This is a genomic window from Streptomyces sp. NPDC004667 (assembly GCF_040609475.1).
Taxonomy (GTDB): Bacteria; Actinomycetota; Actinomycetes; order Streptomycetales; family Streptomycetaceae; genus Streptomyces.
Genome location: NZ_JBEXKC010000038.1, coordinates 1 through 57,671, shown reverse-complemented (window position 1 = coordinate 57,671; position 57,671 = coordinate 1). Strand labels below are relative to the sequence as shown.

Annotated in this window: 45 protein-coding genes and 7 pseudogenes (1 of these 52 running past the window's edge); 22 read left to right on the top strand and 30 right to left on the bottom strand. The window is 71.0% G+C overall.

The window, feature by feature from the left end; genetic code table 11:
* The 4 genes from ABZW32_RS21785 to ABZW32_RS21770 form a co-directional block, all read right to left on the bottom strand.
* Nucleotides 1-564 carry the 5' portion of an ABC transporter permease gene (locus ABZW32_RS21785; protein ID WP_356218153.1) on the bottom strand. It extends 423 nt beyond the left edge of the window, so only the first 564 of its 987 coding nucleotides appear in the window; the start codon lies at nt 562-564; its stop codon lies off the left edge, out of view.
* Nucleotides 561-1,505, bottom strand: a complete 945-nt coding sequence (locus tag ABZW32_RS21780) for an ABC transporter ATP-binding protein (protein ID WP_356218151.1) — start codon at nt 1,503-1,505, stop codon at nt 561-563. The genes ABZW32_RS21785 and ABZW32_RS21780 overlap by 4 nt, the downstream gene beginning before the upstream one ends.
* Before the next feature lie 85 nt (nt 1,506-1,590).
* Entirely contained in the window at nt 1,591-3,507 is a 1,917-nt protein-coding gene (locus ABZW32_RS21775) for a helix-turn-helix domain-containing protein (RefSeq protein ID WP_356218149.1), read from the bottom strand.
* A 34-nt stretch (nt 3,508-3,541) separates the two neighbouring features.
* The gene (locus tag ABZW32_RS21770) at nt 3,542-4,927 is read right to left on the bottom strand and encodes an MFS transporter (protein ID WP_356218186.1); all 1,386 of its coding nucleotides are present in this window, start codon (nt 4,925-4,927) and stop codon (nt 3,542-3,544) included.
* Nucleotides 4,928-5,376: 449 nt separating this feature from the next.
* Between ABZW32_RS21770 and ABZW32_RS21765 the strand changes: the two are divergent.
* A pseudogene (locus tag ABZW32_RS21765) lies at nt 5,377-5,541 on the top strand (IS630 family transposase); the annotation flags it as partial.
* A gap of 82 nt (nt 5,542-5,623) precedes the next feature.
* On the opposite strand, the gene ABZW32_RS21760 reads toward ABZW32_RS21765, so the two are convergent.
* Entirely contained in the window at nt 5,624-6,160 is a 537-nt protein-coding gene (locus ABZW32_RS21760; RefSeq protein ID WP_356218148.1) for a histidine phosphatase family protein, read from the bottom strand.
* 678 nt (nt 6,161-6,838) lie between these two features.
* Between ABZW32_RS21760 and ABZW32_RS21755 the strand changes: the two genes are divergently transcribed.
* From ABZW32_RS21755 to ABZW32_RS21745, 3 genes are all read left to right on the top strand, one after another.
* Nucleotides 6,839-12,523 (top strand): PA14 domain-containing protein, encoded by a 5,685-nt coding sequence (locus tag ABZW32_RS21755; protein ID WP_356218146.1) that lies wholly within the window; start codon nt 6,839-6,841, stop codon nt 12,521-12,523.
* A gap of 69 nt (nt 12,524-12,592) precedes the next feature.
* Nucleotides 12,593-13,690: an RICIN domain-containing protein gene (locus ABZW32_RS21750; RefSeq protein WP_356218144.1), complete on the top strand. Its 1,098-nt coding sequence runs from the start codon at nt 12,593-12,595 to the stop codon at nt 13,688-13,690.
* A 719-nt stretch (nt 13,691-14,409) separates the two neighbouring features.
* Complete coding sequence (locus tag ABZW32_RS21745; RefSeq protein WP_356218142.1) at nt 14,410-15,015, top strand: dihydrofolate reductase family protein; 606 nt, start codon at nt 14,410-14,412, stop codon at nt 15,013-15,015.
* A gap of 54 nt (nt 15,016-15,069) precedes the next feature.
* Here the strand turns inward: ABZW32_RS21745 and ABZW32_RS21740 are convergent.
* Nucleotides 15,070-15,219: pseudogene (locus ABZW32_RS21740) on the bottom strand (plasmid stabilization protein); the annotation flags it as partial.
* 242 nt (nt 15,220-15,461) lie between these two features.
* On the opposite strand from ABZW32_RS21740, the gene ABZW32_RS21735 reads away from it, so the two are divergent.
* From ABZW32_RS21735 to ABZW32_RS21695, 9 genes and pseudogenes are all read left to right on the top strand, one after another.
* On the top strand, nt 15,462-15,941 hold the full coding sequence (locus ABZW32_RS21735; RefSeq protein ID WP_356218140.1) for an MSMEG_6728 family protein: 480 nt from the start codon (nt 15,462-15,464) through the stop codon (nt 15,939-15,941).
* Nucleotides 15,942-16,034: 93 nt separating this feature from the next.
* Nucleotides 16,035-16,166, top strand: a complete 132-nt coding sequence (locus tag ABZW32_RS21730; protein WP_356218138.1) for a hypothetical protein — start codon at nt 16,035-16,037, stop codon at nt 16,164-16,166.
* Nucleotides 16,167-16,382: 216 nt separating this feature from the next.
* Nucleotides 16,383-16,679: a helix-turn-helix domain-containing protein gene (locus ABZW32_RS21725; RefSeq protein WP_356218136.1), complete on the top strand. Its 297-nt coding sequence runs from the start codon at nt 16,383-16,385 to the stop codon at nt 16,677-16,679.
* A gap of 91 nt (nt 16,680-16,770) precedes the next feature.
* Nucleotides 16,771-17,124 (top strand): annotated as a pseudogene (locus tag ABZW32_RS21720) (STAS domain-containing protein); the annotation flags it as partial.
* Nucleotides 17,125-17,226: 102 nt separating this feature from the next.
* Nucleotides 17,227-18,437: pseudogene (locus tag ABZW32_RS21715) on the top strand (PP2C family protein-serine/threonine phosphatase).
* A 188-nt stretch (nt 18,438-18,625) separates the two neighbouring features.
* Nucleotides 18,626-18,856, top strand: a complete 231-nt coding sequence (locus ABZW32_RS21710; protein WP_356218134.1) for a DUF6480 family protein — start codon at nt 18,626-18,628, stop codon at nt 18,854-18,856.
* A 168-nt stretch (nt 18,857-19,024) separates the two neighbouring features.
* Nucleotides 19,025-19,549, top strand: coding sequence for a histidine phosphatase family protein (locus ABZW32_RS21705; RefSeq protein WP_356218132.1), 525 nt, complete (start codon nt 19,025-19,027; stop codon nt 19,547-19,549).
* 314 nt (nt 19,550-19,863) lie between these two features.
* A pseudogene (locus ABZW32_RS21700) lies at nt 19,864-20,778 on the top strand (thiamine pyrophosphate-dependent enzyme); the annotation flags it as partial.
* 3 nt (nt 20,779-20,781) lie between these two features.
* Nucleotides 20,782-21,114, top strand: a complete 333-nt coding sequence (locus ABZW32_RS21695) for a hypothetical protein (protein ID WP_356218194.1) — start codon at nt 20,782-20,784, stop codon at nt 21,112-21,114.
* 54 nt (nt 21,115-21,168) lie between these two features.
* On the opposite strand, the gene ABZW32_RS21690 is transcribed toward ABZW32_RS21695, so the two are convergent.
* Complete coding sequence (locus tag ABZW32_RS21690) at nt 21,169-21,582, bottom strand: hypothetical protein (RefSeq protein ID WP_356218130.1); 414 nt, start codon at nt 21,580-21,582, stop codon at nt 21,169-21,171.
* Between the two features lie 745 nt (nt 21,583-22,327).
* On the opposite strand from ABZW32_RS21690, the pseudogene ABZW32_RS21685 reads away from it, so the two are divergent.
* Nucleotides 22,328-23,379 (top strand): annotated as a pseudogene (locus tag ABZW32_RS21685) (YihY/virulence factor BrkB family protein).
* Nucleotides 23,380-23,747: 368 nt separating this feature from the next.
* Nucleotides 23,748-23,934: pseudogene (locus tag ABZW32_RS21680) on the top strand (phage holin family protein); the annotation flags it as partial.
* 132 nt (nt 23,935-24,066) lie between these two features.
* Here ABZW32_RS21680 and ABZW32_RS21675 read toward each other — a convergent pair.
* Nucleotides 24,067-24,345: a hypothetical protein gene (locus ABZW32_RS21675; RefSeq protein ID WP_356218128.1), complete on the bottom strand. Its 279-nt coding sequence runs from the start codon at nt 24,343-24,345 to the stop codon at nt 24,067-24,069.
* A 227-nt stretch (nt 24,346-24,572) separates the two neighbouring features.
* Between ABZW32_RS21675 and ABZW32_RS21670 the strand changes: the two genes are divergently transcribed.
* Nucleotides 24,573-24,998, top strand: a complete 426-nt coding sequence (locus ABZW32_RS21670) for a DUF427 domain-containing protein (RefSeq protein WP_356218127.1) — start codon at nt 24,573-24,575, stop codon at nt 24,996-24,998.
* A gap of 151 nt (nt 24,999-25,149) precedes the next feature.
* Here the strand turns inward: ABZW32_RS21670 and ABZW32_RS21665 are convergent, their stop codons facing one another.
* Both ABZW32_RS21665 and ABZW32_RS21660 read right to left on the bottom strand, forming a co-directional pair.
* Nucleotides 25,150-26,124: an L-threonylcarbamoyladenylate synthase gene (locus tag ABZW32_RS21665; protein ID WP_356218125.1), complete on the bottom strand. Its 975-nt coding sequence runs from the start codon at nt 26,122-26,124 to the stop codon at nt 25,150-25,152.
* A 214-nt stretch (nt 26,125-26,338) separates the two neighbouring features.
* Nucleotides 26,339-27,637, bottom strand: coding sequence for a phosphoribosyltransferase family protein (locus tag ABZW32_RS21660; RefSeq protein ID WP_356218123.1), 1,299 nt, complete (start codon nt 27,635-27,637; stop codon nt 26,339-26,341).
* Nucleotides 27,638-27,738: 101 nt separating this feature from the next.
* Here ABZW32_RS21660 and ABZW32_RS21655 point away from each other — a divergent pair, with 101 nt between their 5' ends.
* Nucleotides 27,739-28,569 carry an HAD-IIA family hydrolase gene (locus ABZW32_RS21655; RefSeq protein WP_356218122.1) on the top strand — a complete coding sequence of 277 codons (831 nt, stop codon included), beginning with the start codon at nt 27,739-27,741 and terminating at the stop codon, nt 28,567-28,569.
* Here the strand turns inward: ABZW32_RS21655 and ABZW32_RS21650 are convergent.
* From ABZW32_RS21650 to ABZW32_RS21560, 19 genes are all read right to left on the bottom strand, one after another.
* A complete protein-coding gene (locus ABZW32_RS21650) occupies nt 28,526-29,125 on the bottom strand; it encodes a hypothetical protein (RefSeq protein WP_356218120.1) in 600 nt (199 codons plus the stop codon). The genes ABZW32_RS21655 and ABZW32_RS21650 overlap by 44 nt on opposite strands.
* A gap of 37 nt (nt 29,126-29,162) precedes the next feature.
* Nucleotides 29,163-30,077: a zinc metalloprotease HtpX gene (gene htpX / locus ABZW32_RS21645; RefSeq protein ID WP_356218119.1), complete on the bottom strand. Its 915-nt coding sequence runs from the start codon at nt 30,075-30,077 to the stop codon at nt 29,163-29,165.
* A gap of 207 nt (nt 30,078-30,284) precedes the next feature.
* Entirely contained in the window at nt 30,285-31,112 is an 828-nt protein-coding gene (locus ABZW32_RS21640; protein ID WP_356218117.1) for a methyltransferase domain-containing protein, read from the bottom strand.
* Nucleotides 31,113-31,129: 17 nt separating this feature from the next.
* Nucleotides 31,130-31,912, bottom strand: a complete 783-nt coding sequence (locus ABZW32_RS21635; RefSeq protein ID WP_356218116.1) for an alpha/beta hydrolase — start codon at nt 31,910-31,912, stop codon at nt 31,130-31,132.
* A gap of 29 nt (nt 31,913-31,941) precedes the next feature.
* Nucleotides 31,942-34,491 (bottom strand): beta-ketoacyl synthase N-terminal-like domain-containing protein, encoded by a 2,550-nt coding sequence (locus tag ABZW32_RS21630; RefSeq protein WP_356218114.1) that lies wholly within the window; start codon nt 34,489-34,491, stop codon nt 31,942-31,944.
* A gap of 71 nt (nt 34,492-34,562) precedes the next feature.
* A complete protein-coding gene (locus ABZW32_RS21625; protein WP_356218113.1) occupies nt 34,563-38,348 on the bottom strand; it encodes an amino acid adenylation domain-containing protein in 3,786 nt (1,261 codons plus the stop codon).
* A 9-nt stretch (nt 38,349-38,357) separates the two neighbouring features.
* Nucleotides 38,358-39,155, bottom strand: coding sequence for a PIG-L deacetylase family protein (locus ABZW32_RS21620; protein WP_356218111.1), 798 nt, complete (start codon nt 39,153-39,155; stop codon nt 38,358-38,360).
* 34 nt (nt 39,156-39,189) lie between these two features.
* Nucleotides 39,190-39,984: an SDR family NAD(P)-dependent oxidoreductase gene (locus tag ABZW32_RS21615; protein ID WP_356218109.1), complete on the bottom strand. Its 795-nt coding sequence runs from the start codon at nt 39,982-39,984 to the stop codon at nt 39,190-39,192.
* Nucleotides 39,966-40,520, bottom strand: coding sequence for an isochorismatase family cysteine hydrolase (locus ABZW32_RS21610; RefSeq protein WP_356218107.1), 555 nt, complete (start codon nt 40,518-40,520; stop codon nt 39,966-39,968). Before ABZW32_RS21610 ends, ABZW32_RS21615 begins: the two co-directional genes overlap by 19 nt.
* A gap of 56 nt (nt 40,521-40,576) precedes the next feature.
* Complete coding sequence (locus ABZW32_RS21605; protein ID WP_356218105.1) at nt 40,577-41,227, bottom strand: isoprenylcysteine carboxylmethyltransferase family protein; 651 nt, start codon at nt 41,225-41,227, stop codon at nt 40,577-40,579.
* A gap of 12 nt (nt 41,228-41,239) precedes the next feature.
* Nucleotides 41,240-42,259 carry an aminotransferase class I/II-fold pyridoxal phosphate-dependent enzyme gene (locus ABZW32_RS21600; RefSeq protein ID WP_356218104.1) on the bottom strand — a complete coding sequence of 340 codons (1,020 nt, stop codon included), beginning with the start codon at nt 42,257-42,259 and terminating at the stop codon, nt 41,240-41,242.
* Nucleotides 42,256-43,614: a nucleotidyltransferase family protein gene (locus ABZW32_RS21595; RefSeq protein WP_356218102.1), complete on the bottom strand. Its 1,359-nt coding sequence runs from the start codon at nt 43,612-43,614 to the stop codon at nt 42,256-42,258. The genes ABZW32_RS21600 and ABZW32_RS21595 overlap by 4 nt, the downstream gene beginning before the upstream one ends.
* A 54-nt stretch (nt 43,615-43,668) precedes the next feature.
* Nucleotides 43,669-44,559 carry a nucleoside-diphosphate kinase gene (locus tag ABZW32_RS21590; protein ID WP_356218101.1) on the bottom strand — a complete coding sequence of 297 codons (891 nt, stop codon included), beginning with the start codon at nt 44,557-44,559 and terminating at the stop codon, nt 43,669-43,671.
* Nucleotides 44,560-44,704: 145 nt separating this feature from the next.
* The gene (locus ABZW32_RS21585; RefSeq protein WP_356218099.1) at nt 44,705-45,628 is read right to left on the bottom strand and encodes an NAD(P)-dependent oxidoreductase; all 924 of its coding nucleotides are present in this window, start codon (nt 45,626-45,628) and stop codon (nt 44,705-44,707) included.
* Nucleotides 45,625-46,455: an AfsA-related hotdog domain-containing protein gene (locus ABZW32_RS21580; protein WP_356218098.1), complete on the bottom strand. Its 831-nt coding sequence runs from the start codon at nt 46,453-46,455 to the stop codon at nt 45,625-45,627. Before ABZW32_RS21580 ends, ABZW32_RS21585 begins: the two co-directional genes overlap by 4 nt.
* A complete protein-coding gene (locus tag ABZW32_RS21575) occupies nt 46,452-47,606 on the bottom strand; it encodes an NAD(P)/FAD-dependent oxidoreductase (RefSeq protein WP_356218097.1) in 1,155 nt (384 codons plus the stop codon). The genes ABZW32_RS21580 and ABZW32_RS21575 overlap by 4 nt, the downstream gene beginning before the upstream one ends.
* Nucleotides 47,603-48,112, bottom strand: coding sequence for a nuclear transport factor 2 family protein (locus tag ABZW32_RS21570; protein ID WP_356218095.1), 510 nt, complete (start codon nt 48,110-48,112; stop codon nt 47,603-47,605). Before ABZW32_RS21570 ends, ABZW32_RS21575 begins: the two co-directional genes overlap by 4 nt.
* 8 nt (nt 48,113-48,120) lie before the next feature.
* Nucleotides 48,121-49,026 carry a methyltransferase domain-containing protein gene (locus ABZW32_RS21565; RefSeq protein WP_356218093.1) on the bottom strand — a complete coding sequence of 302 codons (906 nt, stop codon included), beginning with the start codon at nt 49,024-49,026 and terminating at the stop codon, nt 48,121-48,123.
* A 351-nt stretch (nt 49,027-49,377) separates the two neighbouring features.
* Complete coding sequence (locus tag ABZW32_RS21560; protein WP_356218092.1) at nt 49,378-50,106, bottom strand: response regulator transcription factor; 729 nt, start codon at nt 50,104-50,106, stop codon at nt 49,378-49,380.
* A gap of 604 nt (nt 50,107-50,710) precedes the next feature.
* Here ABZW32_RS21560 and ABZW32_RS21555 point away from each other — a divergent pair.
* Nucleotides 50,711-51,919, top strand: a complete 1,209-nt coding sequence (locus ABZW32_RS21555) for a histidine kinase (RefSeq protein ID WP_356218090.1) — start codon at nt 50,711-50,713, stop codon at nt 51,917-51,919.
* A gap of 11 nt (nt 51,920-51,930) precedes the next feature.
* Entirely contained in the window at nt 51,931-52,620 is a 690-nt protein-coding gene (locus ABZW32_RS21550) for a response regulator transcription factor (RefSeq protein WP_356218088.1), read from the top strand.
* A 247-nt stretch (nt 52,621-52,867) separates the two neighbouring features.
* Here the strand turns inward: ABZW32_RS21550 and ABZW32_RS21545 are convergent, their stop codons facing one another.
* Entirely contained in the window at nt 52,868-53,674 is an 807-nt protein-coding gene (locus ABZW32_RS21545) for an SDR family NAD(P)-dependent oxidoreductase (RefSeq protein ID WP_356218087.1), read from the bottom strand.
* A gap of 1,214 nt (nt 53,675-54,888) precedes the next feature.
* Between ABZW32_RS21545 and ABZW32_RS21540 the strand changes: the two genes are divergently transcribed.
* The 3 genes from ABZW32_RS21540 to ABZW32_RS21530 form a co-directional block, all read left to right on the top strand.
* The gene (locus ABZW32_RS21540; protein ID WP_356218184.1) at nt 54,889-55,404 is read left to right on the top strand and encodes a hypothetical protein; all 516 of its coding nucleotides are present in this window, start codon (nt 54,889-54,891) and stop codon (nt 55,402-55,404) included.
* 234 nt (nt 55,405-55,638) lie between these two features.
* Nucleotides 55,639-57,276, top strand: a complete 1,638-nt coding sequence (locus tag ABZW32_RS21535) for a trypsin-like serine protease (RefSeq protein WP_356218086.1) — start codon at nt 55,639-55,641, stop codon at nt 57,274-57,276.
* An 81-nt stretch (nt 57,277-57,357) separates the two neighbouring features.
* Nucleotides 57,358-57,671: trypsin-like serine protease (locus ABZW32_RS21530; RefSeq protein ID WP_356218085.1), on the top strand; the 314-nt coding region annotated here is incomplete at its 3' end.

Here is a 57,671-nt window from a genome sequence, read left to right as displayed (position 1 = left end):
GAACAGGGCCGTGGCGACCCCGGTGGGGCCGGTGACCTCGAACACCGGGTGGTTCAGCCAGTCGTTGGCCGCGAACGGGCCGGCGGAGCGCCACCACCAGGCGTAGACGAGGCCCAGGACGCCCGTCGTCACCGCGGCGAGGATCAGGGCGAAGCCCACCTTCCACACCAGCCACCGGGTGCGGGAGACCGACTGGGTCGTGACGAGCCGCGCGGTGCCGTTCTCCTGGTCGGCGGAGATCAGCGGGGCACCGAGGAACACGCCCAGCAGCACGGGCAGGAAGGCCAGAGCGCTGCCCGCGGAGCTCAGGTCGTTGGTGATCGCGTTGACGACGTTGCCGTCGACCTCCGACCCGGGCTTCCCGGGCCAGCCGGCGCCGTGCAGGGCGTCCAGCATCGCGCCGCGCTGGTACACGATCCAGGCCGTGCCGAGGACGGTGGCCACGGCGCACGCGATGAGGGCCGTACGGTGCTGACGGGCCATGAGCCAGGCGAGTCCGCGCAGCCTGCGGGTCGGGACGGACGCGGCACGCCTGCCGGAAGCGCCTTGGGTGAGCGTGCTCATGCGGCGGACTCCTCTCGGTGGTCGGGGGCGGCGGTGGGGGAGAGCAGCGCGGGGGCCGCGGGGGAGCGGAGGTAGGCGAGCAGCACCTCCTCCATCCCGGGTTCGGACAGTTGCCACGCACCCTCCAGCGGTCCCTGCCGCCGGACCAGGGCGGTGAAGTGCCGTCCGGAGGTGCGTACTTCGATCACGGTGTGGGCGTTCAGGGCCGCGGGCAGGGCGCCCTCGTCGGTCACTCCGGTCACCAGCGTGTGCATCGGGACGAGCTCGTCGGCCTCACCCGCCATGCGGACGCGGCCGTCGGCGAGGACGAGGAGGTAGTCGCACATGTCCTCGATCTCGCTGAGCAGGTGCGAGGACATCAGTACGGTGGTGCCGTGCTCGGCGGCCTCGGACAGCAGCAGGGCGCCGATCTCGTCCCGTGCGACCGGGTCCAGATCGGCCATGGGCTCGTCCAGCAGCAGGAGTTCGGGCCGCTTGCCGAAGGCGAGCGCGAAGGCCACGCGGGTGCGCTGACCGCCCGACAGGGTCTCGACCCGGGCCCCGAGCGGTACCTGGCCGGACCTGACGATCCGCTCGGCCGCCTGCTGGTCCCAGCCCGGGTTGAGTTCCCGGCCCATCCGCAGGGTCTGTTCCACGGTGAACCTCTTGAACAGCGGCTTGTCCTGGCCGAGATAGGCCCACCGGGTCATCGTGCCGGGCTCGTCGGCCGGTGCGCCGAAGATCCGCAGCTCGCCGGCCGAGGGCTCGGCCAGCCGGGTCGCCAGGTTCAGCAGGGTGCTCTTGCCGGCGCCGTTGGGCCCGACGAGCGCCGAGATGCGGCCCGCCGGGACCCGGAAGGAGCAGTCCTTCAGGGCCCAGCGCCGCCCGTACTTCTTACCGAGCCCGCGCGCTTCGAGGGCCCATCGGGCGTCCGCCGCGCCGGAGGTGGTCGTGCCTCGCACAGCTTCCCCCTTTCCTTCAGTCCACTAGATAACTAGTGGAATCATGGACTCAGGGGGGAGCCCTGTCAACACGCTGCCGAGGAGGTCAGGAGGGGGAGCGCGGGGACGGCTCCGCGGCCGCCCCACCCGACACCTGGTGCAGCCGCAGCGCCAGTTGGAGCTCCAGGCTCCGCTCCGGCGACTGCCACCCGGGGCCCAGCAGACGGCCGATGCGGTCCAGGCGCTGCACGACCGTGTTCACGTGCACGTGCAGGGCGTCCTTGGCCCTGGCCTGGCTCATGCCCGAGTCGAAATAGACCCGCAGCGTGCGGACGAGGTCGCTGCCGCGCCGGGCGTCGTACTCCAGCAACGGCCCCAGGACGTCGCGGACGTAGGCCGACAGGTCCGGCCGGTCGCCCAGCAGGACGCCCAGGAACCCGAGCTCCGCGAGCGCGGCGCCGTCCCCGTCCCGCCCGAGCGCGCGCAGCGTGGACAGGCAGCGCAGGGCCTCGGCGTGCGCGGCGGGCAGCGCCCGGGGGCTGCCGTCGGCGCGCGCCGCCCCGACCGTGACCGGACCGCCCACCGCCCGTCCGAGCGCGGCGGCCAGCGCCGGGGCGTCCGCACCCTCGGAGTCCGAGGGCGCCAGCAGCACGACGTGGTCGTGGTGCACCCCCGCCAGACCCCGCCGCTCACGGGCCCGGTGAGCCGCCGCGGCGAGCAGCCGCGGGCGCGGGGCCGCCGCGCTGTGCAGGACGAAGAGGGCGTGCGGACGCCCGAGGTCCACCCCCAGCCGGCGGGCCCGCACCGCCAGGCCCGCCGGATCCGCCGACGGGCTGAGCAGGTCCCCCAGCAGCTCCCCGCGTATCCGGTCCTCGGTCTCCGCCACCGAACGACGCAGGAGCAGCAGCAGCGCCGTGACCGTCGCGGCACGCTCGAACAGACGCCGTCCGGCATCGTCGAGACCGGCCCGGCCGGTGAGGGTGACACTGCCCAGCAGCTCCGGGCCGGCCAGCACCGCGCACACCCAGGTCCCCTCCAGGGGCACCGCCCGCCCGCTGCTCCGCGACGCGACCACGGCCCGCGCGGTCGGCGGCCGCGGGTCCGACCGTACGCGGGCCAACTCCACGCCGTCCGCGTCGTGGATCAGCGTGCCGCCGTCGAGGAGGGTGCCGATCGCCGCCGCGACCTCGGTGATGTCCCCGCCGCGCAGGACGAGACCGGTCAGCCGGTCGTGCGCCTCCTCGGCCCGCCGCAGCGCGTCGCTGTTCTCCCGGATGGTGCGGGACGCGGCGTTCAGCTCGGCCAGGGCCTGACGCGTCTCCTCCAGCAGCCGGGCGCCGTCGATGGCGATCGCGGCATGGTCGGCGAGCGAGGACAGCAGGGCCACCTCGCGCGCGGAGAACGCGCGCGGGCTGCGGTCGGCGGCGAACAGCACCCCGATCACCCTCGCGCCCAGCCGCAACGGCACCCCCAGGATCGCCCGCAGGTCCTCCTCGGCGACGGCGCTGTCGATGGGACCGGTGTGCCGGAAGCGGGGGTCGCTCTGGTAGTCCCCGGTCGCGTACGGGCGGGCCGTCTGGGCCACGAGCCCGCCCAGCCCCTCACCCATCCCCAGCCGCAGTTGCTGGAAGGCGGCCGACACCGAGCCTTCGGTGACCCGCATGAAGGTGTCGCCCGCCACCTCGTCGTTGAGCGAGAGGTAGGTGACGTCGGTGTGCAGCAGCTGCTTGGCCCGGTGCGTGATCGCCCGCAGCACCGCGTCCAGGTCGCGCAGCGCCGCGAGGTCGCCCGCCGTGTCGAACAGCGCGGTCAGCTCCGCCTCGCGCGTGCGGTGCTGCAACAGCGTCCGGTGCACCTCCAGCGCCACCGCCGTGGCCTCCTCCACGGCCGCCAGCTCCGCGGCGCCCGCACCGGCGGAGCGGGCGGCCGCGGCCGGCCCCGCGAAGTCCTCCGCCGGCGCGCCCCGGGCCAGCAGCCCGAGCAGGTCGCGCAGGGCGGTCCGTCCGGCGGTGGGGTCCGTCATGCCGGTGAGCTTAACGGCGCGGCCCCGGGCGCCGTCAGCCGCCGAGGCCGGCCCGGACGGGGGCGGTCCCGGATCCGGGCCCCGACCCCGATGCGGACGCGGACCGGGTGAGGCTGCGTCCCCTGGTCTCCCGGGCGAAGAGCACGGTCACCGTGGTCACGAGCGCCGTCGCGCACACGTAGAGGGAGACCGGGACGGAGGACCCGTAGTCCTTGAGGAGTTCGACGGCGATGATCGGGGCCAGCGCCCCGCCCACGATGGAGGCGAGCTGCGACCCCATCGAGGCACCCGAGTAACGGACCCGGGTCTCGAACATCTCCGAGATGAAGGCCGCCTGCGGACCGTACATCGCCCCGTGCAGCAACAGCCCGGCGGTCACCGCGACGGCGATCACGGGGAACGAGCGCGAGTCCAGCAGGGCGAAGAAGGCGAACGCCCAGACCGCCATGCCGACCGACCCCACGAGCGTCACCGCCCGCCGCCCGATCCGGTCGGACAGGGCGCCCCAGGCCGGAATGGTGACGAAGTGGACGGCCGATCCGATCAGTACGGCGTTCAGGGCGTCGGCCTTCGGCAGGTGCAGGTGGGCGGTGACGTAGACCAGGAGGAAGGCGGTGAGCACGTAGTACGAGACGTTCTCGCCCAGCCGGACCCCGATCGCGGTGAGCACCGCGCGCCGGCCGGAGCGCAGCACCTCGACCACCGGCGGCCGCTGCCTCGCCCCCGCGGCCTCCTCGGCCTCGGCCCGGGCCCGCGCCTCCAGGAAGGCGGGCGACTCGGAGACCGACACCCGGATCCACAGCCCGATCACCACCAGCACTCCGGACAGCAGGAAGGGGATCCGCCAGCCCCAGGCGAGGAACGCCTCGTCCGACTGGACGGCGGCCAGCAGCGCCAGCACCCCGGTGGCCAGCATGTTCCCGCCGGGCGCCCCGGCCTGCGGCCAGGAGGCCCAGAAACCCCGGCTCCGGTCGTCCCCGTGCTCGGCGACCAGCAGCACCGCCCCGCCCCACTCCCCGCCCAGCGCGAACCCCTGCACCAGCCGCAGCACGGTCAGCAGCACGGGCGCCCCGACCCCGACGCTCGCGTGCGTCGGCAGCAGCCCGATCGCGAAGGTGGCCCCGCCCATCATCAACAGGCTGAGCACCAGCAGCCGTTTGCGCCCGATCCGGTCTCCGTAGTGCCCGAAGACGATCCCGCCGAGCGGCCGCGCGGCGAAGCCGACGGCGTAGGTGAGGAAGGCCAGCAGGGTGCCCACCAGAGGGTCACTGGAGGGGAAGAACAGCGTGTTGAACACGAGCGCGGCGGCGGATCCGTAGAGGAAGAAGTCGTACCACTCGATGGTGGTCCCGATGAGACTGGCGGCGACGATCCTGCGTATGCCTGACGGGATCGTTCTGCTCGCTGCGGGGGAGACCATGTGCACCACTTCCAGGGGGTCTGCGGGGACGTCGGGTGTGGCCACAACGTAGAAGTCCCCAGGTCGGCGGTATATGTGGCGTGGCATCACAATCAACCCCACCTGAGTGTGTCCGACCACCACTCGGCCCGAACCGATCCCCTCGGCCCCCTCCGGAAGCGGGTGGCAAGCCCCCGCCGGAATTGCAGAGTTACGCCTTTTTTGCGGGGGCGGCCGGCACGACGTCGCGTGAACCTTGAGCGCGAGACCTCGCCCGGCGTGCCGCGGGTGTCCTGGCCGACGCGCCAAGAAGCCCGGACCAGCGCTGGACCCAGCCTTCGAGCGGCGATCCCGTTGTCCTGCGCGAAACCCACGCGGATGTCGGTAAGGCCCCTCAGCCTCAACGCTCTAGCTCGGCTACGCCCCCCGAGTCTTGGGTGCGTACTCGGGAGATGAGGCCGTACTTCAAGCCGCCCGAGGGCGCGGTAGTCCCCTCGCGGGACCAGGAGTCCCAGATCCAGGACCTGGACCGGTCCCGGCCGGCCTTTCCGGTAACGCCGGGGATGCCCGAGCGGCGGAACCGCGACTACGTCCCGAATGGCCTGACCACCCTGTTCGCAGCGTTCGACGTCGCGCTCCCGGTCGCCCGCATCGGCGGGGTGCCGTGAGGCGCTGTCGGACTTTCGTGCACCCGGGCGGATGGCCCCGTGGCGTACGTCAGCGGGCGGTGCCCCGGGGGACGGTGAAGTCGGTCAGCCGGGCCGAGCCCGGCGCGAGCTCCTGCCAGGGAACGGGACAGGCGAGCACCGCGATCGCGGACGTCGGGAACTTCCGGGACAGCCGTTCGATCGCTTCGGTATCCGCGGCGGCCACGGCCTTCCGGGCGAGGCTGATGGCCAGCTCCTCCAGGCCCGGGTTGTGGCCGACCAGCAGTAGCGTCCCCACGTCCCCGGGCACTTCGGACACCACCTCGAGCAGTTCCTCCGGCTCGGCGGCGTACACCCGCTCGTCGTAGCGCACCGGGACCTTGGTGCCGAGCTGTCCGGCCGCCAGCGCCCAGGTCTCCCGGGTCCGCCGGGCGGTGGAACAGATGACCAGTGCGGGCACGCAGCCGGCATCGCGCAGCCAGCGGCCCGCCGCGGGCGCGTCCCGCAGACCGCGCGGGCCGAGCGGCCGCTCGTGGTCCGCGACCTCCGGCCAGGCGGACTTGGCGTGGCGCAGCAGCACCAGGCGGCGGTCGGATCCCGCGCTCATGACTTCAGCCTTCACCACCTCAGCCTCGCACGGTCCACGGGGCCGGGCGCGCCGACGAGCCTGCGGGGAGCGGCGGCCGACTTCGACGACCGCCGCACACATGGGGCACGGGGCGGAACTCGCCGTGGCGCTGGACGAGGCGCCTCGGCCACCACGGCACGGGGGACCTGGAGCGTGCGGCCGACTCCTTCCGGCAGAGCTACGCCCCGGCGTGATCACTGCCTGTCCGGATCAGGACGGTGCTGAGCGCTCGGGTGTGCGCCGGGACTTGCGCAGCGAGGTGAGCCGTCAGGGCGGCCGCGACGGAGGTCACACCGGGTCTGCCGGCTCGGGCTCGGGGCTTGCCCGAGCCCGTCGACCGCGCGCGGAGGGGTGGCCATTCGGCCTATCTGAGGGCAGGTCAATTTTTTCCAATCCCAGCCCGCCGGCCGGCCGGTAGGTTCCCGCCTCGGCCCGGAACGCGCCCCCACGGTCGTGGCGGGACGGATGATCGCGCTTCCGGCGGACATCGACGGGGATGGAGGGGCCTTGGTGCCTGGGGGTAAGAGCAGAGGGAGATTATCAGCGCGGTCGTGGTTGCGGATGATCGGTTTCGCGCTGGCGATGGCCTTGGTGGTTTCACTGGCGCAGGCGGGGGGCTTGCCCTACGCGTCGGCAGCGCCGGCGGGGGCCAGGAAGGTGCCGCGGAACCTGCCGCTCCTGTCGGTTCGGTCGCCGGGCAAGCGGGCACCGCAAGGACCGCAGGCCGAGCCGAAGCAGCCGAAGGCGGACTTCGCGCCCCTGGCGACCGGCAAGCACGCCGGGTTCGACGCGCGAAGGGCGCTGCGCGGCGCCGCAGCCGATGCCGCACCGCAGACCGGTCTGGTCTCGCCGGTCGACGGCGCGGTGGTGGGCACGGAGACGCCCGTGTTGCAGGTGGCCGCGGCCGGTGACGGCGTCCTGTACTGCTTCAAGATTTCCACCGGGTTCGACGGCCGCTCGGGCAGCGTGGTCGACTCAGGATGCCTCGACCAGCCGCAGTGGACGGTCCCCAAGCACGTCCTGCACGACGGCGGCCGCTACACCTGGACGGCCGCCACCGCGATGCCCGGCGACACGGACGCGACGGCGCCGCTGTGGGTCGGACACTTCACGGTCAACCAGCGGGTGGGAGATCCGGGACCGGCGCCCACCGACCACCTGGGGCCGGTGACGGTCAACCTGTTCAACGGTAACGCGCACGTCGAGGCCGCCGGGCCGTCGTTCCAGACCGTCGGCGGATCGGCCGGGGTGAGCCTCGCCTACAACTCCCGGCAGGGCGCCCCGCACGGGGTGCGCGCCTCGTACTTCAACGACCCGCGGCACGCGGGCACCCCGGACGCGATCCCGGTGATGGTGCGCGGTGAGTCGCAGGTCAACCTGGACTGGGGCACCACGCGGACCGGCAACCCGGACAACCTGCCGTGGCGGGACAACCCGATGCCGCCGGCGCTGGACAAGAACTGGTTCGTCGTGCGCTGGGAGGGCCTGTTCAAGGCCCCGGTCACCGGCGACTTCCGGTTCGGCGGGGCGCACACCGACGGTGCGCGGGTCTGGCTGGGCGACAAGCTCGTGTACGACAACCCCAACCCTGCCGACCCCGGCGACGACTTCCTGCTGCCCGGCCCGCACCAGAACAGCGAGGTCGCGCTGAAGGCCGGTCAGGTGGTGCCGCTCCGTGTCGAGCTGTACCACCACACCGACCAGCGTCCCCGCATGGTGCTCTGGGCCAAGAGCAGCGTGGGCGCCGATGACCAGCGCAGTCACAACCTCGAACCGCGGATCGTACCGACGGACTGGCTGTTGTCTGCGGACTCGCAGTCGCTGCCGGCCGGGTGGACGCTGTCCGCGCAGTCCAGCGGCTACAGCCACGCCGAGATGCTGGACGGCTCGGTGGTGCTCACCGACTCCGCCGGCGGTAAGCACACCTGGGCCAAGGCCTCCACGGGCGGCTACACGCCCCCGGCGAACGAGGACGGCGTACTCGCCTTCGACAGCGCGGGCCGGATCACGCTCACCGAGGGCGAAACGGTGTCGGTGTTCAACCCCGACGGCACGCTGGCCGCGGTGGAATCGGTCCTCGACGGGAAGAAGCCCGCGGCCCTGCAGTACCTCTACAGCGGGACGCCGCCGCGGCTGACCCAGATCAAGGACCCGGTCTCGGGCCGGTCGCACCGGCTGTTCTACAACACCGACGGCAGCGACAGCTGCTACGGCGGGGTCACCCGCCCGCCGGGCTCGGACCCGGCTCCGGCGCAGATGCTGTGCCGGATCCGGTACTGGGACGGCACCGAGACCCGGCTGTGGTACCAGATGGAAACCCTGGCCCGGATCGAGAACCCCGGCGCGGTCATGCAGGACTTCGACTACGTGGGCCGCGCCTCGGCCAGGCAACGCTACGACCAGGCGGGTGAGAACGAGGAGGAGAAGCAGAAGGCCCTGGACAGCATAGGGCCGCTGGCCACCCTTCGCGGCAGCCTGGCTTACGACTGGGTGGCCCGCCAGGCCCCGTCCGAGGAGAACGGATGCACCAACACCAGTGACACGGCCGCCGCCTGTACGGTGATCGGCTACGACTCCGTGATCGAGCAGCCCCAGGAACCGCCGGCCCAGCGTGCGGTGCAGGTCCTGGCCGCGGCCCCGGACGGCCGCTCGAGCGAGAAGCGGGCCGAGCACTTCTACCAGTACTACCTCGAACGCAAGCAGGCCACCGTGGCCCTGGCCGGGGTCTACGACTCCACCCGTTCGCGGACCGTGACCTACGACGACGCCGGCCGCGCGCTGATCAGCACCGACTTCACCGGGGCGAGCATCTCAGCGGAATGGAACACGAAGGACCAGGCCACCGCGTCGGTCGACAGCGCCGGCCGGCGCTCCACCACGGTCTACGACCACGCCGACCGCCCGGTCGACAAGTACGGTCCCGCACCGGCGTCCTGCTTCGCCGGACAAACCCCGACACCCGCGTGCGCGGCCAAGATGCCGCACACCCACACCACCTACGACGAGCAACTGGCGGGGCTGTCGGCCGCCTACTACGACAACCCCGAGCTGTCGGGCGTACCGAACGAGTTCGCCACCGGGGTCGGTACCACGGACGGGACGCTGTCCCGGTCGTGGGGAGCGAGCCCGCCGGTGGCGAACACCAGCGGCTGGTCGGGCCGGTTCACGGGTGAGATGCAGTTCCCCGCCGCCGGGGACTACGGCCTCGGGTTCACCGCGGTCGACGGAGTCCGCCTGTGGGTCGACGACGTCCTGACCGTCGACAGCTGGGGCGACAAGCCCTCCACCGCCGTCACCGGCAAGTACACCAACGCCACGGCCGACAGCTGGCACCGCGTCCGCGTCGACTACTACAACCGCTCCGGCACGACCGGCGCACTGGCCTTCACCTGGACCCCGCCCGGCGCCGGCGCCCCCGTCCCGGTGCCCGGGAAGAACCTCGCGCCCCGTTACGGCTGGGCGACGGGCACCGCGACGGACGACACCTCCGGCGGCGACAAGGAACGGGCACCGTCCAAGCGCGGTGCGACCGGCTATGCCGACCCGGCCGCGGGCATCGACCCGGTGTACGGGATCCAGGTGTCCGCGACGGCCGACCCCGGCGGCCTCAACCTCACCGCCCGCTCCACCTACGAACGGCCGGGCACGGGATACCTGCGCAAGCTGGCCGAAGCGCTGCCGGCCGGAGACGTCACCAACCCGGAGCGGCGCGGCACCACCACCTACTACGGCGACACCGAGACCCGCGCCAACCCGTGCGACCCGAACGCACCGGCCGCCAACCAGGCCGGCATGGCCAAGACGGTCACCGGTGCCAAGCCCGGCAGCGGACCGGCGTTCACCGGCGAGACGGTCTACGACGAGGCCGGCCGCATCGTCGCCGCGCGTGTCAACGACGAACCGTGGAGCTGCACCAGCTACGACGCGCGCGGGCAAGTGACCAAGAGGGCCTTCCCGGCCTTCGGGGACAAGCCGGCGCGCACGGTCGGCTACGACTACGCGGTCGGCGGTGATCCGCTCGTCTCGAAGGTCGGCGATGAGAACGGGTCGATCACCACCGTGATCGACCTCCTCGGACAGGAAGTGGCCTATACGGACGCCAACGGGGTCACCTCGGTCTCCACCTACGACCAGGTCGGCCGGCTGACCACCGACACGACCACGGTCAAGGGCGTGTCCAGCACCGTGTCCTACGCCTGGAACGCCGCCAACCAGCTGGTCCAGGTCAAGGTCGACGGCACCGTCGTCGCCACCCCGACGTACACCGCCGCGGCCGAACTGGCCGCGGTCGCCTACGGCAACGGATCCCGCCTCGACTCGCTGACGCGCAACGACACCGGCAAGCCCACGGCGCTGACGTGGAAGACCGTGGCGTCCACCGTGGTCGACACGGTCACCCGCTCCCGGGACAACCGCATCACCGACGAGGCGGTGACGGAGGACGGCAAGAACAGCGCGGCCTACTCCTACACCTACGACGCGGTGGGCCGACTCGTCGCCGCGAGCGTCCCGCACCACCAGCTCACCTACCGGTTCGACCCGGCCGACGGGTGTGGAACAGCCAAGAACGCCGGACTGAACACCAACCGCACCGCGTCCACCGACAGCCGCGACGGCGCCGCCGCGGTCACCACCAACTACTGCTACGACGCCGCCGACCGGCTGACCGCGACCAGCGGCGGTCTCGCGCTGTCGTTCGGCTACGACGCCCGCGGCAACGCCGCGAAGATCGGCGGCGACACCCTGGGGTACGACTCCACCAAGCGCCACGTCTCCACCACCACCGCGAGTGGCACCGCCATCGCCTACACCCGGGATCCGGCCGACCGGCTGACCAGCCGAACCGTGGCCGGAGCCTCCGACATGTCGAAGAACGGGACCACCCGTTACTCGTACACCTCCAAGCACGACGACGCGGACCTGGTCCTGGACAAGGAAGGCGCTCTGCTGCAGCGGATCGTGTCCCTGCCCGGCGGGGTGCTGCTGACCAAGAGCTACGATCGGACCGCCACCACCAACTGGTCCTACCCCAACATCCACGGCGACGTGCTGTTCACTGCCGACGGCACCGCCGCCCGCACCGGTGCCCTGCACCTGTACGACCCGTTCGGGCAGAACATCGACCCCACGACCGGCGCGTTCGGCGACATTCCGATCCCGGCCACCGCGGCCGGCGGCATGGACTTCGGGTGGCTGGGCCAGCACGAGCGGCCGGTGGAGCACCTGGCCGGCCAGCAGGCCATCGAGATGGGCGCCCGCGTCTACCTGCCCGTGCTGGGCCGGTTCCTCCAGATGGACCCGGTGGCGGGCGGATCGGCCAACGACTACGACTACGTCAACGCCGACCCCGTCAACGGCCTCGACCTGGCGGGGACCTTCAGCTGGAAGTCGGCGGTTCACGTCGCGACCACCGCCGCCGAGGTGGTGGCCTACGTACCCGGCCCCATCGGCACGGTGTCCTCCGGGCTGGCAGTAGCCGGCCAACTCGCCCAGGGCAACAAGGCCGCCGCGGCTGCGGACGCGCTCGGCATGATCCCCGGCGGCAAACTCGCCGGCGCCGTGGCCAAGAACGCCGCCAAGGAGGCCTCGACCCTGGGCAAGGCCGCCACGGCCGTCGAGAAGTGCAACTCGTTCTCCCCGGACACCCTGGTGGAGATGGCCGACGGCAGTACGAAACCGATCGGCGAGATCCGCGAAGGCGACGAGGTCAAGGCCACCGACCCGGCCACCGACGCCACGGTCGGCGAGCCTGTCGCGGGAGTCATCGTCGGCCACGGCACCAAGCACCTGATCGACATCGGTGTCGGGGACTCGCGGCAGGCCACGATCACCGCCACCGCCGGCCACCCCTTCTGGGTCGACGGCCGCGGCTGGGTGAACGCCGGGGACCTCAGGGTCGGCGACCTGGTCCGTGACCCGTCGAGCATCGCGGCCGTGCAGGTCACCACGATCCGCGACCGCGGTGAGGTCGCCGACCAGACCGTCTACAACCTCAGCGTCAGCGGCATCCACACCTACCACGTCCGGGCCGGAGCCAACTACCTCCTCGTCCACAACGTCGCGTGCCCCATTCACGGCCCCAGCCCCTTCACGGAGTGCCCGGCGTGCAAAGTCAACGGCGGGGCCGAACGCAGAACGGTCGTCGACAGCGTGGGCGAGCAGAAAGCAACGGCCGAAGCGACCCGAGCTCAGACCAGCGCACCGGTGAACACGATGAAGGCCCTCGTCGACGGCGCTCAGCACCACGATTCGACCGGCGTCACCGCGGCGGTGGTCGCCGGAGCCGGGGCCATGTGGCTGGGAAGCAAGGCCACGAACGCGATCAGGAAGTTCAGGAGGTAGCGGAACGCCGTACGAATCCCCGGCCGCCTGTCGTTCGACCGGAACACGCATCATGAAAGGACCACGCGCGTGACCAGAACCAAAGCCAGAACCAGAACCAGAACCAGGAGAAGAGGGGCGTTGTGGCGGTCGGCGATCGTCATCGCCGCGATGCTGGGCGCAGCCATGGGGGTCGCCGCCGCCCCGGCCAGCGCCGCACTCGTCCAGCTGACGTTCACCAACGTCAGCAACAACAAGCTGCTGGACGTCCAGAACGCCGACTACGACGACAACGCGGCCATCTCCGTCAACCCGGCACCGGGGTCCGCCACGACGTGGCGCATCAACACGGGCACCGCCTTCGGCTCGGGGTTCGCCATCGTCAACACCACCACCGGCAAGTGCATGGACTTGACCACGGCCCGTTACCAACTGCGCCAGCAGCCCTGTGACGGACGCACGTCCGAGCAGTGGTACTTCCAACCGATCGACGGATCGGCGAAGAAGGCGTTCAGGATCCGCCAGGTCGGCGACAACACCTGTCTGACCGTCCAGATACCTCCCAACACCGACAACTTCGTGTACACCTACCGCTGCGACAACACGCCGCAGCAGCAGTGGACGGTGCCCACCTCGGTCTACCAGACGGCCTGGAACACCGCCGTGGACTACGCGGCCGGCCGATGCGCCAAGGACTCCGCGACCTGCTCGTGGTCCACGACCAGCCAGACACCGCCCTTCACGTTGCCGGAGACCTGCGTCTCCCCGATCTGGTTCAACGACACCTCGACCACGATCCCGTGGGAGTTCACGCTGAACACGACCACGGGGTGGACCAACACCATCGGCTTCAAGCTGGACGGAAGCCTGAAAGTCAGTGGCAGCATCCCCGGCATCGCCAACCTCGAGCTCACCGTAAGCGCCGAGGTCAACGGCGCCACAACGCTGGACCTCAAGCAGGAAATGGGCAACAAGCTGACCGTGAGCGTGCCCCCGCGCCAGTACGGGTGGGTCACGCTGTCCGAACTGGCCACCAAGGCCACCGGAACCTGGACCTTCGACACCCAGGGCTTCCCCTGGACCGCCGACGACACGATCACGGTGCCCCTGAAGTACGACGTCAACGGAGGCGCGAGCATCTACAGCGCCCGGACCAGGCCGACGTTCACCAACTGCGCCGGCGTGTAGCCCGCGGTCTTTCCCCGCCGACCGGCTGGGGAACGCTTGTGGTAGAGAGGCCGGGCTCCCGGCACCCGGACGCGCTCCGGGTGCCGGGCTGGGGCTGGTCAGGCAGTTGTTCGAGATGTTGGAGCTGACGCGGGTGGCGCGCAGGGTGACGGTGCCGGCGCTGTTGTAGATGCCGCCGGGGTTCGGGGCGCTGGCCGTGTTGCCGGTGATGCTGGAGGCGGTGACCGTCAGCGTCCCGATGTGGGCGATGCCGCCGCCGGCGCCGCCGGCTGAATTCCCAGTGATCTGAGAGGAGTTGGCGGCCACCGTGCCGTCACGGGTTCTTTGGTTACAGTGTGTGACGGAGACTGCGTTGCCGATGTCCTTGGGGGAGACGTCGTCATGGTGTCGGGGCGAGGGAGGAGGGGCTCACTCCGGATCCCGTGCTGGTTGATCCGCTGCTGCGGGGTGCCCAGCAGTCCATGTAGCCGCGCTCAAGGTCGAAGGGCAGCGGTGCTTCTCGGTCACTCGTGGCAGCCCGAGCTGCCACGCTCGCGCCCCGGCGTACGCGACGTGGAGCATACTGCCCGGACACAGCACCAGCGCCCGGGGCTCGGTCTCATGGTCCTTGACCGATCCGTACCCGATCCTCGTGGGCTTCTCGTTACTTCACGGCGCGGCCGATGAGTTCGTGGCTCCCGTTCAGTCCAAGCTCATGACACCCCAGGAAAGGACGCGTCATGTCGGAGCTTCTCGTCGACTTCATCACCTCACTCGACGGCCACGCATCGGGAGAGGGATGGCCCGGGTTCTGGGGCCTGGAGGGCCCGGAGTACCTCGCATGGCTCGGCGAGCAGCCTGAGGTCACCTACCTGATGGGATCGAACACCTACCGCCTCATGTCGGGCTTCGCCGCAGGCGAGGTCCCGACTGGCCAAGACGAGTTCAGGCCCGAGGAAGAGGCGTCCGTCGGCGAGCTCACGCGAGCGTCCAAGGTGGTGTTCTCCTCCTCGCTCGAGGATCCACTGACGTGGGCCAACTCCACGCTCGTCCGGGACGACGCCGTCGAAGCGGTCCGTGCGATGAAGTCGAGTGGCTCCGGGCTCTTCAGCACGATCGGCAGCCTCAGCCTGTGCCGGTCCCTCCTGCGAGCCGGACTGGTCGACCGCTTCCGGGTCGTGATGTTCCCCGTGATCACCGGGGCCACGGGCGAAGAACGCATCTACGACGGCTATCCGGACGTTGCCCTGGAGATGATCGAGCACCGCACCTTCGACGGCCGCATCCAGCTGGTCGAGTACAAGCCCCGCGTGCTCGAGCACCCGCCGCTCCGCGTCCCGGCGTGACGTCGCTCCATCCGTCGGTCCGGACAGCCGCCAGGTACGTTCGGAGGAGCTGCCGCCGCCGCGTTGGGCGGCAGACTTGCCTTCGGTGGAGCTGCGGCTCGCCGTCTTGCTCTCCCCGGAACGGGCGCGTTCCTTGTTCACCGTCCGGGAGGCCATTTCCTCCGCGCGGCCTTCGGACATGCCGCGCTTCTCGCCCGACTCCTCACGGTCATGGTGCGCGTACCCCGATCACCCCGCATCTCGCGCAATGCGGACGAGGAGCTCTCGTTGGGAGGTGGTGTTGTGCTGTTGGTTGCGGCACACGGGGAGATCGGGATCCGATCGTCCGACGGGACGTGTGCGGGCGCATCACTCCGTGGCCTCTGCCAGGCTCGCACTGTGCCCACAGGGCAGCGGGTCGCGGCACGGGTGCCGGTTGGTTGCACCCCGCATCGGAGGGAGACCTCGTGCAGACGTTCCTTCCGTATCCGTCGTTCGACGCCTCGGCGGCCGTGCTTGACGTACGAAGGCTGGGCAAACAGCGGGTCGAGGCCGTGCAAGTGCTGCGTGGTCTGGTCGTTCCGGGTTACGGATGGCGCAGGCATCCGGCGGTGCGGATGTGGGCGGGGTACGAGGAGGCGCTCGTCCGGTACGGGCTGGAGATCTGTGGGACGTGGACCGCGGAGGGGCGCGCCGACACCTGTGCCGTCATCCTGGCCCGGGACTTCGCGGCGTGGCAGCCGGGGGGCGCCCTACGGACGCAGGAGCGGTTGGCCGCCGACGGGGACCTGCCGCCGTGGCTGGGCGCACCGGAGTTCCATCGAAGCCATCAGTCCGCGCTGGTGCGCAAGGACCCTGCCTTCTACCGGGAGCGCTTCCCGGGGGTACCGGATGACCTGCCGTACGTATGGCCCCGGTCCGACCGGGAGGCGGATGGGGTGCGGTGAGCGATGGGCCCTGCGGGGAAAGGGACCGGCTCCGCCCGGGAGCACCCACCCCCTCGTACGGGTAGCTCGACGTGCAGGCGTGCGGGCGGTGGTGTGGGATCGGGCCACCGCGACCCTCCCCGCCCACAGCAGCCACGGCTTCGCCACCTGGCCGTCGGCGACTACTGGTTCGACGAGGAGACGGCCGACGGCCACGACGGCACCAACAGCCGCCTCCACGCCTGATCGGCGCCCGGCGGAGGCGGAACAGGAAAGCCGGGAGGCTGTGCGCTTCGCAGCTCGGGCCCCGTCGAAAGCCGGGTCCGAGCACTTCTGCGCAATGTGGCGTCGGCGTCGCTTCGAGGTGCGTCGCAGGAATTCGGGCTCAGGTCTGGCGAAACCGGACAGGTCGAGCCCCGGACCAGCTGGACGTTCGTCACGAACCACGCCCGGATCCTCGCCATGATCTTGCGCGATCCGGAGGTCCGGCTGCGTGATCTGGCCGGGAGCTGCGGCCTCACGGAACGGGCGACCGGGGCCATCGTCCGGGACCTGGAGAACGCGGGGTACCTCACCCGGGTACGCCACGGCCGCCGCAACCACTACCAGGTCACGCCCGGAACCCTCTTCCGCCATCCGGCAGAGGGCCACCACGAGATCGCGAACCTCCTGCACTTGCTGGTCGACCTCGAATCCCGGGCCGAAGCGCCCTTCTCTCCCACGGGCGGTGACCACCGTGAGCGCGATCCGCACAGCTGACCCGCGCACCGATGCGGGACCCGCGCCCACCGTGGCGTTGCCCCCTGCCGGGCCTTCTTCCCGAGATATCGGGGTTTGAAGGGAGCAGGTCATGACCTCTCTTCCCGGCCACCTGGTCACTGCCGCTGAGCGCATCAGCGGCTTCATGCACCCGCCCCTCGCCGGTGTGGCTTTCGCGCCGGGGCCGCAGCGGGTGCCGGCCCGCGTGCGCGGCGAGATCGACATGGACGATGGCAACGGACTGCGCGAACACCTCATCGCGGCTCTGAACTCCAGCCGCGACGGCCTCGACGTCGACCTGTCCGCCGTCACCTTCTGCGACACCACCGGTCTGCACATCCTGCTGGACCTGAACCGGCTGGCCCTGGAGACCGGGAAATCGCTCGTGCTGACCGCCCTCAGTCGCCCGGTCGCCCGACTGCTGCGCCTGAGCGGGGTGCAGCACGTGCTGACCGTCCGCGTCTGGCCCGTGCCCCAGGAGGGAGAAACGTCCGTGTCCGTGTCCGGGGAGGCCACTGCAACGCGTGATCGAATCGGGCTGGGCCAGGTGCTGGCAACAGCCGAGAGCGCCGCGCCGGTGCGCTCTCTCGACGTGGTGGCACGCAATCTGCGCAATCGGTTCGACGCCAGGTACGTGTCGTTCCTGTTCGTGGACATCGTGGGCCGTCGCCTGCTGCGGGTCCATGACACCGCGGCCGAGCCGGGGCGGCAGCCCGCCGAACCGTCCCTCTTGCGGGCAGCAGCGTCTACGACGACGTGCTGCGCGGTCAGAAGCTCGTGGTGGCGGCGGACGGCGAGGACGGGCACAGGGTGCTCGCCCCGGTCACCAACCGCGGCGACACCATCGGCGTCCTGGAGCTGTTCCTCACCCAGGCCCCGCCGGAGGTATGCGCTCAGATCCAGGAGGCCGCCCATGCGCTGGCGTACATCATCGTCGCCGACCGCCGCTTCACCGACCTCTACCACTGGGGAAACCGCAGCGGCCCGGTCAGCCTCTCCGCGGAGATCCAGCGCCAGCTCCTGCCCTCCGCCTCCTGCTGCGAGGCCCCCGAGTTCACCCTGGCAGGCGCCCTCGTCCCGGCCTCGGACATCGCCGGCGACACCTACGACTACAGCCTCGACACCCACACCCACACCCCGCACCTGTCCATCACCGACGCCATGAGCCACGACGTCAGCGCCGCACTCATGGCCACCCTCCTCGTCAACGCCTCCCGCGGCGCCCGCCGCGCCGGCGCCGGCCTCGCAGAGCAAGCCCGACAGACCCACCAGGCCCTCCTCGACCACGGCCACCACAGCCTCGCCACCGGACAACTGCTGCGCATCGCCCTGGACGGAACCAGCGCCCAGCTCGTCAACGCCGGCCATCCCTGGCCCTACCTCCTGTGCGACGGCACCGTCACCGAACTGCACCTGGCCGTGAACATGCCCTTCGGCATCCCCTCCCAGGGGGCCTACGAGGTCCAAGACCTCGACCTGCACCCCGGTGACCGCTTCCTGCTGTACACCGATGGCATGCAGGAACGCGACGCCGCAGTGGTGGATCTGCCCGCCCTCCTGCGCAGGACCACGGCCGAGCATCCGCGCGAGGTCGTACGCGCCCTGGTCGGCGCGGTCACCGACGCCTTCGGCGGCCGGCCGCCGAAGGACGACGCGACCGTCCTGTGCGCGGACTGGCACGGGCCCGCGAACGCAGAAGGCGACCGGTCCGCCGCAGCAGGGTTCGCAGACGACCGGACGCTGGACGGGCGCGGCTGAGCGCCAGCCGTCCGGCACGACGTCGGCCCGCGCCGATGCCGGCCGTGGTCGCCGTGCCCGGGACCTCTCGGTCCGGGTCTGACCGGGGCCGTCCCGAGGAGTGGGCCGCCGGGCGGCGGGTAGACGCCAGACAGCCCCGGCTGACCTGCCGGAAGGGCAGGTCTGACCTTCGCGGCGAGGAGGCAGACATGTCCGCACACGTACCCGACCCGGCTCCAGACGTACGAAGCACGTCCCGGCCGTACGGCGGCGTACCGCCGGGCGAGACTCCGCCCTGCGAGTCGAGCACCGGCTCCGGCGCGGGCCCGTACCGCCCCCTCACGCGCGGGTGGGGCAAAGGCCCCCTCGTGCTGATCTGTTTGCTGGCCCTGGTCTGCGCGCTCTTCTTCCTTGCCTACGCCATCGAACTGGACCTCTGAGCGGTACCGACGGAGCGGTGCAGCCGGACCCGCAGCCGACGCGGCCGGACGAGGGCAGGAAAGTGGTCGGGCACCCGTCCCGCCGCGACGAAGGAGATGATCATGTCCTGCGCTCCCGCGCCACGCACGACGTCCTTGTCCTCCGACTCGGCGGAAGGGTGTCGATTGATGCTGGTCCGCCACGCGAAGGCCGTACCCAAGCGCGTGGCCGAGGACTTCGAACGCTCCCTGAGCGACCGAGGGCGGGCTGATGCGCCGGCGACGGGCCGCTGGCTTGCCGAGTCGGGCTTCGAGCCCCATCTGGTGCTGTGTTCCCCGGCCCGAAGAACGCGGGAGACATGGGAGCTGATCGCTACGGCCCTGCCGGACGTACCGCCCGCCGTCTACGACGACAGGCTCTACGACGCGGCCCCGGACGCGCTGGCCACCGTACTGGCTGAGCACGGCGCGGGGCTGAGCCACGTGATGCTGGTCGGCCACGGCCACAATGCGGGCATCCACGAGCTGGCCACGTCGCTGTGCGGGACCGGGCCGCCCGGGCTGCTGGAACGGCTGAGGGAGGAGCTTCCGACATCGGGCGTTGCGGTGGTCGACCTCACGGGCGGATGGGCGGACCTGACCTCGTGTGATGGCCACGATGGGTACCTGAGAGCCCTCTGGGCACCAGCCCGTCGGGAGCCGCCTCTCAAATGATCACGTGCCGGGATCACTGATGGCGCCGGGTCCCTCGTTGACCGGCAGCGTGGCGAGTGCCCTTCGCGACCCGGCTGTGCGCCGCGCCCGGCGTGGCCATCCAGTGGGCGGGTCCCTGGTCCGGGTTCTATCCGGCCAGTTCCCGGAGCAGGTCCTCGAGATCACGCTCGCCGTCGCGGGTCTGAGCGCCGTGGGCCAGTCCGCCGCGGATCAACCGCTCGGCGGCGGGGCATTGTTCCTTCGCGAAGTCTCCTGAACGCTGCGCCGATCCTGACCCGGCATACGGGATCGGGGCCGGCACACCGGCCGACCCGGCGGCAGCAGTGCAGATCGACCTCGATCCGTCCGTGATCGGGCTGCGCCACCCCTTCGAGGTCAACCTCGTCGGAGACGCCGGCGAGACGCTGCGCCGACTGCTCCCGCTGCTGCAGGCCAAGCAGGACAACGGCTGGCGCAAGACGGTCGAGGGTAACGCGGCACGCTGGTGGGAGGTGATGCGACGCCGCCCCGAGGTGTCCGCGGACCCCGTCAATCCGGAGTACGTGGTGCACGCGCTGGACGCCCTGCTGCCCGACAACGCGATGGTGGCGGCCGACTCCGGGTCCGCCGCCAACTGGTACGCCCGGCACCTGCGTTTCCGTGAGGGGATGCGCGGCTCGCTGTCGGGAACGCCGGCCACGATGGGCCCCGGGGTGCCGTACGCGATCGGCGCGAAGTTCGCGCACCCGGACCGGCCGGCGATCGCGATCGTCGGTGACGGCGCCATGCAGATGAACGGCCTGGCCGAGCTGATCACTGCTGCGAAGTATCACGACGAGTGGTCGGACCCGCGCCTGGTGGTGGCGGTGCTGAACAACCAAGACCTGAACCAGGTCACGTGGGAGATGCGGGCGATGCAGGGCGCTCCGCAGTTCGAGCCCTCGCAGAGCCTGCCGGATGTGCCCTACGCCGACGTCGCACGACTGTTCGGCCTGCACGGGATCCGGGTGGAGCGGCCCGAGGACGTGGAGCCGGCGTGGCGCGCGGCGTTGGCGGCTGACCGGCCGTTCGTCATCGACTTCCGTACCGACCCGGCAGTGCCGCCGATCCCGCCGCACGCCTCCTGGGACCAGGTCAAGGCCGCCGCACTGTCCGTGCTCAAGGGCGACAGCGACCGGTCTTCGGTGGTCCAGCAGGGCGTGAAGGCGAAGATCCAGGAGTTCTTGCCCGGCAGTGGCGGACGGAGCTGACCCATGCCCGTCGATCACCAGCTGGACATGGCCGCGCTGGAGCGGGCGCTCCGGGCCGAGTTGGACGGCGAGGTCCGCTTCGACGCGGGAAGTCGCGGCGCGTACGCGACCGACGGATCGAACTACCGGCAGGTGCCGCTCGGCGTCGTGGTGCCGCGCAGCGTGGACGCCGGCGCCGCCGCGGTGGCCGTCTGCTCGCGCTTCGCGTTGCCGCTCTCGCCCAGGCCCACGGCTTGCAGCTGTCCGGGCACTGTGCGCCGCACGCCCATGCCCATGCTGCGGCCGCCGTGCCGAACTTGGGGCCGTACGGTTCCGAAAGTCCGGAGGACCGGGTGATCCCCGCGGCGTGGTCACACGCCGCGGGGATCACCGTCACGGGTCCGAGTACGGTCAGCCCGGGCACTTCAGGCCGGTCCGGGCGGACTTCACCGCGCTGTCCAGCATCTGGGCCTGCGGCTTCATCTTGGCGGCGGCTTCGGCGCCGGTAGCGTCGCCCGGCAGGTCGTCCCAGGTCTTCTTCAGCCCGTCCGCCGCGGACTTCACGGCCTCCTTCTGCGCCGCACTCCATGTCGCCGTGGACTTCGAGACCGTGTCCCAGCCGTCCTTGACGGCGTTGTACGCGCTCTTGGCCTGGTCCTTCGTCGACGACGGGCTCAGTCCGGACAGCGCCGTCGCGTCGGAGCGGAGTTTGTTCAGGTCGGTGCACAACTGCGCAGCCGCGGCACTCGCGTTGGGGCTCGGATCGGCCGCGAAGGCGGCGGAAGCTCCGCCGACGGACAGGACCAGCGCTGCGGCCGCGCTCACGGCAGTACTCGGAATGGGCCTCATGGGTTTCCCTTCGTCCGGGATTCCTCGGGTCGTCCCCGCCCCTGACATCCCCGAGCTTCCGGCTCACCACGCTGACACAGCCCGCCGGACCCCGCAATCCGCGACTGCCACAGCCCGGCAGCGCACTGCCGGCCGGTCTTGTCACGTGGGGTGCGTGCCGGTTCGCCGGCTGTATCAACGCTGGGGGGTGTGTGCCGGCGCGGGTTCGGTTGGAAGAGTTCGTGTCCGAGGTGTTCGCACCGCTGGTCCGGCGGGACCACCGCGACAAAAGCGCCTTGGCGTTGTATGACGCGGTGTACACGGGCAGGGGGCCGTCGAGACCAGACAGCCGTGCCTGTCGGCACGGAGGCATGCCTCCGATGTGCATGAGCGGCCGGGCTGGAAAGGGAGCGGCAGCCCCTGTGAAGGCCACCGGTGATCATCCCAACCGTGATCAACGGGAGGCAGCGCCGACCGACACACCCGCACCACCGGATGTACTTCCGTACGCCCTCTGTGCTCCCTGCTCACCCCCGTGTGCGCTCGGCCGTTCGAGGGACGGTCTCCTCTTTCCCTGCGTCGGCCGCGTCCCGAGGCCTGCGGGGCTTGGCTGCCCCGCGTCCCGGATGGTGTGGGCGGACACCACCGAGACGCGGGCAGCCCAGGCGCCCCTGCGGGCAAGGCCCGGGTTCTCGTGTGCCCTCGCGGACATGAGTGGCGCCGCGCTGGAAAGTCGCAGGGTATGACACGCACACCGAAGCCTGGATCAGGTGGGAACGACGATCGCCGGGGCGCCGGTCACGAGAACGCGGCGGGCCCGGATCCGCAGGTGGAGGAGCGTGCACCCGATCGGCCCACCGAGCTGCCCGAGCGGTCCTGGAAGGCCGTGCTGCGCGGCACCGTGAAGGAGTTCAAGGACGACGAGCTCGCCGATCGGGCTGCGGCGCTGACCTACTACGGAGTCCTCGCCCTCTTCCCCGCCCTGGTCGTGTTGGTGTCCCTGCTGGGCATCGCGGGGGAGTCCGCGACGAAGCAGGTCCTCGACAGCCTGCAGAAACTGGCACCCGGCTCGGCGCGGGGCGTGATCACCGACGCCGTACAGCAGCTCCGGGGCCATTCCGGCGTCGGATCGCTCCTTGCTGTCGTCGGCCTCGTCGTCGCCGTGTGGTCGGCGTCCGGCTACATCGCGGCGTTCATCCGCTCCTCGAACGCCGTCTACGACATGCCCGAAGGTCGCCCGGTGTGGAGGGTCCTCTCGCTGCGCCTTGCTCTCACCGTCACGCTGATGGTTCTGGCCTGCGCCAGTGCGCTCATCGTCGTCTTCTCCGGCTCTCTCGCCCGGCAGGCGGGCGCCGCCCCGGGCTTCGGGGACACCGCCCTGACCGTGTGGTCCATCGCGAAGTGGCCGGTGCTGGTCCTCCTTGTCACCATCATGATCGCGATTCTCTACTGGGCCGCGCCGAACGCGAAGGGCCGCGGCTTCGAGTGGGTGACGCCGGGCAGCCTCCTCGCGCTGGTGATCTGGATGGCCGCCTCGGCAGGCTTCGCGCTCTACGTCGCGAACTTCGCTTCCTACAACAAGACCTACGGCGCCCTCGCAGGCGTGATCATCTTCCTCGTGTGGCTGTGGATCACCAACCTCGCGATTCTCCTCGGGCTGGAGTTCAGTTCGATGCTGAACTGGCCCGGCAGCGCGCGATCGCCGGCGGACTGCCTGAGGACGAGGAGCCCTACGTCGCGCCCCGCGACACCCGTGCGTGGAGCGACGGCGACCACCGCCGCACGCAGCACTGATTCATGCGTGAACACGACTCGCCGTGAGGCCGGCACGGCACGGCCACTCCGGCGTCGCCGCCGGCCGCCGACCGAGGGCGCGGCCCAGTACATCATGGCCGTGTGAGGTCGCCTCCCGGGCTGCTGAGCCACCTTTCGCACAACGCCGCCTGCGCGCGGGTGCGGGCGTGCTCGCGGGGTGGGCGCGCCGTGACGACGACATGACCACCCTCGAACCCGGAACGGCATCGACCCGGTCAAGCGCAGCGCCCAACTCCCCGTTCAGGAAACCATCAGTGCCGAGTAGAGCACCTGACTGACGCGTCGCCCGTTCCAGCAGATTGACGAAAGGCAAGGTGTCCCATCATGAGCACGGTAGAGCGGCAGCCTGTATCGCCGCTCTCACGCTGGTTCTGCCGGTGCGGGCGTCCACCCCTCATCATCACCGGGGTCCTGGGGATCGTGGCGGCCGTGACCGCCCTGGCCGGAAAGAGGCAGATCGCCCAGGCCGGTACCCCGACTCCCGAGCAGGCCATCGACAGCGTCAAGGCCGACCTGGCCGAGATCAAGGAGAAGACCGCTGCCGTCAAGGGCCATGCCGCCGAGAAGGCGGCGCTGGTCTCCGACCAGATCCGCGAGACGGCGGGGCAGGTCGGCCAGAGCCTGGGGCGGGGCCGGCCCCGCGAGGCGGACGAGGATCTGTTGGCGTCACGGTTCCGGCGTGCTTGTCGTGTCCGGTGTCGGAGCGGGCGCAGTCGGGCTCGAATACGGCGGCCAGGAGTAGTTGAACGGTGGCGGGCTCCATGGCGCGGGATCGGGCGGTGGCCTGAAGGGGCCGGCGCGGTTGGCCATGAGGATCAACGCCGTACCGGCGAACAGCAGGCTGATGACGATCAGCGTGAGCCCGAGGGGATTGCGAGGGTTGTAGTAGTAGCGGTTCGTGCCCCACTTGCTTCGTCTGAAGACCGGCTCGTCGTCATCGTTCACACACCAGATCCTGTGGAGTTGATTGAACGCGGCACCGGCTGGGCCTTTCGACCCCGGGGTGTCAGAGGGTTTCGCGTCCACGCCGGCGCAGAAGACGACTCCGCAGGCGCATCCACCGCCAAGAAGAAGACGGAAGATGAGAGGAGGTGACTGCGATGAGTGAGACTCGGCGCCCAGGTGGACCACTGCCCGCGGAATCGGTTTGGGACTATCCGCGACCACCGCGTGTGGAACTGGATCAGCGGCGCGTGGTGATCATGCATCGCGGGGTGACCCTCGCCGACTCCCAGGCGTGTCGCCGCGTGCTGGAAACAAGTCATCCGCCGGTCTTCTACGTGCCGCGCAACGATGTGCGAACCGCCTTGTTGTCCCGTTCGCAGGCCACGACGTTCTGCGAATGGAAGGGGCTGGCCACGTACTGGACCCTGACCGTGGACGGGTGCGTTCTCCCACAGGCGGCTTGGAGCTACGAGTCTCCCGCACCGGGGTTCGCAGCCCTCGCCGGTCACCTGGCCTTCTATCCGGGGAAAGTCGATCTCTGCACTGTGGACGGTGAGAGCGTGCGGGCGCAGCCCGGTGACTTCTACGGTGGCTGGATCACCGGCGAGATCCTGGGCCCGTTCAAGGGCGGTCCGGGAACCGCAGGCTGGTAGCGACACGACGGAGCGAGCGGGGACGTCCGTCAGGACGTCCCGGCAGCCTTGAGGCCGGCGAGTACCTCGCGGGCCGCCCTCACCCCCCGAGGCCAGTGCCCCCGGTGGTCCCCGCAGACGTAGCGGCCCGGGGCGAAGAGGGTGGGGCGGCTCAGGAAGGCCGGGGTCCCCCCGCGCGGCGGAGCCGGTTGGCGATTGCCAGTCCCAGCCCCTCCTCCTCGGGCAAGGAGGCGACGATCAGGTCGCACCCGAGCTGGTCGAGTTCGCGCAGGTACCCGTACAGCCCACGCGCGTAGGCGGCCATCGATCCGGGGACCTCCACCACGGCGTGTGCCTTGACCGGGGTTCCGGCGAGGACGGGGGGAAGGAGGACTCCCACCTTCTGCCCGAGTTCCTGGGCGGTCTCTGCCTCGGTGACGGTCTTCTCGGGCTCCACCAAGACGACCCGCGCGCTCGGCGCGTAGTGCGACGGATGCTGGCCCGGCACCCTGACACGGCTCGTCGCGGGGACCGCGAGCGGGCGGCCCAGCACCGCTTCGAGGCCCTCGCGCGTCACCCCTCCGGGCCTCAGGATCGTCGGGGTGTCGCCGGTGACGTCGACGATGGTCGACTCGACGCCGACCTCGCAGGGGCCGCCGTCCAGGACGAAGTCGACCCCGTCGCCGAGCTCCGTGCGGACATCGTCCGCCGTGGTGGGGCTGACCGCGCCGAACCGGTTGGCCGACGGGGCCGTCACCCCTCCGCCGAACACCGACAGCAGCGCGAGCGCGACAGGATGGTCGGGCACCCGTACGGCCACCGTCTCCAGTCCGCCGGTGGCTTCGAGGGGCACGCGTGGACCGCGCCGGAGGACCAGCGTCAGCGGGCCCGGCCAGAAGTGTTCGGCCAGCAGGCGTGCCGTCGCGGGCACGTCCTCGACCCAGTCGTCCAGCTGCTCCGCGCCGCCGATGTGGACGATCAGCGGATGGGTGGGCGGGCGCCCCTTGACCTGGAAGATCCGCGCGACCGCGGCGGCGTCCTCGGCGTTGGCGCCAAGGCCGTAGACGGTCTCGGTCGGCAAGGCCACCAGGCCACCGGCGCGCAGCACACCGGCCGCCGTCTCGATGTCACTCGTTCTCGTCGTCACCCTTGCGATTCTCCCACCACCGGCCACCACGTATCCCCGGTCGCCGAGCGACGGCAGCGCGGTACGAGACCGAGGGCAATGCCCGATGCCCCCGTGGCCCCCCGTGCCACACCCGCTCGCCCGACCCCCGCCCCTGCCGGGCCGTCGGCGGCGGGAGCCGGCTCCGCGCGTGCACCCCGTCGCGGCGCCGAGGACCCATCGCCGGCCGACGGCGCTACCCGGCCCCCGTCACCAGGTGCTTCGTGAACCAGTCCCGGGCAAGGGCGGCCACTTCGTCCAGTGCTCCCGGCTCCTCGAAGAGATGCGTGGCGCCGGGGATGATGTCGAGTCGGTTCTCGCAGCGCAGATTCCGCTGGGCCTGCCGGTTGAGGCCGAGCACCGTCGTGTCGAGGCCGCCCACGATGAGGAGTGTGGGTGCCCGTACGTCGGCGAGCCGTGGCCCGGCGAGGTCGGGGCGGCCGCCACGGGAGACCAGGGCGCCGATGTCCGCGTCGGCGGAACCGGCGGCCCACAACGCCGCCGCGGCGCCGGTGCTCGCTCCGAAGTAGCCGATCGGGACGGACCGGAGGTGCCGCAGCCAGCGGGTGGCGTCCGCCAGCCTCCGGCCGAGGGTTTCGATGTCGAAGACGTTCGCGCGTTCGGTTTCCTCCGCCGGTGTGAGCAGGTCGAAGAGCAGGGTGCCCAGGCCCGCCAGGTTCAGGGTCGCCGCCACCGACCGGTTGCGCGGGCTGTGGCGGCTGCTGCCGGAGCCATGGGCGAACATGACGACCGCACCCGCGCCCTCCGGCACCGCGAGGTCTCCGGCCAGCCTGACGCCGTCCGCGTGCACCACCACCTCGGAGGCCCGGGCGGGCGGGCGCGTTACGGCGCGGTCGGCGCGGTCGGCGGCTTGTGCGAGCAGGGCGAGGACCTCTTCGTCGGGGGTCTGGGTGAAGTCCCGGTACCACTCGCCGACAGCGCGGAAGGCGCGCGGTGTGGACAGGCAGACCAGTTCGTCGGCCTGGGCGCGCAGACGGGCGACCGCGTCCGGTGGTGCCACCGGAACGGCCAGCACCACGCGGGCCGCACCCTGCGCCCGTACGACCTCGCATGCCGCCGCGGCCGTCGCGCCGGTCGCGATCCCGTCGTCCACCACGATCACCGACCGCCCGTCGAGCGGTACGCGCGGCCGGTCGCCGCGGAACCGCCGCGCCTGACCGGCGAGCGCTGCCGTCTCGGCGCGCTCGACCGCTGCGAGATCCTCCTGCCCGACCCGGCTGAGGCGGACGATGTCGTCACTGATGACCCGCACGCCGCCCTCGCCGACGGCGCCGAATCCCAGTTCGCGGTGGGAGGGGACCCCGAGCTTGCGCACGACGATCACGTCGAGCGGGGCACCCAGCGCCCGCGCCACCTGGAAGGCCACCGGGACTCCGCCCCGGGGCAGTCCCAGGACGACGGGATCCTCCCTCACCAGGTGACGGAGCGCCCCGGCGAGCTGCTGTCCTGCGTCCGTGCGATCGGTGAACATCACGGTGGTCCACTCCCTGCGTAGGGGTGAAGGAAACCTCGTACCCACCTACTCCGAAGCAAGCCCATTTGCGGCTTCTGCGCAAGTCGGGGACGGTCGGTCGTATGGAACGAATCGGAGCGGTCCTGATCGACATCGACGGTGTGCTCACGGTGTCCTGGGAGCCGCTGCCCGGTGCCGTGCACGCCATGCGGCAGCTCCGTTCGGAGGGCATTCCGCTGGCGCTGGTCACCAACAACACCTCGCGGACCCGTGCCTCGATCGCGGCGACACTGGCCGCAGCGGGCTTCCCCGTCAGCGTCGACGACATCCTGACCGCACCCGCCGTCACCGCCGCATACCTGCGTGAGCGCTACCCGGGTGCCCGCTGTCTCCTGGTCAACACCGGGGACGTCCGCGACGACCTCGCGGGTGTGACGCTCGTCGACGAAGGGACGGGGGAACCGGATGTGATCGTCTTCGGGGGAGCGGGCGGAACGTTCGGCTACGAGGCCCTGAACCGGGTCTTCCGGCATCTGCAACGTGGTGCCCGGCTCGTGGCCATGCACCGGAACCTGTACTGGCGCACCGGGACCGGCCTCGACCTCGACACCGGGGCCTTCCTCCTGGGGCTGGAACGGGCCGCCCGGGTCGAGGCGGAGATCACCGGCAAACCGGCCGCGGCGTTCTTCGCCTCCGCCCTCGCACACCTCGGCGCCACCCCGTCCGAAGCGCTCATGGTGGGCGACGACATCGAATCCGATGTGCTGGCGGCCCAGCGCCATGGAATCGGCGGTGTACTCGTCAGGACGGGCAAGTACCTGCCCGAGACGCACCGGGCGGCCAACGGCACACCGGACCACGTCCTCGACTCCTTCGCCGACGTTCCCGCGCTGCTGGAGCGCCTCGGGCTCAGCCGAGCCCAGGAGCGCCCCACACCGGGAACCAGCGGCTGAGGTCCGGCTCTATCGGCAGGTCGTCCGCGAGCAGCGCCCTGATCTGCAATTCCGTGACGCTGTCACGCTTGCCGGTCTCCCCGGCCGGTCCGGGAAGCGGCGCGAACGGGTAGAAAGTGCCGCTCTTGTACAGGTAGACCAGGGCCAGAGCACGCTCCGACGCCGCACCGTGGAAACCCATCAGGGAACAGAGGAGCTGCGGACCGAAGCCGGCGTCCTGGAGGAGGGCGTTGACGGCGTGCAGGTCGTTGACCAAGGAGGCGGTGTCGTCGGCAGGGTGCCGGGCGAGGAGCCAGGTGTAGCCGTACGCGTCCCGGCTGAACTCGACCGGTCTGCCCCCGCTGCCGGTATCGGCGTCGAGCAGCTCCCGCACGTCCTCCTGGAGCCGGGCGAAGGCACCGCCTTCGACACTGGCGAAGCACACCGAGCCGACGCCGGTCGGAGCGAACCCGGCACCCGCCTCAAGGGTGATCGCGGCGGCGGGCAGGCCGAAGAGCCGGTCCAGGTCGGGAAGTACCGGCTTGCTGCGGCCGAGGATGGCGTCGAGGAGTCCCACGGTACGAACCTCCGTTGCCGGTGATGCGCCCGGCCGGTCAGGGACGGCCGAGCTGCGCCGCGATCCTGCCCAGCCGGTCCAACCGCTCCTCCAGCGTGGGGTGGGAGGAGAGCAGCCTGCTCAGGCTTTCCTTCGACGAAAACGCGGGCGCGAACCAGAACGCGTTGAACGGCTCCGCCTGGCGCAGGTCCCGGCTCGGGATCCGCGCCATCTCGCCGGTCACCTTGGTGAGTGCGGAGGCGAGCGCCGACGGCCGACCGGTCAGCAGCGCGGCTGCGCGGTCGGCCGACAGCTCGCGGTAGCGGGACAGCAGCCGCGTCAGCAGAAAGCTGATCATGTAGACGACGGCGCTGACCAGGGGTATCAGGAGCGCCACGACGGCGGCGTTGCTGTCGCGGCTGTTGCGGCCGAGTCCGCTGTAGACCGCGATGCGGGTCATGATTCCCGCGAGGACACCGAGGAACGACGCGACGGTCATCACCGCGACGTCGCGATGGGCGACGTGCGACAGCTCGTGCGCGAGGACGCCCTCCAGCTCCTCCGGCTCCAGGCGGCGCAGCAGCCCCGTGGTGACGCAGACGAGTGCGGTGCGCTCGTTCCGGCCGATGGCGAAGGCGTTCGGTACGTCGATGTCGGCGATCGCGACCCGGGGCTTGGGCATGTCGGCGAGGGCGCAGATACGGTCCACCGCACCGTGCAGCTCGGGCGCCTGCTCCTGGGTGACCTCGCGGGCACCCATGCTGGCGGCGGCGATCCGGTCACTGAACCAGAACTGCGCGACGAACAGACCACCCGCGATCACCAGAATGGTGGGCCACGAGCTCCGGAGAAGGGCCAGCAGGGCGCCCACGAACACGACGTAGAGCAGCCCGATGAAGAACATGGTCGTCACCATGCGGGTGGTGAGTCCCTTGTCCGGGACATAGCGCGAACGAGACCGGGTCCCAGGCATCTGACCGCCCTCCAGTCGGAGCGCGGATGCAGCGCTCCTCACTCTCGATTGTGCAACTTCCTCCCCGCCAAGCGGACACTCCCGGCCCGGGCGGGCCGCCCGGGCCGGGCCCGCGGCGCGGGTGCCCGCGCCGCGGGTGCCCGGGGCGCGCGAGCTGATCACCGTCCCGGGTTTCGGTCCCCGCAAGGCCGTGATCCTCGGTCGGACTCAGTTCCCTTCGGGTTTACGAGCCACGATAATGCCGTACCCGAAGTACTGGCGCGCGAGAGCGACATACTTGGGAATTCCCTTCCTCATCCGTTCGACGAGTTCAGGATCCATGCCTTCTGCTTCTGGCCTGGAGAGCGGAGCCAGGAACTCGTCGTAACTCCGGCGCGCCTTGTCCGACAGATCGACCACCTCCAGCACCGAGAATCCCGCACCTTCGATGGCCGTGCACAGCCCCTCGGCGGTTTCCGGAATGTCGATCGGCAGGGCAGGGTCCGAGGCCTCCTTCTCTACAGAGGCCGGAATGTGTTCGATGCGCGTGATGTCCGCCACTACGAAAAGCCCCCCGGGGCGAAGAACCCGGTAGACCTCTCGCAGCGGTTCGATTTTGTCGGGGAAGTGGATTACCGATTCGATGGCCAGCGCGGCGTCGAATACGCTGCCGGCGAACGGAAGGCGCGACGCGTCTGCGAACATGAAATCCGCGTCGAGCTCATCAGGGGTGGAGATCTTCGCCGCGGACCGTGTCGCGAGCTCCACCTCACACCGGCTCACCGTCACTCCGGTCACTTTGCAATTCGCGCCCGTCGCCAGTCGGATCGCCGGGCGTCCGTTGCCGCATCCCACATCGAGCAGTCTCGACCCCGGCCGGAGGTTCAGTTTCTCGCCGACCATATCGGTGAGCCGGTCCTGTGCCATGGTGAACGAGTCCGAATCCGCCTCCCATATCCCGTGATGGATGCTCTGGCCGAACAGCCGGACGTCTTCGGCCGCAAGTTGATCGTAATAGGCGCCGACGTCACCCGCGGTATAGTTCTTGTCACCCATATGCTTCTCCTTTTCTTTCATTCTTTGGTCAGGAACTTGAGCAGAACGTCAGCCAGCTCGTCGGGTCGCTCGTAGACGACGACGTGGCCCGAGTCGATCTCCGCGTATTCGCTCCCGGGAATCGCGGCGTGGAGCTCACGGCTGTGCTCGACGGGCACCATGTGGTCCCGGGTGAGTCCCACGACGAGAGTCGGACTTCCGACGAGGGGCGCCCGACTGCTGAGGTCCGCGCACATGTCAAGAGCTATTTGACGATCCGTGTCCGGCGCGAGTGACGATCCGGCGACCATCTCCTCCAGCTGCTGCGTACTGAAAGAACCAAGGCATCCGGGACTCAGGCCGGTCAGGAAGAGGAATCTGCTGAACAGTTCGCTGTCACTTCGCAGCAGGCGTCGCCAAAAGTCGAAATTGAAGATCTGGCGAGAGTCGTCGGCGCTGAGCCAGCCCCCGATGAGGACTGTCCGCCGAACCAGGTCGGGGTACTCGGCGGCGGTGACGGCAGCGATCTCCGCTCCCAGGGACAAGCCGACGACATCGACGGGACCGCCGGCCGTCGAGCGAATCACAGCAGCCACCTGCGCGGCCAGGAATTCGAGGGTCAGTGGCTCGTTCTTGTCGACTTCCTGCCCCGTTCCGGAATAGTCCACCATCATGATGGTCCGATCGTCCGCGAACTGTCGGGCGAAGTGCCCCCAGCAAGCCTCCGCGGTTCCGCCCGTTCCATGGAGGAAAAGCAGCCCCGGACCGGACCCGGTGATGCTGTAGCGCACAGGGGGCGCTGCCGTCAGAAATTCGGACATGAGAACTTCCTCTCGAGGTGCCGGAGGTGTCACGGGTGGGGATGGGAAACGCAGCGGCCGAACGCTTCCGCGATGTCGCGGATGGTGGTGTCGGATTCCTGGGCGGGCATCGGCAGGTCGCACTCCAGCCGCCCGGCGAGACCGGCCACCAGCTCGATCGTGGCCAGGGAGTCGAGCCCCAGGTCCGCGAGCTCCACGTCCGGGTCGGGCAGGCTTCCCGGTCGCAGGGCCAGGACCTCGGCCACGGCGTCCTGCACGAACCGTGTGAGGGACGGCGCCGCGGCGTCTTCCGGGCCGGGGGACTCGGCGGCGGACATCGGGGAGGTGGCTTCCCGTGCGGCGGTTCCGGGTCCTGCCCAGTAGCGCCGACGCTCGAACGGGTAGGTCGGCAGCTGCACCCGCCTGTGGTTCCCGTCCGCGAAGACGGCACGCCAATCGACGTGCCGGCCACGGCTCCAGAGGTCTCCCAGTTTCGTCAGGAGCGCGGACCGCAGGCCGGCGGCATCGGTTCCGGTCTCGTACCCCGTCGGACAGACGGCGAGCCGCACGACCTGAGCCCGGCCGGTCGCCACCTGGGCCCACGATTCGTCCGTCTGCCCCGGTAGCGGCGTCTCGTTCCCCTCGCAGGGACGCTCCGACCGTGACAGGACCGGTACCTCCCGCGCCCGGAGCGGTGTCGGGGCCCCGCCGGTGGTCATGGCGTCGAGCGCACGGCGTGGGCCGAGCACCCCGGCAAGAGCCGCGGCGACCCATTCGCCGGTGCCCGTGCCCACGATGGCTTGGGGCTCCACCCCCCACGACCGCCACAGGCACGCCAGGGCGTACTGGCCCACGAAGTCGGCGCGACGGTCTTCGGCCGACAACGCGTTCCGTCCGTCGGCGGGACCCGGGTGTGCGGTGTCCAGACAGGCGTCGACTGCCGCCCGGAACACGCCGCTCTGCTCGTAGAGGTCCGCCAGCGGTTCGCGCGGGCAGGAGATCCGGTCGTCGAGGACGAACAGCAGGCCGGGTTCGTGCTCCGGGGCGTGCATGACGGGGGTGAGCGGCAGCCCGAGTGCGGCGGTCCAGAGGTCCTTGGCGACGAGGGCGCGCCGGTAGGGGCGGGCCGTGCGTCCCTCGGCGAGCGTCCGGGCCACCTCACCCAGCGGCAGGTCCGGATGCTCGCGCAGATGGTCGGCGATCTCCTGTGTCATGCGGTGGAGTGCCGTGGGGGTGGTCGCCGACAGCACCAGCAACTCGCCGGCCCCGCCCGGGTCGCCGTTCGGCCGGACCGGAGGTTCTTCGAGGATCACGTGGGCGTTGGTGCCACCGATGCCGAACGAGCTCACCCCGGCGCGCAGCGGGCGTCCCGTCTGCGTCCAGGCTCGATGACGGGTGTTCACGTAGAACGGGCCGGCATCGAAGTCGATCTTCGGGTTCGCCTCCCGGAAGTGCAGACTGGGGACGAGTTCCCGGTGCCGGAGCATCAGCACCGTCTTGATGAGCCCGGCCATGCCGGCGGCCACGTCCAGGTGGCCGATGTTCGTCTTCACGGATCCCAGGGCGCAGGACCGCGGAGTTCCCGGTCCGAACACCTCGTTGAGTGCGGCCACTTCGGCCGGATCTCCCAGGGACGTGGCGGTTCCGTGCGCCTCCACGTACGAGAGTGAGTCGGCGGTGCACCGTGCGGCGTCCAGAGCGGCTCGGATGACCCGTGCCTGCCCCTCGATCCCGGGGGCGGTGTAACCGATCTTGCCGGAACCGTCGTTGTTGACGGCCGTGCCCTTGATCACGGCATGTACGAAGTCCCCGTCCTCCAGGGCGAGGGCCAGCGGTTTGAGGATGACCGCGGCCACGCCCTCGCCGACGACCGTGCCGCCGGCCGCCCGGTCGAAGGAGCGGCACCGGCCGTCCGGGGAGAAGATCATGCCGTTGTGGTGGGTGTACCCGCGGCCGTGTGGGACGACCAGGTGGACCGCTCCGGCGAGGGCCACGTCGCAGTCACCGGCGAGCAGTCCCAGCACCGCCGTGTGCAACGCGACGAGGGACGTCGAGCAGGCGGTGCTCACACCGATCGCCGGACCGCGCAGGTCCAGCCGGTGTGCGACACGGGTGGCCAGGAAGTCCTTGTCGTTGGCGATGGACAGCCGGTAGCGCCCCGGAACGGTCGCGGTGCGCCAGCGTTCGCCCAGTTGGTGCCGCAGGTACGTGTTCGCGCCGGCTCCGGCGTACACGCCGATGGCGCCGTGGTACGAGGCCGGGTCGCATCCGGCGTCCTCCAGGGCGGCCGCCGAGCACTCCAGGAACAGCCGGTGCTGAGGGTCGAGGATCTCGGCTTCGTCCGCCGGGATGCCGAAGTGCTCGGCGTCGAACCGCGAGATGTCGGCCAGGCCCTGCACCGCCCTGACGTAGTGCGGATCGGCGAGGGTCTCGGGGGTGACGCCCGCGGCGAGCAGTTCCTCTTCGGTGAGGAAGCGCGTGGCCTCGCGGCCGGCCCGAAGGCCGTCCCAGAAGGCCGTGACCGAGTCGGCACCGGGGAAGCGCCCGGCCATGCCGATGACGGCGATGTCTGTGGGGTTGGCGTGTTCTTCTTCGTGCATGTCGCACTTCCTTGGTGTGGGTCGGGAGGTGTGCCGATCCGGCCTGTGTTCCTCACGGAGCGCGGGGACGGTCAGCGCCTCCGGCCGGCCGCCAGCGCCGTTCGCGAGGCATGGAGGCTGCGCACGGGCCGCACCCGTCCCTGGCCGGACCGCTCGCCGCGCACGTGGTCGGCCAGGGACCGGACCGTCGAATGCCGGAGCACGTCCGTGTGCCTCAAGGACGGGGCGAGGGAGTCCCGTAGACGCCGTGTCACCAGCATCAGCTGGAGGGAGGTACCGCCCAGGTCGAAGAAGCCGTCGTCCGGGGGCACCGTGTCCAGGCCCAGGACCTCGCACCAGATCGCGCCGATGACGCGTTCGACGTCGCGGGCGGACGCATGGTGCGCGGTCCCGGCGGGTTCGGCGGGACGGGGCCGTCTGGCGGGGGGAGATGTCAGGGCCTTGCGGTCCAGCTTTCCGTTCGAGGTCAACGGCAGTGCGGGGACGGGGACGTAGTGGGAGGGCACCATGTAGGCGGGGAGTCGGGCCGAAAGGTGCGCGCGGAGTTCCTTCGCCAGGGCGCCGAGGGCCACGGCGGGGGGTCCGGCACCGGCACCGGCCCCGGATCCGGCACCGGCATCGGCATCGGCATCGGCATCGGCGAGAACGAGGTGTGCCATCAGGTGTCCGTCGTCGCCGGAGGTGTGCGCGGACACGGCGGCGTCGGAGACGGCGGGGTGTTCACGCAGCGCCGTCTCCACTTCGCCGAGCTCCACCCGGAAGCCCCTGACCTTGACCTGACCGTCCGTACGGCCCAGGTGGAAGAGGTTCCCGTCCGCCGCGCGGGAGACGAGGTCCCCCGTACGGAAGACCCGGCCGCCCGCCGGATCGATCGGGTCGGGCACGAACCGCGTACGGGTCAGGTCGGGGCGGCCCAGATACCCCGTGGCCACGCCGGCGCCGCCGATCAGCAGTTCCCCCGCCGTGCCCGGCGGCACCAGGCGGTCCCAGCGGTCCACCACGTGGAAGCGGGTCCGTCCGATGGGTCGTCCGATGTGTACGGGCGTACCCGGCCGCACCGGTGCGATGGACGACCAGATGGTGGTCTCGGTCGGTCCGTAGACGTTCCACACCCGCCCCGCTCTGGCGCACAGTTCCCGGGCCAGGTCCTGATGCAGTTGTTCCCCGCCGCACAGCACGGTGAGATCGGGGTGTCCGGTCCAGCCCGCGTGGATCAGGGCTCGCCACGTCGCCGGTGTGGCCTGCATCAGGCTCGGACGCTCGGCTTCCAGACGGGCTTTCAGGAGGAAGCCGTCCCGGGTCTCCGCGGCCGTGGCGATCGTCACCGTGCCGCCCCGGGTCAGGGGGAGGAAGAGCTCCAGTGCCGCGATGTCGAAGCACACGGTGGTCACCGACAGCATGTGGTCGCGTTCGGTGCAGCCGGGGACTTCGGCCATGGAGTGCAACAGGTTGGCCAGCGCGCCGTGTCCGACTTCGACCCCCTTGGGGCGTCCCGTGGAGCCGGAGGTGTGCAGGACGTAGGCAGTGGCGTCGGGAGCGGCCCTGTCGGGGACGTCGGTCGCCGTCCGTGCCGCGATCCGGTCGGCTTCGGTGTCGAGCTCCAGGACGGGCACCTCACCGGGGCACCCGTCCCGGAGCAGTCCGGACCGGCTCACCAGCAGCCGCATGTGGGTGTCCGCCACGATGCCGGCGAGACGTGCCGGTGGGTGCTCCGGGTCCAACGGCACGTAGCCGGCGCCTGCCCGGAGTACGGCGAGGAGCACCGCCACGAGGTCCGGCGATCGGTCCAGGCAGACGCCCACGAGCTCCCCGGGGCCGACGCCCCGCGTGGTCAGCACGCCCGCGAGCCGCGATGTCCGTTCCTCCAGCTCGCCGTAGGTCCACGTCACCCCGCCGGTCCGCACCGCGGGCGCGTGGGGCCTGCGGCGGGCCTGTGCGCTGACGAGTGCCGTGACGCAGGTGCCCGGAGGCGGGCCGTCGGCGGTGCCGCGGCCCTGCTCCAGCAGCCGTATCCGCTCCGACGCCGTCACCAGGGGGATCCGGGTGACGTCGGTCGCCGGACTCCGCACACTCCGCAGGAACCGTGCGAGCCGGCGGCTCGTCCCCTCGTCCGGCCGGCCGTCGTCGGACGTGCGGCAGCGGATGCCCGAGGCGTCGGCCGTGATCCTGAACGTCCCGGCCGCGGATTCCAGTACCAGGCCGTGCCCGGCCGCGCCGACGAGGGCGGGCAGGCCCGTCCCGAGGGCCCGCCGCACCAGCCGGTGAAGCCCGCCCGCCGTCGTACCGGCGGGTATGTCCGCCAGGTCCAGCGTGACCTCGTGCTCCGTGCCCTCCGGGTCGTCCGCGGCACGCAGCACACAGCCGACGGTGTCCTGGTGTCCCTCCTGCCCGAGGAGGAAGGCGACGACGAGGCCGCACAGGACGAGCGGGCCGTCGTCCGCGGCCGCGACGAGTCGGCGCAGCGCCGTCGGGACCCGGACGGTGGCGGCACTTCGGACGTGCCCGGCACGATGCGGCAGGTCCCGGACCCGGGCTCCCGGCCTGGCGGCCATCGCGAGCAGGTTCGACACCACCTGGTCGAGGAACCCGTCCGCCGACTCGTCCGACCAGTGTCGCCTGTCGTGCGTGAGGGCCAGGGACAGGTCTCCGTGCCGGCGCACGCACAGGGTCAGTGGGAAGCCGGCCTGTTCCACGAGACGGAAGGACCGCCCGGCCCAGGGCCCGCCGAGGGAGCGCAGTCGCGACCGGGCCGTGTCGTCGTCGTACATCACGACGGTCTCGAACAGCGGCTGGTCGGCGGGCCAATCGACGGCCGCCCGGATGCGGGGCAGCGGGGTGTGCACCCAGGGACGCATCTGCCTCGCGCGGGAGCGCAGGACGCGGACGAGCCCGCGGACGGTGGTGTGCTCCCCGATCGTGCTGCGCAGCGGGACGGTGTTGATGAGCGGTCCCACCATGTCCCGGCCGTCGGGGTGGAAGGCACGGCAGGTCCGCGTCGAGCCCAGCACGACGTCCCGCTCCGCCGACAGCCGGTGCAGCAGCAGCGCCCAGGCGGCGTGCACCAGGTCGTTGAGCGGCATCCGCGTCCTGTCACAGGCGACGGCGAACGTCTTCGGCAGGGAAACGGTCACCGTCCGGAAGACGGGCTCCGCTCCTTCGTCACGGCCGGTGCGGGGGCCCAGGGGAGTGGCCCCGCGCACCGGGGCGAGGGCACGCGACCAGGCCGCTGCCTCGCCCCGGGTGTCCCGCCGTTCGGCCCAGTCGACGTACGCCGTGAACGGTGCGCGGGACACCGCGGCGCCGGCTTCCGCCCCGTCGGCGCAGGCCGCGTAGAGCTCCATCAGCTCGGCGAGGAGCGGGGCGTAGCTCCGCCCGTCCAGCAGTGCGTGGTGCGAGGTCCACAGCAGCGTGGAGGAGCGCTCGCCGCGGTGGACCAGATGGAACCGGGTGGGAGGGCCGGCCGCGAAGTCGAACCCCCGGCGGCGGTCCTCCCTCAGCAGCCCTGCCAGTCTCCGGTCGGCTTCCTTCCGGTCGCAGCCCCGCCAGTCGTGCTCCTGCGGTGCCGGCCGGAAATCTCCTGCGGGCCCGGTCCGCTGGACGGGGTGCGAGGGGGAACTCATGTCGAAGCCGGTGCGCAGCATCGGATGGCGGTCCGTGAGCGCGGCCAGCGCATCGCGCAGCGTCCCGGCGCACAACACCTCGTCGGAGTCGAGCAGTTTCTGCTGGAGGTACGAGCCTTCCTCCGGAGCGCTGAGACTGGTCACCAGCATGGCGTGCTGAACGGCGGTCACCTCTCGGGACGACGACTGCGCCGATGCGGTGGTGCGGGGTGTCGAGGCGGAGTTGTCAGAGGTCATGGATCTTCCTCAGATGGGGGGCAGCCGGCGGCGGATGACGCGGAAGCGCTCGGCCAGGCGCGTGGGGGCGAGGCCTCCGGCCTCGGCTTGGGCGACCAGCTGCGCGTGGACGAGCTCGTCGCCGAAGCTGTCGGACTGCGAGGCGTGCTGCCTCAGGGCGGCGATCTTGACGGGGGTGAACTCGGTGACGTCGACGGTGCGGTCGGGGTCGGGGTGCCCCATCAGCCACACCTCGTCGACCTGCCAGGGCGGTAGGCCTTCCTCGACGAGCAGTTCCGGATGCTCGTACGGGTTCTCCGCGTCCGGGTACACGGCGCACAGAGCGGCTTCGCCCGCGGCGAGGTGGTCCGGGTGGTAGGGGGCGAGGGCGTCCCAGCCGCGCGAAGGGGAGTGGAGCACCACGCGCCCCGGTCGGACCTGGCGGATGACCCGCGTCAGGTCCCGGCGCAGGGCGGTGCTCACCGTCAGGCGGCCGTCCCGGTAGGGCCGACCTGCCTCGGACGTGGTGCCGTCGCCGGTGGCGCCGAGGTCGTCGAGGTAGAGGTCGTTGAGGAAGCGTACGTCCCGTACGCCCAGGGTCCGCGCTGCGGCGATCTGCTCGGATCGGCGTCGTGCGGGCAGCTCGTGGCGGGGCTCTCCCGGCGCGGCGCTCCCCGCATCGCCGTCCGTTATCACGCAGAGGACGACATCGCTGCCGCCCGCTGCCCACTTGGCGATCGTGCCGCCGGCGTAGAAGTCGACGTCGTCCGGATGCGCCGCCACCGCGAGCACCGTGTCCCGTGTCGGGTGGCGAACAGTGTGAGACATGGGTCGTCCGTTCGTGTGGGTACGGGTGTGGGCCTCAGTACGGGGCCACTCCGCCGTCGACGTCGAGCATCGAGCCGGTGATGTCCGCGCCCGCGTCCGAGGCGAGCAGCACCGCCATCGCGGCGACACCCGCGGCCGTGACCGGGCGTTTCAAGGCGTTGGCCGATGTCCACTGGGAGATCCACTGCTCTGAAGTGATCCCGGTCCGGTCGGCGTAGGCGCGGGCCACCTCTGCCAGGTTGTCCGTCCGGATCAGGGCGGGGCAGATCGCGTTGACGGTGATGCCGTCGGTGCCGACCTCCGCCGCCAGTGACTTGGTGAACCCGTGAACGGCGTGTTTCGCGGTGCAGTACGCGGTGAGCAGCGGGGTGGGCACCTTTCCCGCGGCCGAGGAGATCGTGATGATCCGGCCCGTGCCTCGGGGTGCCATGTGGCGCACGGCCGCGCGGGAGGCCCGGAAGACCGCGTCCAGGTTCCACCGCAGGGTGTACTCCCAGTCTTCGTCCTGCGTGTCGGCGACGGGGCCCACGCTGCGGGCGCCGCCCGCGTTGTTCACCAGGACGTCCAGTCGGCCGTACTCGGCCACCGTGCGCTCGACGAGTTCCCCGGCGGCGTCGCCGCGTGTCACGTCGGCCTCCGAGAACCGGACGTGGTCGCGCGCGGCGAACGTCGCCAGGGCTCGTCGTCCCCGTTCCGCGTCCCGGCCGTTGATGACGACGCGGGCGCCGTCGCGGACGAACTCCTGTGCGATGGCCAGGCCGATCCCGGCGGTTCCTCCCGTGATCAGGGCGGTCTTCCCCCGCAGTGCCGTCACAGCGACTCCTGCCACGCGCGCACGGTCATGACGTCCGCGTGCATCGGGAAGACCCGTTCGACGAGGACGGTGTGGACGGTCGTGTCGAGGTCGACGCAACCGTCGGAGAGCACCACCTGCCGGTATTGCAGGTCGCCCGCCGCGCGTACGGTGGACAGGACCGCTCCGCCGGTCGAGATGCCGGCCAGGACGAGGGTGTCGATGTCCTGGGACCGCAGCAGGAGGTCGAGGTCGGAGCCGGTGAACGCGCTGATCATGCGCTTGGTCACGACGAGTTCGCCCGGCAGCGGCGCGACGGCGGGGTGGGCCAGGCTGTCGGGGTTGTCCATGACGAGGTGGTCGGTACCGCGGAACGGGGCGAACGCCTTGTCCCCCGTCCGGATCTCGGGGTGTCCGGGGCGGAACGCGACGTGCACGTGGATCACGGGCACGTCGGCCGCGCGGGCCGCCGCGAGCGCGGACCCGGCCGTGGACAGGTAGGGCTCGGGGGCGGGGAGTTGGTTGACGATGTGCCGCTGCACGTCCATGAGCAGCAGTGCCTGCTTGGCCATCGGGCCTCCTTCGGAAGAGGTTCTCAACGGGTGTCCGGTGTGGGGACCGGGATCGGTCACCAGACGAGGGGAAGCAGCCTCCGTCGGCCGCGGGCGTACTCCTCGTATCCGGTGATCTTCATCAGCAGGCGCTCCTCGGTACGGATCCGCCAGACGAAGGCGGGTGCGAGGAGCGCCAGGAAGGTGACCACACTGAGGACGTTGAGCTGGTAGAGGGTCATGCCCAGGTGCATCAGCAACGCCCCGGTGTAGGCCGGGTGACGTACGAACCGGTACGGGCCGTGCGTCACCGCCTGGTGGTCCTCCAGGGTGCGGACGCGGCGCGAGTAGAAACGCCCCAGTGTGCGGATGGCCCGGTGCCGCAACACGACACCGGAGATCACGAGTAGGCCCGGCAGGACCACCCAGAGCTGCCAGTGGGTCCAGGAGACGGGCCACAGCAGCGCGCAGGCCACGTGGACGAGTCGGGCGCAGGCGATGGCCTGCCCGGTGCCGCGGTCGTCGCTGCGCGCCTCGGCGCCACGGCTGTTGAGGGCGACACGCGATTCGAAGACGAGGAGCATCGCGAGGTACGCCAGCGCGAGGCCGACGGTGCCGAAGCGGCCCGCCGCGTCCTCGAAGCCCAGGTTCCAGACGATGGCGACGACCGTGACGACGACGGAGCCCAGGAAGGGGATCTGGGTGGGGATGCGTTGCAGAAAGTTCATCGGTGTCCTTGTTCAGTCGGCGGAGGGCGGGTGGGACCCGTTCGGTCCGGGAGGAGCCGGGGCGAACAGGGGCGAGCCCGCGACGTATCGGCCGAACCGCTCCGCCGCGTACGGCGGGACGTCCGTGAACGTCGCCCTCAAGGCCGGGCGGGACGGCCCGTAGCAACTGCCGGCGGTGAGGACGAAGCCGTCGCGCGCGAGGGCCTCCCGCGCGGTCTTCTCGTCGGTTCCGGGCGCCAGTGGCAGGAGCGCATGGGGACCGGTGTCGGGGACGAGCGGGGCATAGGGCTCTCCCACCGCCGCGCCGAAGACCTGGACGGCGGTTCGTGCCCGGCCGGTCACCCACGCTGCCAGGTCTTCCAGGCCCCCCTCGGCCGCGAACAGCGCCCAGGCGCGTTGCCACGGCTGGGGCGGCGTCGTGGCGATCATCTCCGGACGGGCCCGTGCGAAGTAGTCCGGGCTGTGGACCCACCCGATCCTGGCCCCCAGCCCGGCGATCTTGTGCAGCCCGCCCACCAGGTCCGCTCCTTCCGGGCGTGTGGCCGTGGGGGCGTACCAGTGGTAGGCGCAGTTGACGACGACGCGGTGGCCCTGCGCGATGCGGTCGGTGAGCAGGCGGAGTTCGGCGTGGGTCAGGGTGCGCCCGTCCGGGTTGCGTGCCGGGTGGGTCAGCCACAGGGCGGAGCCCGCCGGCAGTTCACCCTGGAGGAGGTGCTCCCAGCTGAGGTGCAGCAGGCGGCTGCGGCCGTCCCGCAGAGCGAAGGTGGCGCCGTCGAAGCCGGGCCGCTCCATGACGATCACCCGCTCCGTCCGTGCGTAGGTCAGGGCGGCCGCGCGTACCCCGGAGGTGATGGTGAGGTGCGCCGGGTCCAGGCCGAGGACGCGTCCGAGCTGCTCGCGGAGCGACTCGTCCCCCTGCCAGGCCCGCTCGGTCCAGGAGTCGGCGGCCCGCGTCGCGCGGCGCAGGCAGTCGCCCCACAGTGCCCGTGCCCGCGGTGACCAGGTGGGGCTGCGCCCGGTGAGGTCGGTCAAGCTCCACGCCCGGCGAGTCGGCGGGCGAGGGCGACGCTCGCGGGTGTGACGTGCCCGTCCAGGGTCGGCAGGAAGACCTCCGGCCGGGCGGCTTCGGCTTCGGCCGACATGTCGAGGCGTACCACCGCCGCGTCCCCGAGACGCACCAGTACGAGGCCGGGGGCGATGGTCTCCCGTGTGATCTCGCCGTCGGGCACCGGCTCGTCGGGCGCGGCGTCCGGCCAGGCGGAATCGGGGAGCAGGCGCCAGCACCGGTCCCGGCCGCCCGCCATCGGGGCCGGCGCGGCGTGCGGGCGGTGTGCCAGGCGGGGCCGCAGGTCGGCTTCGAAGTAGTGGGCGGCCCAGCGGGCGACCTCCTCCGGGGCCACCGTGCCCCGGGCCGTTTCGTCGGTGCGCGCGTGCGCTCCGAAGTGTGCCCCGCGCACGCCGCTCGGCAGGCCGGTCGGGCGCAGCGGGCGTCGGCCGCTCGTCAGCCGCGGCGCACCGGCGGGAAGGCCGTAGACCACGTCCGTCGCCGCCAGAAGCTGTTCCAGGGCGTGGAGCGCCCCCGCGATCCGTACGGTCTCGACGACCGAGGTCCAGTCGACGGTGGCGTCGTCGACCAGGAGGTGGATGTCGTTGACGTCCTTCATGGACAGCCGGGTGTCGCCGAGCGCGTGCGCGGCGATGAGCGCGAGCGCGGTCTCCGTCGCGGGCACCCGTACCCGTGCGCCCAGGACGGTGCGGTCCTGCCAGCCGACGAGTGGCATGCGGCCCGCGTACCCCACCGAGTACGCGCCGAAGTGGATGTCCACGCGGGAGACCGGTCGTGTCCCGTCCCGCAGCAGCAACCCGAGCTGCCCGTAGACCAGTCCCGCCTCGTCCTTCTTGATCCAGGGGAACTCTTTGAAGTCCCAGCACCAGCCTCGGCGGCGCAGGGCGGACGCGAGGTGAAGCGCGCCGGTGAGATCCGGGGCGTGCACGTCGACGTCCCCGACGTGACGCGACTCGGGCCACGGGTAGAGGGGCTGCTGTGCCATGCCCTTCATCAGTCGCAGGCCGCCGGCCGCGACGAGCCGTACGACGTCCCGGACGGGCTCTGCGGCGGTCGCGTGCCGCCGCCGCTCGTGGTCGTCCGTGTCGGTGATCAGTTCACGCAGGTGCCGGACACGCGGGCCACCGGAGGTGCCGTCGAGGCGGTGGCGTGCCAGACGTACGACCTTGGAGTGCACCAGATGGGTGTGCAGACGATCCGGGTCCAGGTGCCCGAGGTCCACCTCGGCGAGTACGTCGCTCGGGTGCGGATCCCCGTGCGGCCGGTACCCCAGCCGGCCCAGGACGGTGACGGCATGCCAGTAGATTTCGTTGTCTGTCATCAGATGGTTTCTCTCCGAGATGGTGGGGCGGTGGTGGCCACGGTGTTCGGTGCCTCAGGGCCGGCCGTCGGAGCCGCCCGGGAGGGCGGGAAGCCCGGCCGTGCGGGGACTGAAGAACATCGAGGTGCCCAGCACCGCCGAGGACCAGTCGTCCAACGGCGCACCGATCCCGCTCATCACCCGCTGTACCCAGGCGATGTCCAGGGGCGGGGCCTCGGGGTCGAACCGGGCCGACAGCAGCGCGGCGTACCGGCCGCCGCTCAGGTGCCGGGGCAGGAAGGCGCCGAGACGGCCGCCGGTCTCCGGGTCGGCGAGCCGGCCGTCGGCGGCCAGGCGGAGGGCTTCCGCCTGCCCCTCGGAACCCAACGGCTCCCACAGCTCGGTGACGAGCCGGGCGCGCAGCTCGCTCAGCACCTCGGGGAACCCCCGCTCCTCGCGTCCCCGTGTGCTCTCCAGCAGGCAGAGGTACCCGTCCAGTCGGTCCGGTGACCGCCATGACGGCTCCCCGCCGGCCCGGTCCGCGAGGAGCATCGACGACTCGCGTGCGGCCAGTTCCGGATCGTCCGACGCGTGCAGGAGGCTCAGCACGGTGTTGACGGCGCCGAAGTCGTGCCGGATGCAACCCGGGGTGGCGTCGGCCGGATGGGAGGGGCCCTTGATCGTCTTGAGGCGCCGGTACCAGTCCTCGATCGGACCGGGGTCCGGCTCCGACGGTGCGAGCCGCAGGGCGATGGAGGTCCCGAGCCGGTAGCGCGTGTCGAGGGCGCGGTACCGGTACGCGTGCGTCGAGGAGACGAGCTGCTGTTCGTACAGGCCGTCGAGGTGGACGGGGGTGATCTCGGCGGGGCACCAGCCCACGACGCGCAGGCCGCTCGCGCGGAGCCGTTCCAGGATGGGGCGGGCCAGGTGCCTGCGGACGGCGTCGGGGGCGATCACGCTGAACATCGCCGACTGCCAGGGCCGTACGCGCTCGGGTCCCGGCCTTGGGGTGCGCGTCGTCGAGGGGCCGCCGAGGGTGGGAGGAGGAGTGGATGCCGGCAAGGGTGGTCCTTCGTTCGGGGGCGGAGGTGCGTCGCACGGGCGACGGGAGTCAGGTGACGAACCGGCGGTACCAGGGGAGGTGCCGGATCAGGTCCCGGTCGGCGGTCGGCCCGGGGTCCAGGGCGAGCGCCGACCAGAGCGCGTCGCTGTGGAACCAGTGGTCCAGCGCCGTCAGGGACAGCTGGCGCGATGCCCAGGGGGTCAGGACTCCGACGCTGTCCTCCGCCTCGTCCAGTGACATGCCCGGACTCAGCAGCGGCAGCCCGAGGCCGGAGGCGAGCATCGTGATCAGGTCGCCCGCGCGTACCGGCTCGCGGTGACCGGCGTGGTGCACGGCGGGACCGGGCAGCCGCCGGGGGTCTCGCACGTACGCGGTGACGACGCGCGAGAGATCGTCCGCCGAGATCATCGACAGGCGTGCCGTCCCGTCGTTCAGCACGTGGGGTATGTCCCGCAACTGGCGGATGAGGCCGGGGACGAACCATCGGTCCCCCGTGCCGTACATGAACACGGGGCGCAGGACGACACCCCCCGCCGCCAGCACGGCCCGCTCGCCGGCGAGGCGGGTGGCGCTCGTGTGCGAGACGGGCGCCGGCGTCCCCTCGTCCGGTGTGCGCAGGTGGTGCGGGCCGCGACCGTAAACGGCGGCGGTGCTCATCGACAACACGTGCCCGACTCCGGCGGCCCGGGCCTGTCGGGACAGCATGGTGGTGCCCCGGGCGTTCACCGCCTCGCACAGGGTCGGGTCCGCACCCACGTAGGACGCGCAGTGCAGGACGACGTCCATGCCGTCGCAGACGCCGTCCAGGGTCTCGGGGCGGGACAGGTCCGCGGAAACACGGGCGTCGGCACCCTCGGGCGGCCGGGTGGACGGACGGACCAGAGCGGTCACGTGCAGCCCGGGATCCCGCGCCAGGCGGCGCAGTACGTGGCCTCCGACGAATCCGGAGCCACCGGTCAGCAGGATCTTCATGAGCGATCGGGGCCCCTCAGTACGCGGTAGAGGTCGGGTGGCAGTACCAGGCTGCGGAAGCGGAGCGATCCGACTCGTGCTCCGGCGCTCACCAGGTCGACGTCGCTGAACATCCGCCGGCCGAGGAGACGCGGGCCCCTGGAGTGCAGGTCGATCTCCTCGCTCCGGTCGAGGGGGCGCGCGACGGTGGCGTCGACCCCTTGGAGGACGAGGGTGTCCTCGAACCCCACACCGGCGATGACGTGACTCATCATGGTCACGAACTCCCTTCCGGCCTCGACCAGTTCTTGCAGGGCATGGGTCCGGCGGTGCTGTTCGACGCCGAGGGCCGATGTCGCCAGGGTGAGGTACCTGCAACGGTGGACGCCGTCTCGCTCGTACAGCGGGCCGACCGCGATGTTCTCCACGTGCCGGCGGTGGACCAGGGCCGCCGGAGCGCGCGGGAGCGTGCCGGGAGGCGCCGCCGGCGATCGGATCGCGGGTGGGGCGTCGACGCACGGGATGCGCGTCGCGCGCCCCGCGCAGATGACGCGGCTGCCCTGCGTCACCCGGACGGTGAGGTGCCGTCCCTCACCGTCCTCCGCCTCCGACCGCAGGTGCACGTCCTCGTCGAGCAGGCCGAACCGGGGAAAGTCGAGGTTCAGGGAGTGGACGTAGGGTGCCTCCCGCTGCCCGGGGGCGGTGGCCGCCGGGAGCCGCTCGGTGGCCTTGACCACCGCGTCCACGAGGAACAGACCCGGTACGTGGTCGAGTTCGTGGTCGAAGAGGAAGGGATGGCCCGTGTCCACCCGCAACCGGAGCGTCTCGGTCGTCCGTGCGGTGCTCATCGCCGGTGTCGCCGCCTCGCGATGAGTCGCGCGATGCGCGTCGCGTCACGGCCGACCCCGTAGAGGATCGACGAGCTCGCCGTCGTCTGGAAGCGCAGCCCCAGGTGGTAGAGCCCGGGTTCGGCGCTCACTCCCTGCCGGTGGAGGGGCCGGTCGAGGGCATCGAGTACGGGCAGTCCGAGCCAGCTGAAATCACTGTCGTAGCCCGTGGCCCAGACGACGCTCCCGGGGGTGAGCCGTTCGCCGCCTTCGACGACCACGCTCGTGCCCCCACTGACCCCCACGGCCCGGCCGGTGAAGCGTATGCCCTCGTGCTCGGTCAGGTGCGCGAGGGAGGGACCTATCGACGAGTCACTGGTGGCCCGCGCCAGCTTGGCTCCGATGGGAGTGCGGGTGTCCATCTCCCAGAAGCCCAGACGGTCCAGCCACCGCAGCACGTCGTCGGTCTCGTCGAGGTCGTGGCCCTTCGGCACCGACGTGGCCTGCTCCGCCATCCGGTGCAGCAGGGCCCGGACCTCCGTGCCCGTGGCTCGGCGCGGCAGCCGAGCGTTGCCGCCCCGGCACACGGTGACCTCATGCGCCGGGGACAGCTGCCGTGCCACGTCGATGCCGGAGTTGCCGGACCCGACGACGACGACAGGGCCGTCGGGAACCTCGTCCGGGCTCCTGTACGCGTGCACGTGCGTCTGGTGGACGTCCGGTCCGAGACCGGAGGCGAAGACCGGGGTCCGGGGCTTCTGGTAGGCCCCGGTGGCGACGACGACGTTCCGCGCGATCCACTCGCGTCGTTCCCCACCCGGATCCGTCAGCGCCCCGACGAGGAATCCGCCGTCGTGCCGGCGTACGTCCACCACCTTCGTCCGCCATTGGACCGGCGGGCGTACGTACGCGGCGTAATCCTCGAGGTAGCGCACCGTGTCGTCGCGGTCCGAGAACGCGTCCGGTTCGCCCGGATAGGAAAGCCCCGGCAGTGAGTTCATCCAGTTGGGGGTGATCATCCCCAGGCCGTCGTACCGATTGCGCCACGCGTAGCCGATTCCGTCGGCACCGTCGACGATGAAATGACGGACACCGGCGTTCCGCAGTTCATGGCTCATGGCCAGACCCGCCTGACCGCACCCGATGACCAGAGTTTCGATCTCTTCTGTCATTGCGGCTTCTCTTCGTTCCTGGGAGGTGCAGGGGAGTCGTCCACGGTGCCGGCGCCCGTTGCGCCGTCGGCAAGACCCGCCGCCTTCCACCACTGGTCGTACCGACGCGTCCCGTCTCCGAATATCGCGAACGTTCCCTCGTGGATCCGCCCGTCCGACCATTTCAGGACGTGGACGCCGTCGAAGCTGAGGAGATCGGCCGCCGCCCGGCTTTCCGGACGCGACCCTTCACGGCGTGCGCGGGTGGAGAAGAGGTCGATCGACAACTGTCTGTCCTGGTCGATCAGGATCGTCGACATGTCCGTTTCCAGGGACCCGCCGGAGACGTCTCGAACGGTGCGCAGGAAACGGATGGTGTCGTCTATTCCGTGACGCCATCCGGAATGGACGGACCGTCCGGGCGTGAGGAAGCGGACGTCCTCCGCCCAGAAGGTGGTGATGTGGTCCTTGTCCAAGGTGGCGAGGGCCTCGTAGGCCGCACGCACACGCTGCTCGGTGAGTTTCATCCCGCCCGTCACCCCGCTGCTTCCGGGTGGTTCCGCAAGGCGGCACGCCGCGCTTCAGAGGGGCTTCGCACGCCGGCGACGAGCAGGTATCCGAGCTCCCAGACCGGCAGGAGGTCGCTCCGGTCGTAGTGCGCCGCGCGTTCACCGAACCTGTCACGGAACTCCCGGCCCTGCGCGATCTCTCCCATGCGCAAGATCGTCGGCGGCATGGTCGCCTCGGTGATGTCGAGTTGCTCCGCGAAGACGAACCCCGCGTTCTGGAAGAGCCGGGGATAGAAGTCGGATTTCGCCAGCCTGCTCAGGTTGAATTCACGACAGTAGCGCTCGACGGCGGGCTGCTTCTCCGGTGGTATGGGGGACCGCTCGAAGAAGTCACTGAGAACGATCCGACCGCCGGGACGCAGGACCCTGGCGGCATAGGTGAGCGCCGCGTGTCGGGCTTCGATGTGAATGAACGACTCCAGGGCCAGGACCGCGTCGAAACTCGACTCCGCGAAGGGAAGCGGCCGTGTCGCATCACAGAGCCGGAAGGAGACCCGGTCGCTCAGCCCTTCTTTCTCCGCCAGAGCCGTGGCCTGCCGCACCTGATCGGAACTCACCGTGATCCCGACCACCTCGGCGCCGGTCGCCTTGGCGATGTGGACCGCAGGGCCTCCCGCGCCGGAGCCGATGTCCAGGATCCGCTGCCCCGGCCGCACGTGGAGCCGACGCGCGAATTCGTCCGTCAGGCGCCGGCTCGCCCGGGCCAGTTGCTCATATGGAGTCCCGCCGTCCCCGTCCCGGTCGCCTTCTTCCTGATCCGTGCTCCAGAATCCGAAGTGCAGGTCGTCACCGAACAGTTCACTGTGCAATTCGACCGTTTCGTCATAGGCCGCACCGACGCGGTCGGGTTGGGGCGCAGCGATGAGATTCATGTTCCAACCTCTGATCGGAGGTTCCCGGTGACGGGTGCCATTCGTGTTTACCGACGTTCCACATTGTTTCCCGGCCGGCGGATCCGAGGAGGAGCCCAACGCCCCCTTTCCGTCGGGACGGTTTGCATTCGAATTCCGAGGGGGTGTCAACCTTCGGCAACTCGCCGCGTGGTCGGCCGGGGTGTTTGCGGCATGGCCGTCCTGGACTGCATGGTCCTGGCGGTGCACGTGTGCGAGCGGCGCCTGGAGCGGCACGTGCTGCGGTGGAAGCCCTGAGGGCCGTCCTGCGGGGTCGTCCTGTGTGGGTCCGGTTCCGGGCCGGGCGGCGGGACGGTCGTCCGGCCACCGCCTTCAGGAGCGGATGACGGCGAGGTCGGCGAGGCCCGTCTCGTTGGCCACCAGGGCCGCCTGGGTCCGGTTCTCCAGCTGGAGCTTGTGGAGCAGCCGCGACACGTACGTCTTCACGCTGGCCGGGGAGAGATGGAGCTCCGTCGCGATCCGGGCGTTCTCCCATCCACGCCCCAGGAGTTGGAGCACCTGTCGCTCGCTCGGGTTCAGGAGCTGGATCCTGCCGTGGTGGGCCGCGAACCGCGGCACGGGGCGGGGGCCGTCCGTGCCTACGAGCCCCAGGAGCACGTCGTCCCCGATCGCGTATCCCCCGACGAGTACGTGCCGCAGTACCGCCTCCAGCAGTTCCGCGTCCAGCGTGCGGGTGACGAAGCCCTGTGCTCCGGCTTCCAAGGCCTCCGCCATGCCGTCGGGACCGGGGAGCTCGCCGAACAGCACCAGCCGTGGCGGCCTGTCCATAAGGACGCCTCGCCGGTCCGGGCTCAGCCCGACCGACCGGGCCAGATCCATCTCCATGAGGAGGATGTCCGGGGAGGCCGAACGGATGAGCCGATCGACGTCCGTCGCGGATTCGGCCTCGCCGACCACGTCGAACCCGCATTGTCCCGTCAGCAATTTGCGCAGACCCGTCCTGAAGATCATTTCGCGGTCGGCGACGAGAACCGACGCCCTTTCCCGGGCGTGACCGGGAATGCCGTCGGGAGGCGAGTACTTCACGAAGGTGGTCGTCATGGGAGGGTCTTACCGAGACGTTTCCGCCGGGAGCCGCTGCGGTCTTCGAACAGCCGTCACAGGTCTTCGCTTTCAACGGAATGAAATCTTTGCCGGCCGAATGGTGGGTCCCGCACGAACGCCAGGACGACGACTCGGACGCGTCGGGCTTCCGCCGGCCCGCCGGTCGGCGGAACCGGCCGCTGACCCCTGATCCTTCCTGCCGGGCCTCGGCACCGCCATCTACCAAGGACCTGTTCACGACGGGACCAAAGTCCCGCGCGAGGGCGCGGCGGGGGTACCGTCCCGCATGGTCGGACGAATACGGGCCGGCTCTCCTCCGGGACTCTGCCCCCGACGAACGCCGCTCCGGAAAAAGGCGTCTGATGGACAGTCGATGTCATCCTTCGGATGTCGAGGATCCTCCTTCGGCCATCTTCGGGTCCCGCCTTCCTCTGCATACGCTGGGCGGGAAAACCCTGCCGGTCGGATGCCCGACCTTTCATTCGAGAACAGGCCCACCCGTGAACCAAGGCCCGCCTTTCCCGCACGTCGAGTCACGAACGGAGCCGCGGAGCGGCGCGATTCCGTTTCCCCCCGGTCGCTCCGCCGCACGGGGAAGCTCATGACCGCGGACACGTGGCAGGCGCTCCGACGGCCGGCGGAGCACCTGCTGCGCGCCGGCGCGCGGCCGCTGAGCGACCGGGCACAGGATGCGGCCCTGGTCGTCATCGTCGCGCTGGCGAGCACAGGGGTGCTGACGGTCAGCCACACGACAGGCCTCACCCACTCCTACGGCCTGAGCCTGCTGTTCTCGCTGGGAGCGGCGACCACCCTGTTCTGGCGGCGCACCCGCCCGGAGCTGTGCGTTCTGTTCGCCGTGCTGGCCACTTCCGCCTCCGACGAGGCGAGCGCGCTGATCGCGGCATCCTACGCGGTCGGGCTCTACGGTGGCAGGACGCGCGGGCCGCTCATGGCGGGCGTCGCCCTTCTGTACCTCCTGTCACGGTCCCTGACCGGCGAGGTCGTCGCCGACCCGACGTGGCGTGCGTACATGCTTGTCCTCTGCGCGCTGCTGCCCGCCTTCTACGGGAACATGGTGCGCCGTCAGCGCGCGGTGAAGCAGCAGCTGCGGGAACAGTTGTCGCACGCGGAAGCCGCCACCGAACACGCGGTGCGCTTCTCGATCCTGGAGAGACGCACCCGGCTGGCGTTCGAGATCCACGACACGGTCGGGCACCACACCACCTTCCTGGTGCTGCGGGCCTCGGCGGCGGAGCGGGAGCCCGGCCTGTCGTCGAAGGCGGCCGCCGCTTTCCACGACGTACAGGAGGAGGCCATCGCCGTCATGCACGAGTTGCGCCGGGTCATCGCGGTGTTGCAGGAGGACGAGGACCCGTGCGCGAGCGGCGGCGCGTTCTCCGTGGACCTCACCTGCAACGAGTTCTTGGAATCGCTCACCCGCAACATGCGCGCGGTGGGCATGCGGGCCTCCTACACGGTCGAGGGACCGGTCCGCCCGCTGGGCAGGGCGACCGAATCGCTCTTGTACCGCGTCAGCCGGGAGGCGCTCACCAATGCCGCGAAACACGCGCCGGGGGCCCCGGTCCGGCTGTCCCTGGCGTTCGCCCCGCGGACCGTCTCCCTCGTCGTCCGCAACGGCCGCCCCCTGCAACGACCCGTGTACGTCGGGGACTCCGGCGGCCTGGGCCTGCGCAGCATGCGCGACGCCGTCCACGCGGTCGGCGGCAGGTTCGAGGCCGGTCCGTCCGAGGACGGCGGGTACCGGACCGCAGCCGTGATCGAGCTGCCCGTCGGCAGCGTCACCGAGTAGGGGTGCGTTCCATGACCATTCGCGTCGCGATCGTCGACGACCAGGCCATCATCCGGTCGGGCCTGCGCATGATGTTGGAGACGTCGGCCGACTTCGAGGTCGTCGCGGAGGCCGTGGACGGTGCGGACGCCATCGACCGGGCCCGGACCCACGAACCGGACGTCGTGCTGATGGACCTGCGCATGCCGAACGTGGACGGGATCGCCGCCACCCGAAGGCTGCGCGAGCTGGAGCGCCCTCCCAGGGTCTTGATGTTGAGCACCTACAGTTCGGACGCGCGGGTCCTCGACGCGCTCGATGCGGGCGCCGACGGTTTCCTCCTCAAGGACCTCAGGGCGGAGGAGTTGTTGTCGGCGCTGCGCGTGGTCGTCTCCGGGGGCCGGGTCTTCGCTCCGGACGTGCTGCGGAACCTGGTGCGCCGGGCCGTGCGCCGCGTCCCGGTCCGGGTCGGCGAGGTCGACGCCAAGGTCGCCGCGCTGAGCGAGAGCGAGCGCAAGGTCCTGGCCCTCCTCGGGCTGGGCATGACCAACGAGCAGATCGCCCGGGAACTCCATCTCGCCGGAGCGAGCGTGAAGACGTACGTCTCGCGGACCCTGGCCAAGCTCGGGCTGGAAAACCGCACCCAGGCCGCGGTCCTCGCCTACAAGGCCGGCCTCGGCTGCCCCGTGCCGAGTGAAGCGGCCCCGGGCGCGCCGAGGTGAAGGCGCCCTGAGGTAACCGGCGGCATCTGCTCCGGGAGGGGGAACCAACCGGCGAGGGCGGGGAGCCGGTGGGGCGGTGGGTTGATCACGTCTCTTCCTCGGGGCACGGAAGTGGGGCGGCCCTGGTCGGGGGGCCGCCCCACGAGGTGGGTCGCCGGTCAGCAGGAGGGCTTGCTGCCGTGGTTGGAACCCTTCCTGCGGCGGGCCCTCTTCTTGCGTGCGCGCTTGGACATGAGGGCGTATCCCTTCAGGCGGTGTGGCCGACCAGGAGGTCGGCGAGCTTGTTGAGGCGCTTGACGGTGCGGTCCTCGGTGGCGGCGGGGGCCGGGGCGACGCGCTCGGAGCGGTCGTAGTAGGCGCCGTTGACGATCTCGGTGGCCGGGTCGCAGAGCCGTACGACGTGCCCGGCGCCCTCGGCGGCCGGTGTGCCCTCGGTCCCGTACAGCGGGAGGAGGCCGGTCTCACAGACGCCGGGGTGCACGGAGACGGCGGTGACCCGCGGGTCGGCGGCGAAGACGGTCAGCGCGAGCTGTGACTGGGCGTACGCGGCGAGGCGGGAGTAGCGCCGCACCCGCTGGGGGTCGTTCCACTGGATGGCGCCGGAGCGGTGGAGCGTCGAGGAGACGTTGACGACGCGCCCGCCGGGGTCGGAGGTGAGGGCGGCCGCCAGGAGACCGGTCAGCAGGTAGTGGGCGAGGAAGTTGACCTGGAAGGAGATCTCGTTGCCGTCGGTGGTCAGGGTGTGGCGCTCGGGTGCGGCGATGGCCGCGTTGTTGACGAGGACGTCCAGGCGCGGGTGGTCGCGCGTGACGGCGTGGGCGAGGTTCTCGACCTCCTCCAGGCGGGTGAAGTCGGCGGCGAGCGGGCGCACGGCGGCGCCGGCGATGCCGGTGGTCGAGACCAGCCGGTCGGCGGCGGCCCGGGCCTCCTCGGGGGTGCGGCCGTGGAGGAGGACGGTGGCGCCGAGTTCGGCGAGCCGGCGGGCGGTCTCGTAGCCGATGCCGGAGGTGGCGCCGGTGACGAGGACGGTACGTCCGGACAGGGTTGAAGGCATGTCGGATTCCTGGAGGCGAGCAGGGCCGAGGGACCCGGGGCACCGCGAAGGGCGGGCCGGGGTTCGGCTCATGCGGGTGATGGTGAGGGTGCGTACAGGGCGCGGGCCGGTCCCATCGGGGGACGGCGGCGGGTACGCGGATGACGCGCGGCCGGTGTCAGAGGGCCGGGCGGACGGCGGGCGCCGTCGGCCACACCGTATTCGGTGGCCGATCGTCGTGGCGCGGACCGCTGTTCATGACCACATCCCAGCGCACCCGGGCCGGGGGGACAAGACGGCGAACGCGTCCTTGACGGTCTTCTGATGCGCGCAGGGTGACGGGCCCCAGCTCGTCCGTGCAGGTCATCAGTACCGCGTCAAAGATCACAGGCCATGCGGAAGGAACGCGTCAAGGAGCGTTGCCGGGGTCGTCTTCCGGTCACAGACTGGCTTCGCGACGGAGCCGGGTGACGGTCCGGTGGCGCGCGACTGGAGGGCGGAGACCTGAACTCCGCCGGGACAGCGCATGGTTCAGCCCGTGGGGGGTCCGTACCGATGCGACCGCGCGCCGGTCAACCGTCGCACGCCATATGAGCCGTCCGGCTCTCCGGTGTGGGGGCACCGGGGCCGGACGGCTCATATGCGCCCGCCGCCGGCCGGTCGCGGCGCGGGCGCCGCCGCTCCAGGCTTCGCCGCCCTTCCCCGCCGGGCCGGGGAGAACCGGTCGTCGGCCTGCGTGATGCCCCGCCGGTGACGGCAGCCCGCTGAGGAGCCGTATGCGGCCCTGCCCCGTAGGGGAGTCGAGGCACTCGCAGCGCACCCGCCGCGACAGCCCTACGAGGAAAGCGCCGCAATGAAAATACATTTTCGCGTCAAGAAGCGTGTGGAATCCAGCGCTCCGGAGTGCGGAATATGGAATTCGCTCCTCCGGGGAAGTTGCGCAAGTTCTTCGTGTGTGGCGCACATCACTTCCGCGGTGTTGGACGGGAATCAGGATGAGTGTTTTTATACGGAGGGCCCGCAGGGGCTGTTCGACCCGCCAGTGAGCCGTAGACCCGCCTTTTAGTCCGGGTTACGGAACGCCGGGCGGGAAGTTACGCTCATTCCGGGAGTGGGGGGCTTCCGTGGGGTGGATGAACTCGCGTACGAGTTCATTTCCCTTCGGCTGGACGGCGGCCTTCACCTCCGCGTTGCCACATGCTTCGGGACTTCCCGAGCCGACGACTAGGACAGCGATGAAGGCACGTAGGACGATGCTCCGGACTGTTGGCGCGGCCATGGGCGCGGGCGCCCTGGCCTGGTTCGCCATCGCCGGTGGTGTGACCGGCGGTGCGGGTGCGGACGGCGCCTCGATGAAGGCGATCGCCGACGAAGGCCCTGGTTATGCCATCGAGGACTTCGGCTACCCGAACGCCGACAAGATCCTCGCAGAGCGCGGGATTACGCTGAAGCGGGGCGACGGTCACATCGTCCTCGCCGACTGCGGGGGTGCGACCGACCTGCTCGAGGTGTGGTCCCGTGCGAACGAAAAGATCTGCTTCAAGGTCACCGGAAACACGGGTTACCTGACCCTGGAAATCCCGGCCGTATTCGCCGTCAAGGGCAACAGTTACTCGGCGAAGGTCGACATGACCACGGGCTCCGAGGGGAAGACGTTCGACGTGAACAAGAACGCGTGGACCCCAGTGGGCGAGAGTGCGGACGAGCAGGGTCGTGATTTCATGCTGATGGAAATCCGGACTGCCAAGTAATATCGGCACGGCATCGGATGGTAAAGCCCTGTCGGGATGCCACTCCTTGTTTCTTCACGCCGAATCCGATCTTCCGCGGACCGCGCCCTACGGCCATCACGCGACGGCGGGCCCGGTCAGGCCACGGTATCGGACGCGACCGGGCCGCGGCGTGCCGCTCCTGCGCCGCCGAGCAGTAATCGCGACAGCACTCCCGACCGATTCCCACGCACCTGCTCAACCGAAGGAACCTCCATGTCCGTTTCCCGTCCGCGCTCGGCGCGGATCTCCGGTCTGCTCGTCACGGCCATCGCGGTCTCGGCGGGCCTGATCACCTCGGCCCCCGCCCTGGCGGTGACGGGCCCCGAGGCCGCCGCCGGACAGCTCGCCTCCGTCGTCAGCCTGACCATCGGCGACGAGGCCCACTCCCGCGGCTGCACCGGCACTCTGGTCGACCAGACGTGGATCGCCACTGCGGCGAGCTGCTTCGCGAGTACCCCCGGCGCGCCGGTCGAGGCGGGCAAGCCCACGCTGAAGAGCATCGCCACCCTCAGCGACGGCAAGACCGTCGAGGTCGTCGACCTGGTGCCCCGGACGGATCGGGACCTGGTCCTCGCCCGCCTCGCCTCCCCCGCCACCGGTATCGCGGGCATCAAGCGCGCGGCCTCCGCGCCGGTCGCCGGTAGCGACCTGACCGCCGCCGGGTTCGGCCGGACGAAGACGGAGTGGGTGCCCGGCAAGCCGCACACCGGTACTTTCACCCTCGGCAGCGCCGATGCCACGACGTACGCCATCACCGGCAAGGGCACCGACGCGCTGTGCAAGGGCGACACCGGCGGCCCGCTCCTCAACGCCGCCGGTGAACTCGTCGGCGTCAACTCCCGTTCCTGGCAAGGCGGATGCCTCGGTGCTCCGGCCACCGAGACCCGCACCGGCGCCATCACCGCGCGCACCGACGACCTCAACGACTGGGTCCAGCAGGTACGGGCCCTGACGGCAGGCTGGAAGGCCGAGACCCTCGTCCAGGCCGGCACCAACCTCTACCAGGGCATCCGCCTGCCCGACGGTTCCTGGACCGGCTTCACCGATGTCCAGGCCAAGGCCGGGAACATCGGCGGCGTACGGACGGCCGCGGTCGCCGGCATCAACGGCGACACCCACGTGGTGGCGCTCGGCGGTGACGGACGCATCCACCACACCATCCGCAAGGCGGACGGAACCTGGGGCTCCTTCGGTGACGTCAACGAGGCGGCCAGCGCCCTGAGCAACGTCACCCAGGTCTCCGCCGTGTCCATCGGCACCGACCTCCACGTCGTGGCCGTCGCGGGCGGCAAGGTGTACCACACCGTGCGGAACGCAACCGGCAACTGGACCGCCTTCGGTGATGTCGCCGGGGCCGCGGGCCCCATCGGCACCGTCACCTCCGTCGCGACCGCCGGCGCCGGCGGCGAGCTCCACGTCACGGCCGTCAGCGGTGGCAAGGCCTTCCACACCGTCCGTCGCACCACCGGCCACTGGACCGGGTGGGGCGACGTCGCCGGGGCGGCCGGCGCCACCGGTCCCATCACGTCCGTGGCCATGGCCGGTGCGGGCAGCGACGCGCACATCGTCATCGCCACGGACAACGGCACCAAGCAGTACCACTCCGTCCGCTACGGCAACGGCACCTGGGCTCCGTTCGGTGACCTGAAGGACTACCTCGGCGCCGTGACGGCCAGGTCCGTCGCCGCGGGCACCGTCGACGGAGAGCTCCAGCTCGCGGTGACCACCGCCGACAACCGGATCGTGCACACGATCCGCCACACCGATCGCACCTGGGGTCCGACCGTGCCGGTCACCACCCCGGGCATCACCGGAACGCTTGGCTCTATCTCCCTCGCCGGCACCCTCTGACACCCGGGCCGGCCTCTCGCGGCGCCCCCGGCGCCGCGGGGGCCGGCCTGCGGTCGTGCAGCGCATCCCGAAGGAACCTTCATGCCGCTTTCCCGTCCGCGCCCGGCGCGGATCTCCGGCCTGCTCGTCACCGCCATGGCGGTCTCGGCGGGCCTGATCACCTCGGCCCCCGCCCTGGCGGTGACCGGCGCCGAAGCCACCGCCGGACAGCTCCCGTCCGTCGTCAAGCTGAACCTCGGTGACGAGGCCAACTCCCGTGCCTGCACCGGCACCCTGGTCGACCCCTCGTGGGTCGCCACCGCCGCGAGCTGTTTCGCGAGTACGCCCGGTACGCCGGTCGAGGCCGGCAAGCCGTCGTTGAAGGCGACCGCGACCCTCAGCGACGGCAGGTCCGT

Bases quoted from the DNA above. Each gene is read 5' to 3' on its own strand.
- ABZW32_RS21625 (WP_356218113.1), bottom strand. From the start codon at position 38,348: ATGACCTCTGACAACTCCGCCTCGACACCCCGCACCACCGCATCGGCG.
- ABZW32_RS21630 (WP_356218114.1), bottom strand. From the start codon at position 34,491: ATGCACGAAGAAGAACACGCCAACCCCACAGACATCGCCGTCATCGGC.
- ABZW32_RS21620 (WP_356218111.1), bottom strand. From the start codon at position 39,155: ATGTCTCACACTGTTCGCCACCCGACACGGGACACGGTGCTCGCGGTG.
- ABZW32_RS21565 (WP_356218093.1), bottom strand. From the start codon at position 49,026: ATGAATCTCATCGCTGCGCCCCAACCCGACCGCGTCGGTGCGGCCTAT.
- ABZW32_RS21610 (WP_356218107.1), bottom strand. From the start codon at position 40,520: ATGGCCAAGCAGGCACTGCTGCTCATGGACGTGCAGCGGCACATCGTC.
- ABZW32_RS21590 (WP_356218101.1), bottom strand. From the start codon at position 44,559: ATGTTCAGCGTGATCGCCCCCGACGCCGTCCGCAGGCACCTGGCCCGC.
- ABZW32_RS21545 (WP_356218087.1), bottom strand. From the start codon at position 53,674: ATGCCTTCAACCCTGTCCGGACGTACCGTCCTCGTCACCGGCGCCACC.
- htpX (WP_356218119.1), bottom strand. From the start codon at position 30,077: ATGCCTGGGACCCGGTCTCGTTCGCGCTATGTCCCGGACAAGGGACTC.
- ABZW32_RS21760 (WP_356218148.1), bottom strand. From the start codon at position 6,160: ATGAGCGCGGGATCCGACCGCCGCCTGGTGCTGCTGCGCCACGCCAAG.
- ABZW32_RS21775 (WP_356218149.1), bottom strand. From the start codon at position 3,507: ATGACGGACCCCACCGCCGGACGGACCGCCCTGCGCGACCTGCTCGGG.
- ABZW32_RS21585 (WP_356218099.1), bottom strand. From the start codon at position 45,628: ATGAAGATCCTGCTGACCGGTGGCTCCGGATTCGTCGGAGGCCACGTA.
- ABZW32_RS21575 (WP_356218097.1), bottom strand. From the start codon at position 47,606: ATGACAGAAGAGATCGAAACTCTGGTCATCGGGTGCGGTCAGGCGGGT.
- ABZW32_RS21710 (WP_356218134.1), top strand. From the start codon at position 18,626: ATGTCCGCACACGTACCCGACCCGGCTCCAGACGTACGAAGCACGTCC.
- ABZW32_RS21570 (WP_356218095.1), bottom strand. From the start codon at position 48,112: ATGAAACTCACCGAGCAGCGTGTGCGTGCGGCCTACGAGGCCCTCGCC.
- ABZW32_RS21580 (WP_356218098.1), bottom strand. From the start codon at position 46,455: ATGAGCACCGCACGGACGACCGAGACGCTCCGGTTGCGGGTGGACACG.
- ABZW32_RS21635 (WP_356218116.1), bottom strand. From the start codon at position 31,912: ATGTCCGAATTTCTGACGGCAGCGCCCCCTGTGCGCTACAGCATCACC.
- ABZW32_RS21550 (WP_356218088.1), top strand. From the start codon at position 51,931: ATGACCATTCGCGTCGCGATCGTCGACGACCAGGCCATCATCCGGTCG.
- ABZW32_RS21695 (WP_356218194.1), top strand. From the start codon at position 20,782: ATGCCCGTCGATCACCAGCTGGACATGGCCGCGCTGGAGCGGGCGCTC.
- ABZW32_RS21640 (WP_356218117.1), bottom strand. From the start codon at position 31,112: ATGGGTGACAAGAACTATACCGCGGGTGACGTCGGCGCCTATTACGAT.
- ABZW32_RS21725 (WP_356218136.1), top strand. From the start codon at position 16,383: ATGATCTTGCGCGATCCGGAGGTCCGGCTGCGTGATCTGGCCGGGAGC.
- ABZW32_RS21605 (WP_356218105.1), bottom strand. From the start codon at position 41,227: ATGAACTTTCTGCAACGCATCCCCACCCAGATCCCCTTCCTGGGCTCC.
- ABZW32_RS21705 (WP_356218132.1), top strand. From the start codon at position 19,025: ATGCTGGTCCGCCACGCGAAGGCCGTACCCAAGCGCGTGGCCGAGGAC.
- ABZW32_RS21555 (WP_356218090.1), top strand. From the start codon at position 50,711: ATGACCGCGGACACGTGGCAGGCGCTCCGACGGCCGGCGGAGCACCTG.
- ABZW32_RS21655 (WP_356218122.1), top strand. From the start codon at position 27,739: ATGGAACGAATCGGAGCGGTCCTGATCGACATCGACGGTGTGCTCACG.
- ABZW32_RS21745 (WP_356218142.1), top strand. From the start codon at position 14,410: ATGTCGGAGCTTCTCGTCGACTTCATCACCTCACTCGACGGCCACGCA.
- ABZW32_RS21540 (WP_356218184.1), top strand. From the start codon at position 54,889: ATGAAGGCACGTAGGACGATGCTCCGGACTGTTGGCGCGGCCATGGGC.
- ABZW32_RS21535 (WP_356218086.1), top strand. From the start codon at position 55,639: ATGTCCGTTTCCCGTCCGCGCTCGGCGCGGATCTCCGGTCTGCTCGTC.
- ABZW32_RS21560 (WP_356218092.1), bottom strand. From the start codon at position 50,106: ATGACGACCACCTTCGTGAAGTACTCGCCTCCCGACGGCATTCCCGGT.
- ABZW32_RS21595 (WP_356218102.1), bottom strand. From the start codon at position 43,614: ATGACAGACAACGAAATCTACTGGCATGCCGTCACCGTCCTGGGCCGG.
- ABZW32_RS21770 (WP_356218186.1), bottom strand. From the start codon at position 4,927: ATGGTCTCCCCCGCAGCGAGCAGAACGATCCCGTCAGGCATACGCAGG.